General features: G+C 66.7%; 50 protein-coding genes (2 of these 50 running past the window's edge). 33 read left to right on the forward strand and 17 right to left on the reverse strand.

Features of this window, described 5'->3' with window-relative positions; translation table 11 throughout:
- A protein-coding gene (gene mltF / locus M6E97_RS02625; protein ID WP_003104806.1) for a membrane-bound lytic murein transglycosylase MltF crosses the window boundary here: on the reverse strand, positions 1–235 show its beginning. 1,238 nt of this gene lie to the left of the window's left edge; 235 of the gene's 1,473 nt are visible here — the first part of the coding sequence; the start codon lies at positions 233–235; its stop codon lies beyond the left edge, outside the window.
- A 286-nt stretch (positions 236–521) separates the two neighbouring features.
- On the opposite strand from mltF, the gene purL reads away from it, so the two are divergent.
- From purL to M6E97_RS02640, 3 genes are all read left to right on the forward strand, one after another.
- The gene (gene purL / locus M6E97_RS02630) at positions 522–4,418 is read left to right on the forward strand and encodes a phosphoribosylformylglycinamidine synthase (protein ID WP_003137917.1); all 3,897 of its coding nucleotides are present in this window, start codon (positions 522–524) and stop codon (positions 4,416–4,418) included.
- 6 nt (positions 4,419–4,424) lie between these two features.
- Positions 4,425–4,703 (forward strand): CDGSH iron-sulfur domain-containing protein, encoded by a 279-nt coding sequence (locus M6E97_RS02635; RefSeq protein WP_003113822.1) that lies wholly within the window; start codon positions 4,425–4,427, stop codon positions 4,701–4,703.
- Between the two features lie 179 nt (positions 4,704–4,882).
- The gene (locus tag M6E97_RS02640) at positions 4,883–5,200 is read left to right on the forward strand and encodes a YqfO family protein (protein ID WP_003092679.1); all 318 of its coding nucleotides are present in this window, start codon (positions 4,883–4,885) and stop codon (positions 5,198–5,200) included.
- Between the two features lie 201 nt (positions 5,201–5,401).
- On the opposite strand, the gene nagE is transcribed toward M6E97_RS02640, so the two are convergent.
- From nagE to M6E97_RS02675, 7 genes are all read right to left on the reverse strand, one after another.
- On the reverse strand, positions 5,402–7,114 hold the full coding sequence (gene nagE / locus M6E97_RS02645) for an N-acetylglucosamine-specific PTS transporter subunit IIBC (RefSeq protein WP_003112082.1): 1,713 nt from the start codon (positions 7,112–7,114) through the stop codon (positions 5,402–5,404).
- 24 nt (positions 7,115–7,138) lie between these two features.
- Positions 7,139–9,667 carry a phosphoenolpyruvate--protein phosphotransferase gene (gene ptsP / locus M6E97_RS02650; RefSeq protein WP_003137920.1) on the reverse strand — a complete coding sequence of 843 codons (2,529 nt, stop codon included), beginning with the start codon at positions 9,665–9,667 and terminating at the stop codon, positions 7,139–7,141.
- Between the two features lie 16 nt (positions 9,668–9,683).
- Positions 9,684–10,706: an SIS domain-containing protein gene (locus tag M6E97_RS02655; protein ID WP_003092673.1), complete on the reverse strand. Its 1,023-nt coding sequence runs from the start codon at positions 10,704–10,706 to the stop codon at positions 9,684–9,686.
- Positions 10,703–11,794, reverse strand: a complete 1,092-nt coding sequence (nagA, locus tag M6E97_RS02660) for an N-acetylglucosamine-6-phosphate deacetylase (RefSeq protein WP_003104817.1) — start codon at positions 11,792–11,794, stop codon at positions 10,703–10,705. Before nagA ends, M6E97_RS02655 begins: the two co-directional genes overlap by 4 nt.
- 16 nt (positions 11,795–11,810) lie before the next feature.
- Positions 11,811–12,554, reverse strand: a complete 744-nt coding sequence (locus tag M6E97_RS02665; protein WP_003092669.1) for a GntR family transcriptional regulator — start codon at positions 12,552–12,554, stop codon at positions 11,811–11,813.
- Positions 12,555–12,796: 242 nt separating this feature from the next.
- Positions 12,797–13,297: a L,D-transpeptidase family protein gene (locus M6E97_RS02670; RefSeq protein ID WP_003092667.1), complete on the reverse strand. Its 501-nt coding sequence runs from the start codon at positions 13,295–13,297 to the stop codon at positions 12,797–12,799.
- Between the two features lie 62 nt (positions 13,298–13,359).
- Positions 13,360–13,914, reverse strand: coding sequence for an NUDIX hydrolase (locus M6E97_RS02675; RefSeq protein ID WP_003092665.1), 555 nt, complete (start codon positions 13,912–13,914; stop codon positions 13,360–13,362).
- 140 nt (positions 13,915–14,054) lie between these two features.
- Between M6E97_RS02675 and M6E97_RS02680 the strand changes: the two genes are divergently transcribed.
- The 5 genes from M6E97_RS02680 to M6E97_RS02700 are packed head-to-tail and all read left to right on the forward strand — an operon-like array spanning position 14,055 to position 17,389.
- Entirely contained in the window at positions 14,055–14,666 is a 612-nt protein-coding gene (locus tag M6E97_RS02680; RefSeq protein ID WP_003092664.1) for a CoA pyrophosphatase, read from the forward strand.
- A gap of 37 nt (positions 14,667–14,703) precedes the next feature.
- The gene (locus M6E97_RS02685; RefSeq protein WP_033939606.1) at positions 14,704–15,228 is read left to right on the forward strand and encodes a gamma carbonic anhydrase family protein; all 525 of its coding nucleotides are present in this window, start codon (positions 14,704–14,706) and stop codon (positions 15,226–15,228) included.
- Positions 15,225–15,419, forward strand: a complete 195-nt coding sequence (locus tag M6E97_RS02690) for a DUF1289 domain-containing protein (protein ID WP_003092660.1) — start codon at positions 15,225–15,227, stop codon at positions 15,417–15,419. The genes M6E97_RS02685 and M6E97_RS02690 overlap by 4 nt, the downstream gene beginning before the upstream one ends.
- Before the next feature lie 37 nt (positions 15,420–15,456).
- Positions 15,457–16,638, forward strand: coding sequence for a formate-dependent phosphoribosylglycinamide formyltransferase (gene purT / locus M6E97_RS02695; protein ID WP_003092658.1), 1,182 nt, complete (start codon positions 15,457–15,459; stop codon positions 16,636–16,638).
- A 1-nt stretch (position 16,639) separates the two neighbouring features.
- Positions 16,640–17,389 carry an SGNH/GDSL hydrolase family protein gene (locus M6E97_RS02700; RefSeq protein WP_033939603.1) on the forward strand — a complete coding sequence of 250 codons (750 nt, stop codon included), beginning with the start codon at positions 16,640–16,642 and terminating at the stop codon, positions 17,387–17,389.
- Positions 17,390–17,396: 7 nt separating this feature from the next.
- Here M6E97_RS02700 and M6E97_RS02705 read toward each other — a convergent pair whose 3' ends face one another.
- The 3 genes from M6E97_RS02705 to M6E97_RS02715 form a co-directional block, all read right to left on the reverse strand.
- A complete protein-coding gene (locus M6E97_RS02705) occupies positions 17,397–18,710 on the reverse strand; it encodes an MFS transporter (protein WP_003092654.1) in 1,314 nt (437 codons plus the stop codon).
- Positions 18,711–19,013: 303 nt separating this feature from the next.
- Positions 19,014–20,306, reverse strand: a complete 1,293-nt coding sequence (locus M6E97_RS02710) for an HlyC/CorC family transporter (RefSeq protein ID WP_003453700.1) — start codon at positions 20,304–20,306, stop codon at positions 19,014–19,016.
- A gap of 12 nt (positions 20,307–20,318) precedes the next feature.
- Positions 20,319–21,119 carry a cytochrome C assembly family protein gene (locus M6E97_RS02715; protein ID WP_003092649.1) on the reverse strand — a complete coding sequence of 267 codons (801 nt, stop codon included), beginning with the start codon at positions 21,117–21,119 and terminating at the stop codon, positions 20,319–20,321.
- A gap of 300 nt (positions 21,120–21,419) precedes the next feature.
- Between M6E97_RS02715 and ffh the strand changes: the two genes are divergently transcribed.
- From ffh to M6E97_RS02745, 6 genes are all read left to right on the forward strand, one after another.
- Positions 21,420–22,793, forward strand: a complete 1,374-nt coding sequence (ffh, locus tag M6E97_RS02720) for a signal recognition particle protein (RefSeq protein WP_003092645.1) — start codon at positions 21,420–21,422, stop codon at positions 22,791–22,793.
- A gap of 209 nt (positions 22,794–23,002) precedes the next feature.
- Positions 23,003–23,254 (forward strand): 30S ribosomal protein S16, encoded by a 252-nt coding sequence (rpsP, locus tag M6E97_RS02725; protein WP_003109644.1) that lies wholly within the window; start codon positions 23,003–23,005, stop codon positions 23,252–23,254.
- 15 nt (positions 23,255–23,269) lie between these two features.
- Positions 23,270–23,797 carry a ribosome maturation factor RimM gene (gene rimM / locus M6E97_RS02730; protein WP_003092640.1) on the forward strand — a complete coding sequence of 176 codons (528 nt, stop codon included), beginning with the start codon at positions 23,270–23,272 and terminating at the stop codon, positions 23,795–23,797.
- Between the two features lie 6 nt (positions 23,798–23,803).
- Positions 23,804–24,562, forward strand: a complete 759-nt coding sequence (trmD, locus tag M6E97_RS02735; RefSeq protein WP_003119312.1) for a tRNA (guanosine(37)-N1)-methyltransferase TrmD — start codon at positions 23,804–23,806, stop codon at positions 24,560–24,562.
- A 41-nt stretch (positions 24,563–24,603) separates the two neighbouring features.
- Entirely contained in the window at positions 24,604–24,954 is a 351-nt protein-coding gene (gene rplS, locus M6E97_RS02740; RefSeq protein ID WP_003092637.1) for a 50S ribosomal protein L19, read from the forward strand.
- Between the two features lie 151 nt (positions 24,955–25,105).
- Complete coding sequence (locus tag M6E97_RS02745) at positions 25,106–25,531, forward strand: acyl-CoA thioesterase (RefSeq protein ID WP_003092635.1); 426 nt, start codon at positions 25,106–25,108, stop codon at positions 25,529–25,531.
- A 69-nt stretch (positions 25,532–25,600) separates the two neighbouring features.
- Here M6E97_RS02745 and M6E97_RS02750 read toward each other — a convergent pair whose 3' ends face one another.
- Both M6E97_RS02750 and M6E97_RS02755 read right to left on the reverse strand, forming a co-directional pair.
- Positions 25,601–26,287, reverse strand: a complete 687-nt coding sequence (locus M6E97_RS02750) for a hypothetical protein (RefSeq protein WP_003092633.1) — start codon at positions 26,285–26,287, stop codon at positions 25,601–25,603.
- A gap of 113 nt (positions 26,288–26,400) precedes the next feature.
- Positions 26,401–28,236: a cation:proton antiporter gene (locus M6E97_RS02755; RefSeq protein WP_034005014.1), complete on the reverse strand. Its 1,836-nt coding sequence runs from the start codon at positions 28,234–28,236 to the stop codon at positions 26,401–26,403.
- A 214-nt stretch (positions 28,237–28,450) separates the two neighbouring features.
- Between M6E97_RS02755 and xerD the strand changes: the two genes are divergently transcribed.
- The 4 genes from xerD (at position 28,451) to thrC (ending at position 33,182) form a co-directional block, all read left to right on the forward strand.
- Complete coding sequence (gene xerD, locus M6E97_RS02760) at positions 28,451–29,347, forward strand: site-specific tyrosine recombinase XerD (protein WP_003092629.1); 897 nt, start codon at positions 28,451–28,453, stop codon at positions 29,345–29,347.
- A 126-nt stretch (positions 29,348–29,473) separates the two neighbouring features.
- Positions 29,474–30,202: a bifunctional protein-disulfide isomerase/oxidoreductase DsbC gene (gene dsbC, locus M6E97_RS02765; protein ID WP_003092626.1), complete on the forward strand. Its 729-nt coding sequence runs from the start codon at positions 29,474–29,476 to the stop codon at positions 30,200–30,202.
- Between the two features lie 213 nt (positions 30,203–30,415).
- Entirely contained in the window at positions 30,416–31,720 is a 1,305-nt protein-coding gene (locus M6E97_RS02770) for a homoserine dehydrogenase (RefSeq protein WP_003100657.1), read from the forward strand.
- Positions 31,721–31,772: 52 nt separating this feature from the next.
- Positions 31,773–33,182, forward strand: a complete 1,410-nt coding sequence (thrC, locus tag M6E97_RS02775) for a threonine synthase (protein WP_033938339.1) — start codon at positions 31,773–31,775, stop codon at positions 33,180–33,182.
- 53 nt (positions 33,183–33,235) lie between these two features.
- Here thrC and M6E97_RS02780 read toward each other — a convergent pair whose 3' ends face one another.
- A complete protein-coding gene (locus tag M6E97_RS02780; RefSeq protein ID WP_023100855.1) occupies positions 33,236–34,246 on the reverse strand; it encodes an alpha/beta hydrolase in 1,011 nt (336 codons plus the stop codon).
- A 306-nt stretch (positions 34,247–34,552) separates the two neighbouring features.
- Between M6E97_RS02780 and M6E97_RS02785 the strand changes: the two genes are divergently transcribed.
- Positions 34,553–34,837, forward strand: coding sequence for a DUF3509 domain-containing protein (locus M6E97_RS02785; RefSeq protein ID WP_003092618.1), 285 nt, complete (start codon positions 34,553–34,555; stop codon positions 34,835–34,837).
- Between the two features lie 186 nt (positions 34,838–35,023).
- On the opposite strand, the gene M6E97_RS02790 is transcribed toward M6E97_RS02785, so the two are convergent.
- Positions 35,024–36,253 carry a CaiB/BaiF CoA transferase family protein gene (locus tag M6E97_RS02790; RefSeq protein ID WP_003129868.1) on the reverse strand — a complete coding sequence of 410 codons (1,230 nt, stop codon included), beginning with the start codon at positions 36,251–36,253 and terminating at the stop codon, positions 35,024–35,026.
- A 304-nt stretch (positions 36,254–36,557) separates the two neighbouring features.
- Here M6E97_RS02790 and M6E97_RS02795 point away from each other — a divergent pair, with 304 nt between their 5' ends.
- From M6E97_RS02795 to M6E97_RS02845, 11 genes are all read left to right on the forward strand, one after another.
- On the forward strand, positions 36,558–37,178 hold the full coding sequence (locus M6E97_RS02795; RefSeq protein ID WP_003092612.1) for a YjfI family protein: 621 nt from the start codon (positions 36,558–36,560) through the stop codon (positions 37,176–37,178).
- Positions 37,179–37,192: 14 nt separating this feature from the next.
- Entirely contained in the window at positions 37,193–37,888 is a 696-nt protein-coding gene (locus tag M6E97_RS02800; RefSeq protein WP_003092609.1) for a PspA/IM30 family protein, read from the forward strand.
- A gap of 55 nt (positions 37,889–37,943) precedes the next feature.
- Positions 37,944–38,585: an OB-fold-containig protein gene (locus M6E97_RS02805; RefSeq protein WP_003092607.1), complete on the forward strand. Its 642-nt coding sequence runs from the start codon at positions 37,944–37,946 to the stop codon at positions 38,583–38,585.
- A 35-nt stretch (positions 38,586–38,620) separates the two neighbouring features.
- On the forward strand, positions 38,621–40,687 hold the full coding sequence (locus tag M6E97_RS02810) for a flotillin family protein (RefSeq protein WP_003092604.1): 2,067 nt from the start codon (positions 38,621–38,623) through the stop codon (positions 40,685–40,687).
- Positions 40,688–40,836: 149 nt separating this feature from the next.
- Complete coding sequence (locus tag M6E97_RS02815) at positions 40,837–46,074, forward strand: DNA repair ATPase (RefSeq protein ID WP_034005015.1); 5,238 nt, start codon at positions 40,837–40,839, stop codon at positions 46,072–46,074.
- A gap of 18 nt (positions 46,075–46,092) precedes the next feature.
- Positions 46,093–46,785, forward strand: coding sequence for a phospholipase D-like domain-containing protein (locus tag M6E97_RS02820; protein ID WP_003092598.1), 693 nt, complete (start codon positions 46,093–46,095; stop codon positions 46,783–46,785).
- 106 nt (positions 46,786–46,891) lie between these two features.
- On the forward strand, positions 46,892–47,431 hold the full coding sequence (locus M6E97_RS02825) for a YaeQ family protein (protein ID WP_003092594.1): 540 nt from the start codon (positions 46,892–46,894) through the stop codon (positions 47,429–47,431).
- Positions 47,432–47,474: 43 nt separating this feature from the next.
- Positions 47,475–49,190, forward strand: coding sequence for a single-stranded-DNA-specific exonuclease RecJ (gene recJ, locus M6E97_RS02830; protein WP_003092592.1), 1,716 nt, complete (start codon positions 47,475–47,477; stop codon positions 49,188–49,190).
- A gap of 286 nt (positions 49,191–49,476) precedes the next feature.
- On the forward strand, positions 49,477–50,973 hold the full coding sequence (gene lasB, locus M6E97_RS02835; RefSeq protein ID WP_003092588.1) for a M4 family elastase LasB: 1,497 nt from the start codon (positions 49,477–49,479) through the stop codon (positions 50,971–50,973).
- 169 nt (positions 50,974–51,142) lie between these two features.
- The gene (locus tag M6E97_RS02840) at positions 51,143–52,249 is read left to right on the forward strand and encodes an NADH:flavin oxidoreductase/NADH oxidase (RefSeq protein ID WP_009313509.1); all 1,107 of its coding nucleotides are present in this window, start codon (positions 51,143–51,145) and stop codon (positions 52,247–52,249) included.
- A 188-nt stretch (positions 52,250–52,437) separates the two neighbouring features.
- Positions 52,438–52,788: a hypothetical protein gene (locus tag M6E97_RS02845; RefSeq protein WP_031635820.1), complete on the forward strand. Its 351-nt coding sequence runs from the start codon at positions 52,438–52,440 to the stop codon at positions 52,786–52,788.
- A gap of 12 nt (positions 52,789–52,800) precedes the next feature.
- Here M6E97_RS02845 and nalC read toward each other — a convergent pair whose 3' ends face one another.
- The gene (gene nalC, locus M6E97_RS02850) at positions 52,801–53,442 is read right to left on the reverse strand and encodes an efflux system transcriptional repressor NalC (RefSeq protein WP_003137949.1); all 642 of its coding nucleotides are present in this window, start codon (positions 53,440–53,442) and stop codon (positions 52,801–52,803) included.
- A 204-nt stretch (positions 53,443–53,646) separates the two neighbouring features.
- Between nalC and M6E97_RS02855 the strand changes: the two genes are divergently transcribed.
- The 3 genes from M6E97_RS02855 to M6E97_RS02865 all read left to right on the forward strand — a co-directional run bounded on the left by M6E97_RS02855 (position 53,647) and on the right by M6E97_RS02865 (position 55,630).
- Positions 53,647–54,072 (forward strand): hypothetical protein, encoded by a 426-nt coding sequence (locus tag M6E97_RS02855; protein ID WP_003129878.1) that lies wholly within the window; start codon positions 53,647–53,649, stop codon positions 54,070–54,072.
- A gap of 7 nt (positions 54,073–54,079) precedes the next feature.
- Entirely contained in the window at positions 54,080–54,241 is a 162-nt protein-coding gene (gene armR / locus M6E97_RS02860) for a MexR antirepressor ArmR (protein ID WP_003109634.1), read from the forward strand.
- Positions 54,242–54,388: 147 nt separating this feature from the next.
- A complete protein-coding gene (locus M6E97_RS02865; RefSeq protein ID WP_023099279.1) occupies positions 54,389–55,630 on the forward strand; it encodes a CynX/NimT family MFS transporter in 1,242 nt (413 codons plus the stop codon).
- An 86-nt stretch (positions 55,631–55,716) separates the two neighbouring features.
- Here the strand turns inward: M6E97_RS02865 and M6E97_RS02870 are convergent, their stop codons facing one another.
- A protein-coding gene (locus M6E97_RS02870; protein ID WP_003092567.1) for an FKBP-type peptidyl-prolyl cis-trans isomerase crosses the window boundary here: on the reverse strand, positions 55,717–55,775 show its 3' portion. 283 nt of this gene lie beyond the right edge of the window; the window shows 59 of its 342 coding nt (coding positions 284–342); its start codon lies off the right edge, out of view; it ends in the stop codon at positions 55,717–55,719.

Genomic DNA, 55,775 nt, shown 5'->3' on the forward strand with positions numbered 1-55,775 from the left:
CGAGACGCTCGGCGAAGCGCTTGGCCAGTTCGTATTCGAAGCCGGTTTCGCCGTTGCGGTCCTGGAAGTAGGTGGCCGGGCTGTTGCGGGTGATCACGCGCAGTACGCCCTCCTTCTGCACGCGCTCCAGGGCGGTAGGGGCTTTCGCCTCGCTACAGCCCGCAAGCAGCAGAAAGATGCCGGTCGCCAACAGCCAGGCGGCGCAACGTAAGCGGTACGCGGTCAGGGCAAACATCGGCGCAGTATACGCAAAGGCGAGACGGCGCCATATCTCGACAGCCGGGACCTTCTCTGCTAGCGCCGGGATACCGTTCGTCCGCCGTTTCGCTTGCCCCGTCGCAGAGCGCTGCGGCGCCGTTCTCGAAGTGCTTCGAAGCGGGCCGCCGCGGATCCGATGGAGGGCTATGCGATAGCCATCGGCGCGGGTGCCGCCGGACGGTGCTTTACGGTAGAATGCACGGCCTCTGCGGGCCGGCCCGGCCGGCCCCCACACCTTCCCGTCTCCAGAGGCTGTTCCGACAATGCTGATCCTGCGCGGCGCTCCCGCCCTTTCCGCTTTCCGCCACGGCAAACTGCTCGAGCAACTGACCCAGCACGTACCTGCCGTTACCGGGCTGTACGCTGAGTTCGCGCATTTCGCCGACGTCACCGGCGCGCTCACCGCCGACGAGGAGCAGGTGCTGGCGCGGCTGCTGAAATACGGCCCGAGCGTGCCGGTGCAGGAGCCCAGTGGCCGGCTGTTCTTGGTGGTCCCGCGCTTCGGCACCATCTCGCCGTGGTCGAGCAAGGCCTCCGACATCGCCCGCAACTGCGGCCTGGCGAAGATCGACCGGCTGGAGCGCGGCATTGCCTACTATGTGCAGGGCGAACTGTCCGAGAGCGATGCCCAGCAGGTCGCCGCCCGCCTGCATGACCGCATGACCCAACTGGTGCTGGACCGCCTGGAAGGCGCCGCCGAGCTGTTCAGCCATGCGCAGCCCCGCCCGCTCACCGCCGTCGACGTGCTTGGCGGCGGTCGCGCCGCGCTGGAGAAGGCCAACGTCGAGCTGGGCCTGGCCCTGGCCGAGGACGAGATCGACTACCTGCTGAAGAGCTTCGGCGAACTGGGGCGCAACCCGCACGACGTCGAGCTGATGATGTTCGCCCAGGCCAACTCCGAGCATTGCCGGCACAAGATCTTCAATGCCAGTTGGGACATCGACGGGCAGGCCCAGGACAAGAGCCTGTTCGGCATGATCAAGAACACCTACGAGATGAACCGCGAAGGCGTGCTGTCCGCATACAAGGACAACGCCGCGGTCATCGTCGGCCATGTCGCCGGGCGTTTCTTCCCCGATCCGCAGACCCGCGAATACGCCGCCAGCCGCGAGCCGGTGCAGATCCTGATGAAGGTGGAGACCCACAACCACCCGACCGCCATCGCGCCGTTCCCCGGTGCCTCCACCGGTTCCGGCGGCGAGATCCGCGACGAGGGCGCCACCGGCCGCGGCGCCAAGCCGAAGGCCGGCCTGACCGGCTTCACCGTGTCCAACCTGCAGATCCCCGGTTTCGAGCAGCCCTGGGAAGTGCCCTACGGCAAGCCCGAGCGCATCGTCACCGCGCTGGACATCATGGTCGAGGGCCCGCTGGGCGGCGCCGCGTTCAACAACGAGTTCGGCCGTCCGGCGCTGACCGGCTACTTCCGTACTTTCGAGCAGAAGATCGCTACCCCTCACGGCGAGGAAGTGCGCGGCTACCACAAGCCGATCATGCTCGCCGGCGGCATGGGTAACATTCGCGACGAACACGTGCAGAAGGGCGAGATCAGCGTCGGCGCCAAGCTCATCGTCCTTGGCGGCCCGGCCATGCTGATCGGCCTGGGCGGCGGCGCCGCCTCTTCGATGGCCACCGGCGCCAGCTCCGCCGACCTCGACTTCGCCTCGGTGCAGCGCGACAACCCGGAAATGGAGCGGCGTTGCCAGGAAGTGATCGACCGCTGCTGGCAGCTCGGCGAGCGCAACCCGATCAGCTTCATCCATGACGTCGGTGCCGGCGGCCTGTCCAACGCCCTGCCGGAACTGATCAACGACGGCGGCCGCGGCGGTCGCTTCGAGCTGCGCGCGGTGCCCAACGACGAGCCGGGCATGAGCCCGCTGGAAATCTGGTGCAACGAGTCGCAGGAGCGCTACGTGCTGTCGGTGGACGCCGCCGACTTCGAGACCTTCAAGGCCATCTGCGAGCGCGAGCGCTGCCCGTTCGCGGTGGTCGGCGAGGCCATCGAGCAGCGCCAGCTGACCGTCGCCGACAGCCATTTCGACAACAAGCCGGTGGACATGCCGCTGGAAGTCCTGCTCGGCAAGGCGCCGCGCATGCACCGCGCGGTCACCCGCGAGGCCGAGCTGGGTGACGATTTCGACGCCGCCGGGCTGGAGCTGCAGGAAAGCGTCGAGCGCGTCCTGCGCCATCCCGCCGTGGCCAGCAAGAGCTTCCTGATCACCATCGGCGACCGCACCATCACCGGGCTGGTGGCCCGCGACCAGATGGTCGGGCCCTGGCAGGTGCCGGTGGCCGACTGCGCCGTCACCGCCACCAGCTTCGACGTCTACACCGGCGAGGCCATGGCGATGGGCGAGCGCACCCCGCTGGCGCTGCTGGACGCCCCGGCTTCCGGACGCATGGCCATCGGCGAGACGGTCACCAACCTGGCTGCCGCGCGTATCGGCAAGCTATCCGACATCAAGCTTTCCGCCAATTGGATGGCCGCCGCCGGCCACCCCGGCGAGGACGCGCGCCTGTATGACACGGTCAAGGCCGTGGGCATGGAACTGTGTCCGGAACTGGGCATCACCATCCCGGTGGGCAAGGACTCGATGTCCATGAAGACCCGCTGGCAGGACAATGGCGAGGACAAGAGCGTCACTTCTCCGGTCTCGCTGATCGTCACCGGCTTCGCTCCGGTCGCCGACGTGCGCCAGAGCCTGACCCCGCAACTGCGCCTGGACAAGGGCGAGACCGACCTGATCCTGATCGATCTCGGCCGCGGCAAGAACCGTCTCGGCGGCTCGATCCTGGCCCAGGTCCACGGCAAGCTCGGCCGCGCCGTGCCGGACGTCGACGACGCCGAGGACCTGAAAGCCTTCTTCGCGGTGATCCAGGGGCTCAATGCCGACGGCCATATCCTCGCCTACCACGACCGTTCCGACGGCGGCCTGATCACCAGCGTGCTGGAGATGGCCTTCGCCGGTCACTGCGGCGTCGAGCTGAACCTCGATGCCCTGGCCGATAGCCGCGAAGAGCTGGCGGCCGTGTTGTTCAGCGAGGAACTGGGCGCGGTGATCCAGGTTCGCGAGGGCGCCACTCCGGAAGTCCTCGCGCAGTTCAGCGCCGCCGGTCTCGACGACTGCGTGGCGGTGATCGGCCAGCCGGTCAACGGCTACGAGATCAACCTGAACTACAACGGCGAGACCGTCTACAGCGCCCAGCGCCGCATCCTGCAACGCATCTGGAGCGAGACCAGCTACCAGATCCAGCGTCTGCGCGACAACGCCGACTGCGCCGAGCAGGAGTTCGACGCGTTGCTGGACGAAGACAACCCCGGGCTGTCGATCAAGCTCAGCTACGACGTCAACGACGACATCGCCGCGCCCTACATCAAGAAGGGCGTGCGGCCGAAAGTGGCGATCCTCCGCGAGCAGGGCGTCAACGGCCAGGTGGAGATGGCCGCGGCGTTCGACCGCGCTGGCTTCGCCGCGATCGACGTGCACATGAGCGACATCCTCGCCGGGCGGGTCGACCTGGACGCCTTCAAGGGCCTGGTGGCCTGCGGTGGCTTCTCCTACGGCGACGTGCTCGGCGCCGGCGAGGGCTGGGCCAAGTCGATCCTCTTCAACGCCCGCGCCCGCGACGGCTTCCAGGCCTTCTTCGCGCGCAAGGACAGCTTCGCCCTCGGCGTCTGCAACGGCTGCCAGATGATGTCCAACCTGCACGAGCTGATTCCCGGCACCGAGTTCTGGCCGCACTTCGTGCGCAACCGTTCCGAGCAGTTCGAGGCGCGGGTGGCGATGGTCCAGGTGCAGGAGTCGTCGTCGATCTTCCTGCAGGGCATGGCCGGTTCGCGCCTGCCGATCGCCATCGCCCATGGCGAAGGCCATGCGGAGTTCGAGTCGGAGGAAGCGTTGCTCGAGGCCGACCTTTCCGGCTGCGTGTCGCTGCGTTTCGTCGACAACCACGGCAAGGTCACCGAAGCCTACCCGGCCAACCCCAACGGGTCGCCGCGCGGCATCACCGGGCTGAGCAGCCGCGACGGCCGGGTCACCATCATGATGCCGCACCCCGAGCGGGTGTTCCGCGCCGTGCAGAATTCCTGGCGTCCGGACGACTGGCAGGAAGACGGCGGCTGGCTGCGCATGTTCCGCAACGCCCGGGTCTGGGTGGACTGATCCGGCATGGCGGGCGATGCGGACTCCAACTCGTCGCCCGACCTTCTTCCCGAGGTTCGCCGGGTCTCTCCCGGCGACACCTTGCGGCTCTGTACCTGCGGGGCTTCGGCTTCGCTTCCCGATTGTCCCGCCGACTGCCGCAACGGCCTGACGCTCCACGCGACCCGCGAGCGCCTGTTGCTGTTGTGCCGCTGCGGGCGCTCTGCCGACCTGCCGTATTGCGACGGTAGCCATGCGCCTTCCGCCTCCGGGCTGAAGGCCAGGTGGCGGCGTTTCCGCGGCTGAACGTAAATCTGTGAACGCCCGCACGAAGGTGTTGTGACGGGCGAACAAATGTTGCGCTTATCTGTCGTAAAGACAGCGTCAAATATTCATCATGTCAAGGCAAAGTGCCATTATTTGGCGTCGGCAGTCGCACAACCACCGACCGCCTCGTGCAGCATTCGATTCGTGCGGAGAAAACGATGTACAAGCTGTGTTTCTATGTGCCTGAGAGCCATCTGGATGTCGTCAAGCAAGCGGTGTTTGCCGCGGGTGGCGGGCGCATCGGGGCGTACGACAGTTGCTGCTGGCAGTCCCTTGGCCAGGGCCAGTTCCGGCCCCTGGACGGTAGCCAACCCTACCTGGGCCAGGTCGGCCAGGTCGAGCACGTGGCGGAGTGGAAAGTGGAGCTGGTGGTGGCCGACGAGCTCATCCACGCCAGCGTCAAGGCGCTGAAGGCGGCGCATCCCTATGAGACCCCGGCCTACGAGGTCTGGCGCCTGACCGACATGGTCTTCTGAGTTTTCCTCGGACAAGCAAGAAGGGCGGCCAGTGGCCGCCCTTTTCGTTATCCGCCTCACGGGGAGAGCCCGACCCGGGGCTGTGGCGTGGCGCGAACAACCGTCTCGCGATTATCGAACCCGAGCGTGGGAGCTGTGGCGTAGGGCGGATAATCGCTTGGCGGTTATCCGCCGATTGGCCGAGGTCCAGCCCTCCTGCCGTCAGCGCCGCAGCAGCGGTTGCAGGGCCTGGCTCAAGGCCGCGGCGCGGGGGCCCACCAGGATATGGCAGATGCCGCCGGCGAGGGAACTGACGCCCTGTCCGCCGAGACGACGCAGTTGCTCGGTGGCCAGCTTGCGTTCGTCCGCCACGCTGACCCGCAGGCGGGTCAGTGCGACGTCCCGTACCTCGCGCAGGTTGCCGGCGCCGCCGAGGGCGCCGAGCCAGGCCTGGGCTTCGGCGGCGTCGACGGTGGCCTGCATCGACACCACCTCTTCGGCTGTGTTCGGACTGCCCAGCGGCGGTACGGCTTCGCCCGGTTGCGTATCGAAGGGCAGGGCGCGGCGGATCTCGTCGGCGATGCTGTCGGCCTGTGGGCCGACCACCACCTGCAGGCTGCCGGCCTTGCCCGGACGTACCACGGCCATCGCACCGAGGGCCTTGAGTTGGGCGTCCGAGGCCTTGTCGCGGTCGACCAGGCGCAGACGCAGGCGCGTGGTGCAGGCGTCCACCACTTCGAGGTTGGCTGCGCCACCCAGGGCGCGGATGAATGCCGGGGCGCGCTCGGCTTCGGTGTTGTCGCCCGATTCGCTGCTCGCGTCGTCTTCGCGGCCCGGGGTCTTCAGGTTGAAGCGGCGGATGCAGAAGTCGAACACCAGGTAATAGATGCCGGCATAGAGCAGGCCCAGCGGCCAGAGCATCCAGCCGTGGGTGGAACGGCCCCAGCCCAGGGCGAGGTCGATGGCGCCACCGGAGAAGGTGAAGCCGAGGCGGATGTCGAGCAGGTCGGTGAGGGCCATGGACAGGCCGGTGAGCAGCGCATGCAGCAGGTAGAGCAGCGGCGCGAGGAACATGAAGGCGAACTCCACCGGCTCGGTGACGCCGGTGAGGAAGGCGGTCAAGGCCATCGACAGGAGCAGTCCGCCGATCAGCTTGCGCCGCTCCGGACGGGCGTTGCGGTACATCGCCAGGCAGGCGGCGGGCAGGCCGAACATCATCACCGGGAACATCCCGGCCATGAACTGGCCGCCCTTCGGGTCGCCGGCGAAATAGCGCGCCAGGTCGCCGGTGACGACGCGCCCGGTTTCCGGATCGGTGAAGCTGCCGAAGACGAACCACACCAGGTTGTTGAGGATGTGGTGCAACCCGGTGACGATCAGCAGGCGGTTCAGCACGCCGAAGGCGAAGGCGCCGAAGCTGCCGCTTTCCAGCATGAGCTGGCCGAGGCCGTTGATGCCCTGTTGCAGCGGTGGCCAGATCACCCCGAACAGCAGGCCCAGGCAGACCGCGCTGATCCCGGTGGCGATCGGCACGAAGCGGCGGCCGCCGAAAAACGCCAGGTATTCCGGCAGCTTCACGTCCTTGAAGCGGTTATACAGGGCGCCAGCCACCAGGCCGCTGATGATGCCGGAGAGCACGCCCATGTCGATGCCCGGATCGATCACCTTGAGTACCGAGATCATCACCAGGTAGCCGATGGCGCCGGCCAGGCCGGCGGTGCCGTTGTTGTCGCGAGCGAAACCGACGGCGATGCCGATGGCGAATATCAGCGCCAGGTTGGCGAAGATCGCCTTGCCGGCGTCGTGGACCAGCGGAATGTCGAGCAGGTCGACGTCGCCCAGGCGCAGCAGCAGGCCGGCGATCGGCAGGATCGCGATCGGCAGCATCAGGGCGCGGCCCAGGCGTTGCAGGCTTTCGATCAGGAACGGGGGCATGGCGGTGGTCTCCGATTGTTCTTGTCAGGCCAGCGGCCAGTGTTGCAGGCAGGCGTCGCGCACCGCCCGGGCGCTGCCCAGGTCCAGCAGCGCCTGGGCGTGGCGGCGGCATTCGGCGGCGTCGAGCTGGCGCACCCGGGTCTTGATCTCGCCGACCAGGTTCGGGCCGACGGACAATTCCTCGACCCCGAGGCCGACCAGGACCGGTGTCGCCAGCGGGTCCGAGGCCAGCGCACCGCAGACGCCGACCCAGCGGCCGTGACGGGCTGCTCCGGCGCAGGTCTGGGCGATCAGTCGCAGCAGCGCCGGGTGCAGGGCGTCGATGCGGTCGGCCAGGCCGGCGTGGCAACGGTCCATGGCCAGGGCGTACTGCGACAGGTCGTTGGTGCCGATGGAGAGGAAGTCGGCGTGTTCGGCCAGTTGATCGGCGAGCAGGGCGGCGGAGGGCACCTCGATCATCACCCCGAGTTCGGGCAGGCGCTCGATCCCCAACTGCGTGGCCAGCTCGCCGAGGCGGCCACGGATGGCGCGCAGTTCGTCGACCTCGCTGACCATCGGCAGCAGTATCCGGCAGCGTTCCAGCGGTTCGACCCTGAGCAGCGCGCGCAACTGCTGGTCGAGCAGTTCCGGGCGCGCCTGGCCGAGGCGGATGCCGCGCAGGCCCAGCGCTGGGTTTTCTTCCACCGGCAGCGGCAGGTAGTCGAGGTGCTTGTCGCCGCCGACATCGATGGTGCGGATGATCACCTTGCGCTGGCCCATGGCGTCCAGGACCTCCTGGTAGGCGTTGCGCTGTTCCTCTTCGTCGGGCGCGGCGCGGCGCTCGAGGAAGAGAAACTCGGTGCGTAGCAGGCCGACCCCGTCGGCGCCGTTGGCGAAGGCTTCGGCAGCCTCGCGCGGCGAGGCGACGTTGGCGCCGATCTCGATGCGCCGGCCGTCGCGGGTGAGCGCCTCGCGCTGCGCATCGGCCTGCTGGCGGCGGCGTTGTTCCTCGCGCTGCGCCACTTGCAAGGCGACCTGCTCCAGGCGTCGAGCGTCGGGGCTGAGTTCCAGCCGCCCCTGGCCGGCGTCCAGCACCACCTGCCGGCCTTCCTCCAGCTCCAGCAGCCCGGCGCCGAGCGCCACCAGGCACGGCAGGCCCTTGCTGCGGGCGAGGATGGCCACGTGGGAGGTGGCGCCGCCTTCGGCCATGCACAGGCCAGCCGCGCCGGCATCCACCAGCGGCGCGAGGTCGGAGGGGGTGATCTCCCGGGCGGCGACGATGGCGCCAGCAGGCACCCGCAACGGCGCGGTGTCGCCGAGCAGTACCCGCAGCACGCGTTTTTCCAGGTCGCGCAGGTCGTTGGCGCGCTCGGCCAGCAGCAGGTTGCCCAGCGCCTGGAGAATCTCGCACTGGGCCTGGATCGCCCGGTGCCAGGCGTGGGCGGCGCCGACGCCCTGGTCGATCAGCATGTCGGCGGCGTCCAGCAGACCCGGGTCTTCCAGCAGCGCGAGATGCGCGGAAAAGATCGCCGCTTCGTTCTCGTCGCCGCCGAGCCTGGCCTGCTGCAGGCTCCCCTGTACGTCGTCGCGCACCCGTTGCAGGGCCTGGTCCAGGGCGAGGTGCTGTTCCTCGGGACGATGCCGGCCGTCATCCGCCGGCAGGCTGATGGCGCCGAGCCGCGCCAGGGGACCGCTGGCCAGGCCGGGCGAAGCGCAGACGCCGGCCAGGGTACCGGCGACAGCCGCAGGTCGCGCCGCCTCGCCCGGGGCGATGGCGCGCGGAGCCTCCTTCGGAGCCCCCGCGGTGGCGCTGGCGAGGGCCGCGAGCAGGGCGCCGAGGGCCGCCTCGCTGTCTTCGCCGCGACAGATCACCTCTACCTCGTCCTGTTCGGCGACCCCCAGGCCCATGATGCCGACCAGGCTGTCGACGCTGGCCACCTGCCCGGCGAAGTGCAGTTCGGCCTGGCTGGAAAAGCCCTGCGCGGTCTTGCGTAGCAGCGCTGCCGGGCGTGCGTGCAGACCGCCATGATGGGCGACCCGCGCCCGCCCGCGAACCTGGCGCTGCGCGGAGCCTTCGCCAGGCGCGGGATTGGCCGGACGTTGCTCGGCCTTCTCCGGACTCAGTTGCAGGAGCGGCGCGCCGACCTCCACCGGGTTGGTGGTCAGCGGGCGTACCTGGAAGCCGTCGCCGTTGGTCAGGATCATCACCGTGATCAGACTGCGGCTGCCGCGGGCGACGCGGTCCAGGTCGAAGCGCAGCAGCGGCTGGCCCTCGATCACCCGCGCACCTTCCTCGACCAGCGCTTCGAAGCCCTCGCCTTGCAGCTGTACGGTGTCGAGGCCGACGTGCAGCAGCAACTCGGCACCGTTGTCGGCGCGCAGGCTGAGCGCGTGGCGGGTTCGCGCCAGGTGGCTGACCAGCCCGGCGCAGGGCGCGTGCAGGCAGTCGTTGAGCGGGTCGATGGCGATGCCTTCGCCCAGGGTGCCGCTGGAAAACACCGGGTCGGGTACTCGGTTGAGCGGCATCACGGGGCCGCTCAGGGGCGCTTTGAGGGCGAGATTCTTGTTGTTCATGGGCGCGCGCTCAGGCTCAGTGGGTTCGGGTGACTTTGCTCAGGTGCCGTGGCTGGTCCGGGTCCATGCCGCGGGCTTCGGCCAGGCCGGCGGCCATGACGTAGAAACTCTGGATCGCCAGGATCGGATCGAGCGCCGGATGCGCGGCGCGCTGCAGCGGCAGGTCGCGTTCGGCGATGTCGTCCGGGGCGGCGAGCAATACCTGTGCACCGCGCTGGCGCATATCCTCGGCGAGCGCCAGCAGGCCTTCCTGCTCCGGGCCGCGGGGAGCGAACACCAGCAGCGGATAGCGCTCCTCGACCAGCGCCATCGGTCCATGGCGGACCTCGGCGCTGCTGAAGGCCTCGGCCTGGATCGCCGAGGTTTCCTTGAATTTCAGCGCGGCCTCCTGGGCGATGGCGTAGCCGGCGCCGCGACCGATCACCATCAGCCGCTGGCAGTCGCGCAGGGCCTCGATGGCCGGCGACCAGTCGAGCCTGGCGGCCTGCTCCAGCCCGGCCGCCAGGCCCTGGCCTGCGGCCAGCAGGGCATTGTCGCGCTGCCAGTGGGCGAGCAGGCGGGCGCTGGCGCTGAGCGTGGCGATGAAGCTCTTGGTCGCTGCGACGCTGCGCTCGCTGCCGGCGCAGAGCGGCACGACGAATTCGCTGGCGGCTTCCAGCGGCGAATCCTCGGCATTCACCAGGGCGATGCCCAGGGCGCCGCGTTCGCGCAGGATGCGCAGGCTGTCCACGAGATCGGGGCTCTGCCCGGACTGCGAGAAAGCGAAGACGGCCTGCCCGGCGACACGCAGCGGCGAGCGGTTCAGGGTCACCACCGACATGGGCAGCGAGGCCACCGGCAAGCCGGCGTGCTGCATGGCCAGGTAGGCGAAGTAGCTGGCGGCATGGTCGGAGCTGCCGCGCGCGACAGTCAGTGCCAGGTTCGGATCGACCTCCCGCAGACGCTGGCCAAGCGCCGGCAGGCAGGCGTCGAGCACGGCCAGTTGACGGCTCGCCACCGCGGCGGCGGAGAGCGCTTCCTCGAGCATCAGCGAAGTCATTCGAGTTCTCCTTCCACCATCACGGCGTCGAGTTCCAGGGAGCGATCCAGGCGCACCACATCGGCCCAGGCTGCGGGCGCCAGGCGGCCGCGCTCGGCGAGGCCGAGGTAATCGGCGGGGAATTGCGAAAGGCGTTGCGAGGCTTCGGCCAGGGGCAGGCCGATCTTCACCAGGTTGCGCAGCGCCTGGTCCATGGTCAGGGTGCTGCCGGCCAGGGTGCCGTCGGGCAGGCGCACGCCGCCCAGGCACTTGGTCACCGTGTGGCTGCCGAGCTTGTACTGGCCGTCGGGCATGCCGGCGGCGGCGGTGGAGTCGGTCACGCAGTACAGGCACGGGATCGAACGCAGGGCCACCCTGATGGCGCCGGGATGGACATGCAGCAGGTCGGGGATCAGCTCGGCGTAGCGTGCGTGGGCCAGGGCCGCGCCGACGATACCCGGTTCGCGGTGGTGCAGGCCGGTCATCGCGTTGTAGAGGTGGGTGAAGCTGCTGGCGCCGGCTTCCAGTGCGGCCACGCCATCCTCGTAGCTGCCCAGGGTATGGCCGATCTGCAGGCGTACGCCGCGCTCGGCGAGGGCGCGGATCAGCGGCCGGTGTCCGGCGATCTCGGGGGCGATGGTGATCACCCGGATCGGCGCGCGGCGCAGGTAGTCCTCGACTTCCTCGAGCACCGCGGCATGGGCGAAGTTGGGCTGCGCGCCGAGCTTGCCGGAGTTGATGTAGGGGCCTTCCAGGTGCACGCCGAGTATCCGTGAACCGCCCTCCAGCGAGCGGCGGCAGTAATCGCCGAGCTGGCTGAGGATGTCGGCGATCTCCTCGCGCGGTGCGGTCATGGTGGTGGCCAGCAGCGAGGTCGTGCCGAAGCGCCGGTGGGTGCGGGCGATGGTGGCGAAGGCGTCGCCGCCTTCCATGATGTCGCGGCCGCCGCCGCCGTGCACATGCAGGTCGATGAAGCCTGGCAGCAGGTATGGATCGGCGTTGCCGGCCGGATCGCAGGGCTCGCCTTCGATCCGCTGGATACGTCCGTCCTGGATGTGCAGGCGGCCGAGGACCCAGCCTTGCGGGGTGAGAATGTTGCCTTCGAGCATGGCGGCTCCGTGTCGGTCAGCGTCGCAGTTCGGCGACGAAGTCGTAGTAGTCGTTGCGGCAGTAGGTGTCGGTCAGCTCGATCGGGGTGTTGTCCTCGAGGTAGCCGATCCGGGTCATCAGCAGCATCGCGGTGCCCGGCGCGATGCCGACCAACGCGGCATCGGACGCGGACGCGTTGATCGCGCGCACGTGCTGGAGGGCGCGGACCACCGGGCGACCGATGCCGTCCAGGTATTCGTAGAGGGAATCGCCGACCGCTGTCGGATCCGGCAGCAGGCGTGCCGGCAGGGTGCTGTTCTCGATCGCCATCACCGTGCCGTCGGCCTTGCGCAGGCGCTTCATGCGCGCGACCTTTTCGGTCGGCGAGAGGCCGAGGCGGATCAGTTCGTCGTGGGTGGGCAGGGCGATGCCGCGCTCCAACCAGGTGGAGCCGGGGGTGAAGCCTTTCAGGCGGAGCATCTCGCTGAAGCTGGAGAGACGCGACAGCGGTTGTTCGAGACGCGGCGTAATGAAGGTGCCGGAGCCCTGGTTGCGGCGGATCAGCCCCTGCTCGAAGAGTACTTCGAGGGCCTTGCGCGCGGTGACGCGGGAAATGTTCAAGGTTTCGCTGAGGTTGCGTTCGGAGGGCAGCGCTTCCTCCGCTTTCCACTGGCCGGCATGGATCGCGCTCTCGAGATTGCGCGCCAGCTGCAGATAGAGGGGGGTGGGTTGCGCCTCGTCGGGACGCAGGGCCAGGAGCAGGTCGTGGGCTGTCTTCATGAGAGGTTCCGATGCGGATTGTGTTGTTGTCGCCCGGTAATGCTGGGAAAATTAATACCACTTGAATACCACGTCAATGCCAGTTGTGCGTCGCGCACGCGTCAGCCGGCCGTCCCGTCGATTGACTCGGCCTGAGTAAGGGATGCAAGGGTTTGACGGATAAAAGAAAACGCCGCCGGAAAATCTCGCGGCGGCGTTCCTGGCGTGGCTGACGGCTGACGAGTGGTATCAGCCTGGTTCTGTCAGGGGCGGATCTCGATCAGCGTGCCGTCTTTCACCACGCTCCAGACTTCGCGCATGTCGGTGTTGTTCATGGCGATACAGCCATTGGTCCAGTCCAGGGTGGAGAAGTACCACTCCGGGTATTCGTCATCCAGCGGGGTGCCGTGGATCATGATCATGCCACCGGCCGGCAGGCCCTTTTCCCGGGCCTTGGCCACGTCGCGGGCGTTGGGGTAGGAAATGTGCATGGAGAGGTTGTAGTTGTTGCTGGTCTTGCGCCAGTCGATCCAGTAGAAGCCTTCCGGGGTGCGGTTGTCGCCTTCGGCCAGCTTCGGGCCGGTCGGGCGCTTGCCCAGCGAGACACGGTAGCTTTTCAGGACGTTGCCTTTGTTGAGGAGCAGCAGTTTTCGCTCGGACTTGAGCACCAGGACCTTGTCCACCTTGCCTTCCAGGCTCGGCGCGGCATTGGCCTGGGTCAGACTGGCGAAGGTCAAGCACAGCAAAGCAAGCAACCAGCGCATGGAAGTGAAATCCCCGATGTTCCCTTGAGCCGCAACGGCGGCGGTGTTCGAGTGTTTGGCGTTCAGTCTTTCTTATAGGAAGCCAGCATAGGTGCAATGGCTTCGTTGCGCACCGGGAAGCAGCCTTCGCGGCGGTCGCTGAAGTAGCATTCTAAGGTACGGCCGATGGTCGGAAAAGCCAGCTCCGACCAGGGAATCTCCGCTTCGTCGAAAAGCCGCACCTCCAGGCTTTCATCGCCGGCGGAGAAATCCAGGTCGAGCAGCTCGGCGCGGAAGAACAGGTAGACCTGGCTGATGTGCGGCAGGTCGAAAAGGGTATAGAGCTGCAGGTCGCCGATCCGCGCGTTGGCTTCTTCCTCTGTCTCGCGGGCCGCCGCCTGGGCGAGGGTCTCGCCGTTCTCCATGAAGCCGGCCGGCAGCGTCCAGTAGCCCAGGCGCGGCGCAATGGCGCGACGGCAGAGCAGGACCTGGCCGTCCCACACCGGCAGGCTGCCGGCGACGATACGCGGGTTCTGGTAGTGCACGGTGTGGCAGGCGTCGCAGACGTAGCGCAGGCGGTTGTCGCCGTCCGGGATGCGCTGGACCACCGTGGCGCCGCACAGGCTGCAGAATTTCATGCCAGGTTCTTCTTCGGGGAAAGGCCTATCTTGCTCGGCTGGCCGGGAGGCGACAAGGCCCCGTGCGGGAGGGGTGGGCTGGCCGGGGCTTTCGTGCCATGATCTCGGGGAAACGACAAGACCTCGGAAACCCCGGCAGTATGAACTGCACGCTCGACGAGCTGCGCCAACGCATCGAGGCGCACCGCCCCCGCCAACTGGATACCGACCAGCGCTTCCCCCAAGCGGCCGTGCTGGTGCCCATCACCCGCAGCGACGATCCGGAGCTGGTGCTGACCCTGCGCGCCGCCGGTTTGTCCACCCATGGCGGCGAGGTCGCCTTCCCCGGCGGGCGGCGCGACCCGGAAGACGCCGACCTGGTGCGCACCGCCCTGCGCGAGGCGGAGGAGGAGATCGCCTTGCCGCCGGGCCTGGTGGAAGTGGTCGGGCCGCTGAGCACCCTGGTCTCGCGGCATGGTATCGAGGTCACTCCCTATGTCGCCTTCATTCCCGACTTCGTCGAGTACCAGCCCAACGACGGCGAGATCGCCGCGGTGTTCAACGTGCCGCTGAGTTTCTTTCGCGACGACCCGCGCGAGGTTACCCACCGTATCGACTACTTCGGCCGCAGCTGGTACGTGCCCAGCTATCGCTTCGGCGAGTTCAAGATCTGGGGCCTGACGGCCATCATGGTGGTGGAGCTGGTCAACCTGCTGTACGACGACCCCATCGACCTGCACACGCCGCCGGCTTCGTTCATCAAACTGAGTTGACCGACGGGGCGCAGACCCCGGCCATGAGGAGATCGCGATGAAATACCGCCTGGGCGATGCCCGCGTCGAAACCCATCCCGACAGCTGGATCGCGCCCAGCGCAGCGGTGATCGGCAAGGTTCGCCTGGATGCCGGCGCCAGCGTCTGGTTTGGCGCGGTGCTGCGCGGCGACAACGAGCTGATCCATATCGGCGAGAACAGCAACGTCCAGGACGGCTCGGTGATGCACACCGACATGGGCTATCCGCTGACCCTCGGCAAGGGCGTCACCGTCGGCCACAACGCCATGCTGCATGGTTGCAGCGTGGGCGACTACAGCCTGGTGGGGATCAACGCGGTGATCCTCAATGGGGCGAAGATCGGCAAGTACTGCATCATCGGCGCCAACGCGCTGATTCCCGAGGGCAAGGAGATTCCCGACGGCTCGCTGGTGATGGGCTCGCCGGGCAAGGTAGTGCGCGAGCTGAGCGAGCCGCAGAAGAAGATGCTCGAGGCCAGCGCCGCCCACTATGTGCACAATGCCCGCCGTTACGCCCGCGACCTCGTCGAGGACCCGGCGTGAACGAGCGACCGGTGGCTTCGCCCTGCGTGCATGTCTGCGCGCTGGACGAGCAGGACATCTGCATCGGCTGCCAGCGCACGGCGGCCGAGATCACCCGCTGGGGCCTGATGAGCAACGACGAGCGCCGCGAGGTGCTCGGTCGCTGTTTCGAGCGCGCCAAGGCGCAAGGGCTGGTCAGCGGTTCCGCCTGAAGCGGATTCCGTTTTCTTTCATTTCCGAGGTTCTTCCATGACCCGTATCGGTACCCCCCTGTCGCCGAGCGCGACCCGCGTCCTTCTCTGTGGCTCCGGCGAGCTGGGCAAGGAAGTCGCCATCGAGCTGCAACGCCTGGGTTGCGAAGTGATCGCCGTCGATCGCTATGGCAACGCGCCGGCCATGCAGGTGGCGCATCGCAGCCACGTGATCAGCATGCTCGACGGCGCCGCCCTGCGCGCGGTGATCGAGCAGGAGAAGCCGCACTACATCGTGCCCGAGATCGAGGCCATCGCCACCGCCACCCTGGTCGAGCTGGAGGCCGAAGGCTACACCGTGGTGCCCACCGCCCGCGCCGCGCAACTGACCATGAACCGCGAGGGTATCCGCCGGCTGGCTGCCGAGGAACTCGGCCTGCCGACCTCGCCCTATCACTTCGCCGATACCTTCGAGGACTACCGCCGTGGCGTCGAGCGCGTCGGCTACCCCTGCGTGGTGAAGCCGATCATGAGTTCGTCTGGCAAGGGCCAGAGCGTCCTGAAAGGCCCCGACGACCTGCAGGCGGCCTGGGACTATGCCCAGGAAGGCGGGCGCGCCGGCAAGGGCCGGGTGATCGTCGAGGGCTTCATCGATTTCGACTACGAAATCACCCTGCTCACCGTGCGCCACGTCGACGGCACCACTTTCTGCGCGCCGATCGGTCACCGCCAGGTCAAGGGCGACTACCACGAGTCCTGGCAGCCGCAGGCGATGAGCGCGCAGGCCCTGGCCGAGTCCGAGCGGGTCGCCCGGGCAGTGACCGAGGCCCTCGGCGGACGCGGGCTGTTCGGCGTCGAACTGTTCGTCAAGGGCGACCAGGTGTGGTTCAGCGAGGTGTCGCCGCGACCGCACGATACCGGCCTGGTGACCCTGATTTCCCAGGATCTTTCCGAGTTCGCGCTGCACGCGCGGGCGATCCTCGGCCTGCCGATCCCGGTGATCCGCCAGCTTGGCCCGTCGGCCTCGGCGGTGATCCTGGTGGAAGGCAAGTCCCGGCAGGTCGCTTTCGCCAACCTCGGCGCCGCGCTGAGCGAGGCGGATACGGCGCTACGCCTGTTCGGCAAGCCGGAAGTGGATGGCCAGCGGCGGATGGGCGTGGCCCTGGCGCGCGACGAGTCGATCGACGCCGCTCGCGCCAAGGCGACCCGGGCCGCCCAGGCGGTTCGCGTCGAACTCTGAGATGCGCCGGCTGGCAACGCTGGCCTGGTGGGCGGCGGCTCTGCCGTTGCTGCCGCTGGCGGTGCCGCTGGCTATCCGCACCCGCCGCCGAGCCTTGCGCCTGGCGCCCGCGGCGGGACCTCGCGAAGGGCTGGTCGGTGGGTCCGGTGCCGAAGAGCCGCTGCGCTTGCTGTTGTTCGGTGAGTCGACAGTGGCCGGGGTCGGCGCCAGTTGCCTGGACTACGCCCTGGCCGGCCGCCTGGCCGCGGCGCTGGGCGAGCGTCTGCGCCGCCCGGTGGCCTGGCAGGCGCTGGGCGAGAACGGCATCACCAGCGGCGAGGCGCGCGAACGCCTGCTACCGCAGGTGGCGGGACGTTTCTTCGACCAGGTGATCCTGGTCTTCGGCGTCAATGACACCACCAGCCTGCGCTCCCTCGAACGCTGGCGTGCCGACTGCGCGGCCCTGATCGACGGCTTCCAGGCGGCCGGCGCGCAGGTGACTTGCACCGCGGTGCCGCCGCTGCGGCATTTTTCCGCCTTGCCCGGGTTGCTGCGGGCCCTGCTGGGATGGCGCGGGCAGCTGCTCGACGAGGCGCTGCGCGATCTCGCTGGCGCGACCGGCGCCGGCTACTGTCCGATCTCGCTGGACCTGCTTCCGGACTACCTGGCCATCGACGGCTTTCATCCGTCGCAGCTGGGCTACCAGGTCTGGGCCGGGGCCCTCGCCGACTGGTTGGCGGCGAGGGAGAAGGGCGGCGCCGCGGTAGCCTGAGCGAGACTCAGGACACTGCGCCGAGGTCGTTGTCGCGGGTTTCCTTCAGGCACAGCACCGCCAGCAGGCTGAGCAGCGCCGCTGCGGAGACGTAGCCGCCGACCCAGCCCAGGCCGCCGATGCCGACCAGCTTCTGGGCGATATAGGGCGCCACCGAGGCGCCGAGAATGCCGCCCAGGTTGTAGGCCGCCGACGCGCCGGTGTAGCGCACGTGGGTGGGGAATATTTCCGGCAGCAGCGCGCCCATCGGGGCGAAGGTGACCCCCATCAGGAACAGCTCGATGCAGAGGAACAGGGCGACGCTGAACGTCGAGCCCTGGCTGAGCAGCGGCTCCATGGCGAAGCCGGAGGCGATCGCCGCCAGGCTGCCGAGCAGCAGTACCGGCTTGCGTCCGAAGCGGTCGCTGAGCCAGGCCGACAGCGGCGTGGCGGCGGCCATGAAGAGCACCGCGAGGCACAGCAGACCAAGGAACTCCTCGCGGCTGAAGCCGAGGCTGGCCACCCCGTAGCTCAGCGAGAACACCGTGGAGATATAGAACAGCGCATAACACACCACCATCGCCAGGGCGCCGAGCAGGGTCGGCCGCCAGTGCTGGGCGAACAGCTCGGCGATCGGCAGGCGGACCCTCTCGTGCTTGGCCATGGCCTTGGCGAACACCGGGGTTTCCGCCAGCTTCAGGCGTACGTAGAGGCCGACCACGACCAGCGCCGCGCTGAGCAGGAACGGGATCCGCCAGCCCCAGTCACGGAACTGCTCCTCGCTGAGCAGCATCGCCAGGGCCAGGAACAGGCCGTTGGCGGCGAGGAAGCCGATCGACGGGCCGAGCTGGGGAAACATGCCGAACCAGGCGCGCTTGCCGGCCGGCGCGTTCTCCGTGGCCAGCAGCGCGGCGCCGCCCCACTCGCCGCCGAGGCCGAGGCCCTGGCCGAAGCGCAGCACGCAGAGCAGCAACGGCGCCCAGTAGCCGATGCTGTCGTAGCCGGGGAGGACGCCGATCAGGGTAGTGGATACCCCCATCAGCAGCAGCGAGGCGACCAGGGTCGACTTGCGCCCGATGCGGTCGCCGAAGTGGCCGAACAGCGCCGAGCCCAGCGGACGGGCGAGGAAGGCGATGCCGAAGGTGAGGAAGGCGCTGAGCATCTGCGCGGTGCCGGATGTCTGCGGGAAGAATACCGGACCGATCACCAGGGCGGCGGCAGTGGCATAGACGTAGAAATCGTAGAACTCGATGGCGGTGCCGATGAAGCTGGCGACTGCGACCCGGGTGGTCGAGTTGGCCGGTTCCGGAGCGGCGTCGGCGGCGAGGGTGGCGGCGGTCATGGTGGGAAGGTCCCTGGCAGTCGGGGCACGACGGAGTGCTTCCGTGCGGCCGGATGGTTATGGCCAGTGCGCCGATGCGGCGGCGCGGCGCCCGGGTGGGGCGGACGAGATCGGTCGCGCAGGGAGGATGGGGCTGCGCGCCGTGCGCCGGCTGGTACCGTCGGCATCGGGGCCGGGCGGGCAGGCGGGACTGGCGGGTGACTGGCCGGGGCTCGGGCTGCGGGTAGCGGCGGAACCGGCGGCAGGGCTGGATAAGCTGGGGTCGATTATAGAGCGCCGCAGGGCGGGTTCGGCAATCCCGGATTAGACGCTGGCGTCGCTTTCGACCAGCGGGGTCAGCGCGCGGGGATGCCAGGCGCGCACGCTTTTCACACGGTTTTCCGCCGACTGCTGGATTTCCAGGCAGTAGGGGCCGATGCGCAGGCACACCGCGCAATCGGGGATCTGCTCCAGGGCTTCGGTGACCAGGCCGTTGAGAGTCTTCGGGCCGTCGCAGGGCAATTGCCAGCCAAGCGACTTGTTCAGCTCGCGCAGGTTGGCGCTGCCGTCGATGACGAAGCTGCCGTCTTCCTGGGCCTGGATATCCGGGTTGTCGAGGCTGTCGAGGTCGTTGAAGTCGCCGACGATCTCTTCGAGGATGTCCTCCAGCGTGACGATGCCGATCACCTCGCCATATTCGTCGACCACCACGCCGATACGGCGCTTCTCCTTCTGGAAGTTCACCAGCTGGGTCGACAGCGGCGTGCTTTCCGGCACGAAATACGGCTCCATGCAGGCCTGGCGGAGATTCTCCTTGGTCAGGCGGCCCTGGGTCAGCAGGCGCGCGATCTGGCGCATGTGCACGACCCCTTCGATCTGGTTGACGTCGTCGCGGTAGACCGGCAGGCGGGTGTGGCTGGTGGTGCGCAACTGCTCGACGATGACCTCGAGTTCGTCGTCGAGGTCGATGCCTTCGATTTCGTTGCGCGGGATCATCAGGTCGTTGACCGTGACCTTCTCCAGGTCCAGCAGGCCGAGCAGCATGTCATGCCGGTTGACCTCGCTGGCCTGGGGATTGTCGGCCGGATGCAGGGCCTCTTCGTCGCGGCTGCGTCCGCTGTCGTCCTGTTCCGCCGCGGCGACGCCGAGCAGGCGCAGCAGCGCGTTGCTCAGCAGGGTCAGCAGCCACAGCAGGGGCCAGCACAGGCGCTGCAGGATCAGGAGCGGCAGGCTGAGCGGCAGGGCGACGCGTTCCGAGCGAAGGGCGCCGTAGCGGCGCGGCAGCAGGGCGCCGAACAGCAGCAGGAGCAGGGTCATGCCAGGGATGGCGACGGCCAGGCCGATGACGCCCCAGTGGTGCAGCGCGGCCCAACTGGCCAGGGCGGCGGCGCTGACGTTGACCAGGGTGCGGCCGAACAACAGGGTGCCGCGCAGGCGGTCGTCGTGCAGCAGCAGCCAACTGCTGCGCCGGGCCCCGCGCAGGCCTTGCTTGGCCTGTAGGCGCAGGCGGTAACGGTCGAGGTTGAGCAGGGCGGTCTCGACGCAGGAGAAGAACGCCGAGCAGGCGACCAGGAGAACCAGCAGGCCGACCAGGTACCCGGGGTGCAGTTCATCCATGAAGGAGGCCCATCAGATGTGCAGGATGAATTCCCGCACCAGCTTGCTGCCGAAGTACGCCAACATCAACAGGCAGAAACCGGCCAGGGTCCAGCGGATCGCCTTGTGGCCCCGCCAGCCGAGCTGGTGGCGACCCCAGAGGAGCACGGCGAAGACCACCCAGGCGAAGCAGGACAGGATGGTCTTGTGCGCCAGGTGCTGGGCGAACAGGTTGTCGACGAACAGCCATCCGGACAGCAGCGACAGCGAAAGCAGCGACCAGCCGCCCCAGAGGAAGCCGAACAGCAGGCTTTCCATGGTTTGCAGGGGCGGGAAGTTGCGGATCAGCCCGGACGGATGCTTGTGCTTGAGGCGGTAATCCTGGAGCAGTAGCAAGAGCGCCTGGAACACCGCGATGGTGAGCAGGCCGTAGGCCAGGATCGAGAGCAGGATGTGGGCCAGGATGCCTGGTTGTTCGTTGATCGGCTCGACGGTGCCGTGGGGGATGAGTACCGCCAGCAGGGTGGTGAGGGCGCCCAGCGGGAATAGAAGGAGGAGCAGGTTCTCCACCGGTATCCGCAAGGTCGCCAGCAGGGTCAGGAGGATTACCGCGGCGGCGATCAGGCTGGCGGCGTTGAAGAAGTCCAGCACCAGGCCGGCCGGGGTCAGCAATTGCTGGTAGAGGCTGAAGGCGTGGGCGACCAGTGCCAGGAGTCCGAACAGGAGCAGCAGGGGTTTGCCCGGCGCGGTGCGCTTGGACACACAGGCACCCTGGTAGGCGGCGGTGCCGAGATAGAGAACAGCAGCGATGAGGCTGGGCAGCAGGGGATGCATAAGTCCTTGTAATCGCGGGCCCGAAAGGAAGGGAGTTTGGCATAGATCGAGCGTCGCGAGAAAGCCGTTGCGAACAGTTCTCTCGTACCTGTGGCCGGGTTGGCGGGCCGCCTGCCGCGGGCGCCGTGACCTCCTGGCCCGGCAGTCGCTTCGGCAAAGACGGAACGCATCGGCAAATCAAGGACTTGAGGCTGGCCTCCGGTCGTCGCCGGACACACACTCCGTCTTTCATCGCGTGTCCCGCGACGCGCTCTTGGTTATAATCCGCCGCTTGCCGCAACCCCCGTGGAAGGATCGCGCATGTTCGAAAACCTTACAGACCGCCTCTCGCAGACGCTTCGCCATGTCACCGGCAAGGCCAAGCTGACCGAGGACAACATCAAGGACACTCTGCGCGAAGTGCGCATGGCCCTGCTCGAGGCCGACGTGGCCCTGCCGGTGGTCAAGGACTTCGTCAACAAGGTCAAGGAGCGCGCCGTCGGCACCGAGGTCTCGAAGAGCCTGACCCCGGGACAGGCGTTCGTGAAGATCGTCCGCGCCGAACTCGAGGAACTGATGGGGGCGGCCAACGAGGACCTGGCGCTGAGCGTCGCGCCGCCGGCGGTGATCCTGATGGCCGGCCTGCAGGGCGCGGGCAAGACCACCACCGCGGGCAAGCTGGCGCGCTTCCTTAAGGAACGCAAGAAGAAGTCGGTGATGGTGGTTTCCGCCGACGTCTACCGTCCCGCCGCGATCAAGCAGCTGGAAACCCTGGCGGGCGAGGTCGGCGTAACCTTCTTCCCTTCCGACGTCAGCCAGAAGCCGGTGGCCATCGCCGAGGCGGCGATCCGCGAGGCGAGGCTGAAGTTCATCGACGTGGTGATCGTCGATACCGCAGGCCGCCTGCACATCGATGCCGACATGATGGACGAGATCAAGCAGGTGCACGCGGCGATCAAGCCGGCGGAAACCCTGTTCGTGGTCGATGCCATGACCGGCCAGGACGCCGCCAACACCGCCAAGGCCTTCAATGACGCCTTGCCGCTGACCGGCGTGGTCCTGACCAAGGTCGACGGCGACGCGCGTGGCGGTGCCGCGCTCTCGGTGCGGGCGATCACCGGCAAGCCGATCAAGTTCCTCGGCATGGGCGAGAAGAGCGAAGCGCTCGATCCGTTCCATCCCGACCGCGTGGCCTCGCGCATCCTCGGCATGGGCGACGTGCTCAGCCTGATCGAACAGGCCGAGCAGAACCTCGACCGCGACAAGGCCGAGAAGCTGGCGAAGAAGATCAAGAAGGGCAAGGGCTTCGACCTGGAAGACTTCCGCGACCAGTTGCAACAGATGAAGAACATGGGCGGCCTCGGCGGGCTCATGGACAAGCTGCCGATGCTCGGCGGGGTCAACCTGGCGCAGATGGGCAATGCCCAGGGCGCTGCGGAGAAACAGTTCAAGCAGATGGAGGCGATCATCAACTCGATGACGCCCGGCGAACGGCGCGATCCGGAAATGATCAGCGGCTCGCGCAAGCGCCGCATCGCCCTTGGCTCCGGTACCCAGGTGCAGGACGTTGGCCGGCTGATCAAGCAGCACAAGCAGATGCAGAAGATGATGAAGAAGGTCACCGCCAAGGGCGGCATGGCCAAGATGATGCGAGGCATGGGCAGCATGTTCCCGGGGGGCATGCCCAAGCTTTGATCGGACGCGCGGCCGCTGGCCACGCCGGCGGTTCCGCGCCGTCGGCCGGCGGGCGGACCGCGCGCTTCTCGCGCTCTCCGCGCCGGTCGATGGGTGGCCGAAAAAGAGATTTGCAAATTCCCCGATAATCCTTAGAATATGCGGCCTTTCGGGCCGTGGGCCCAGCGTGCATTCATTTTGCAAGCACCGACTACAGGAACGAAGTTCACATGGTAACCATCCGTCTTGCTCGTGGCGGCTCCAAAAAGCGCCCCTTCTACCACCTGACCGTGACCAACAGCCGCAATGCGCGCGATGGTCGCTTCGTCGAGCGCATCGGTTTCTTCAACCCGGTTGCGACTGGTGGCGAAGTGCGTCTGTCCGTCGACCAGGAGCGTGCTACCTACTGGCTCGCCCAGGGTGCACAGCCGTCTGAGCGCGTTGCTCAGCTGCTCAAGGACGCTGCCAAGGCAAACGCCTAAGCCGTCATGAGTGAAATGCCGACACCCGCCGACGACCTGGTCGTGATCGGCAAGATCGTTTCGGTGTACGGCATCCGCGGTGAGGTGAAGGTGTATTCCTTTACCGACCCGTTGGACAACCTGCTGGACTATCGCCGCTGGACGCTCCGGCGCGACGGCGAGATTCGGCAGGCCGAGCTGGTCAGGGGGCGCCTGCATGGCAAGGTCCTGGCCGCCAAGCTCAAGGGGCTCGACGATCGCGAAGAGGCCCGCACCTTCACCGGTTACGAGATCTGCATCCCGCGTAGCGAGTTGCCCTCTCTCGAGGAAGGTGAGTACTACTGGCACCAGTTGGAAGGCCTGAAGGTGATCGACCAGGGCGGGCAGTTGCTCGGCGTGATCGACCATCTGCTGGAAACCGGTGCCAACGATGTCATGGTGGTCAAGCCCTGCGCGGGCAGCCTGGACGACCGCGAGCGCCTGTTGCCCTACACCGGGCAGTGCGTGCTGTCGATCGACCTGGCCGCTGGCGAGATGCGGGTGGACTGGGACGCGGACTTCTGATCATCCATGGACAAGCGTTTGTGGGTGGGCGTCGTCAGCATCTTTCCGGAGATGTTCCGCGCGATCAGTGACTATGGCATCACCAGCCGTGCGGTAAAGCAGGGGCTGCTCACGCTGACCTGCTGGAATCCACGGGACTACACCGAGGACCGCCACCAGACGGTGGACGACCGGCCCTTCGGCGGTGGCCCTGGCATGGTGATGAAGATCAAGCCTCTGGAGGGCGCGCTGGCGGATGCCAGGCAAGCCGCCGGGGGCAGGAAGGCGAAGGTGATCTACCTTTCGCCGCAAGGCCGCCAGCTGACGCAGGCGGGCGTACGCGAACTGGCCGAAGAGGAAGCGTTGATCCTCATCGCCGGGCGCTACGAAGGCATCGACGAGCGCTTCATCGAAGAGCACGTCGATGAAGAATGGTCGATCGGCGATTATGTCCTGTCCGGCGGTGAGTTGCCGGCCATGGTGCTGGTCGATGCAGTGACGCGGTTGCTGCCCGGTGCATTGGGTCATGCAGATTCCGCCGAGGAGGACTCCTTCACGGATGGCCTGCTCGACTGCCCGCACTACACCCGACCCGAGGTGTACGCGGACAAACGTGTTCCTGAAGTGTTGCTCAGTGGCAACCATGAACACATCCGGCGTTGGCGTTTGCAGCAGGCCCTTGGGCGGACCTGGGAACGACGCGCCGATCTTCTGGATAGCCGCTCGCTTTCTGGAGAAGAGCAGAAGCTGCTGGCGGAATACATCCGTCAGCGGGACGATAGTTAACGTATCGATGGCTGGCCGATTGCCGGTCTTAGGAGCACAGCATGACCAACAAGATCATTCAGCAGATCGAAGCTGAACAGATGAACAAAGAGATCCCGGCGTTCGCCCCCGGCGACACCGTGATCGTCCAGGTCAAGGTGAAGGAAGGCGACCGTCAGCGTCTGCAGGCCTTCGAAGGCGTCGTCATCGCCAAACGCAACCGTGGCCTGAACAGCGCCTTCACCGTGCGCAAGATCTCCAACGGCGTGGGCGTGGAACGTACCTTCCAGACCTACAGCCCGATCGTCGACAGCCTGAGCGTCAAGCGTCGCGGCGACGTGCGCAAGGCCAAGCTGTACTACCTCCGCGCCCTGTCCGGCAAGGCCGCGCGCATCAAGGAAAAACTGGTCTAATCCGGTTCTTCTCCGAGAAAAGCAGCCCGAGGGCTGCTTTTTTCATGTCTGGCGTTCGCCTTTCCGGCGGCGCTTCCTACTGCCCACGGCAGCGCATAACCAGTACAACATCCGCGGCACCCAGGCAGCCACTCCATCCGGTATTCGTGGCATGACCCCCAGAGAGCAAGAAATCCTGCGTCGCACCGAGCTTTCCGAAACCCGTGTGACCAAGGCGGTATTCCCGCCCACCACCAATCACCACAACACCCTGTTCGGCGGAACTGCGCTGGCCTGGATGGACGAGGTCTCGTTCATCACCGCGACCCGTTTCTGCCGCCTGCCGCTGGTGACCGTCTCCACCGATCGCATCGACTTCAACCACCCGATCCCGGCGGGCTCGATCGTCGAACTGGTCGGCCGGGTGGTCAAGGTCGGCAACACCAGCCTCAAGGTGGAGGTCGAGGTGTACCTGGAAAGCATGTACGCCGACGGTCGCGAGAAGGCCATACACGGCCTGTTCAGCTTCGTCGCCATCGACGACGAAAAGCGGCCGGTTCCGGTCCTGCCGGGGTTCCCGGCCAGCCAGGCGGCTTGAGCCAGGCGGAAAGAAGGCACCCACGGGTGCCTTTTCCATATCCCCGGACGATCCGGCCCTGGGTTGGGATCAGGGCCGCAGGCTGATCTTCAGGGAAGCCTGGGACAGGTCGATCTGTTGCAGGCTGACACTGCCGAACGTCTGCTCGCGCGGCGCGCCGGCAATGCGGATATTGTCGAAGCGCACCTCGCCGATACTGCTCGGCAGGCGCAGGTTGACCGAGCCGTCGGGGTTGAGCGTGCTTTGCGTCTTGCCGGTTTCGTAGCGAACGTCGCTCATCGAGGTTTCCGCCTCCAGGCTGTCGAGCACCGGCATCACCAGCTTCGCCAGTTGCTTCACCGCGGCCAGGCCGTCGCCGCCCTCGGCCTTCAGGAACAGGCCCTCGAGGCTTTCGTTGAGGCCCTGGGCGTTGACGTTGCTCATCTCAACGTCGGTCAGCGGACGCAGGTTCTTCGGCAACTCCTGGCGGCTCATGGCCGCTGGCGGCTGCATACGCTGGATGTCGGCGCTGGCCATCTGGAACGGACTGAGCAGGGCGGCGACCAGGGTCGCGGCCAGGCGCAGGTTGGTCTGCTTCTTCAGCGCCTTCTTCAGTTGCCGTTCGCTCAGCAGGCCCTGCTCGATCAGGGTTTCGCCCAGGCGCTTGTGGTTGCTCAACTGCGCCTGGATCGCGGCGTCCAGTTGGGCGGCGCTAATCAGCCCCTTGTTGATCAGGATCTGGCCCAGGCGGGAATGTTGTTGATTGGACATGGTCATGGCCTGATGAAAAAAAGAGGATGATGGCTAGATGCAATCATCCTCTTCGTGGGCTTCGTTTGTCACCCAACCTTGGATAGGGTGACGACGGTCTTTCGTCGGTTCGTTGAAGTCTAGTCGGCGATTTCCGTGGCCTGCGACTTGCTGACTGACGGTTCCGCCTCGATCAGCGACAGCAGCGTCCAGCCGGTGCCCGGCGCCAGCGTGGACTGTGGCGTGGCGACGTGCATCCTGCCGTTCGGATCGCGGGCGAACAGCAGGATCGCGGACTCGCCGTGCAGCGCCTGGTAGTCGTTCCAGCCGAAGGTGTCGGTGAGCAGGGTGGTGCGGATTTCGGCGCCGCGCGACAGCAGGCTGGCGAACTGCGCGTAGGTCAGCGGTCGCTGGCCAAGCGGGCGGCCACGGTGTTCGTCGCTGGAGCGGTGCTTGTCGGTACGCTTGGCTTCCTGGCTGGTCGGCAGGCCGAACAGCTGGCGATGGCCGAACTCGTGGCGGAAGCGCATGGCCGCCAGGGTGTTCAACTCGCCGGCCGGAGAAACCCCCAGCAAATGCCCGATGCCGACCAGGTCGAGGTGGGCTTCGGCGTGCTGCGAGGTGGGGTTGCCGAAATAGGTGGGCAGGTTGTCCATGCGGGCGGCGCGGATGTTTTCCCAGCTCGAATCAGTCAGCAGCACGCGGCTGCCGAGGCTCTTCAGGGTCTTGCCGATGGCGCGCCCGACCGGATTGGCGCCGACGATCAGGTAGCCGCTGGGCGAGGGCTCGGCGACCTTCAGCAGGCGCGCCAGGGGGCGGGCGGTGGCGCTTTGCAGGACCACCGTGCCGATGATCACCAGGAAGGTCAGCGGCACCAGCAGCGCCGCCTGGGCATGGCCTTCGGCGCCCAGGCGGATGGCGAAGATCGCCGAGACCGCCGCGGCGACGATCCCGCGCGGGGCGATCCAGCTGAGCAGGGCGCGCTCGCGCCAGCTCAGCGGCGAACCCCAGGTCGACAGCGCCACGTTCAGCGGACGGGCGACGAACTGGATCAGCAGCAACACCAGCAGCGCCGCCGGGCCCAGGCCGAGCAGGGCATTGATGTCCAGGCGTGCGGCCAGGAGGATGAACAGGCCGGAAATCAGCAGGACGCTGAGGTTTTCCTTGAAGTGCAGGATCTGCCGTACGTCGACGCCCTTCATGTTGGCCAGGCCCATGCCCATCAGGGTGACGGCGAGCAGTCCGGATTCGTGCATCACCTGGTTCGAGGCGATGAACACGCCCAGCACCGCGGCCAGCGTCGCCAGGTTGTGCAGGTAGTCCGGCAGCCAGTGGCGGCGCAGGACGATGCCCAGCGCCCAGCCGCCGAGGATGCCGAACAGGCTGCCGCAGAGGATCACCCCGCCGAAGGTCTGCAGGCTGTGCAGCCAGCCGTCGCCTTCGCCGCTGGAGATGATGAAGCTGTACACCACTACCGCCAGCAGGGCGCCGATGGGATCGATGACGATGCCTTCCCAGCGCAGGATGTTCGCCACCGCGGCCTTGGGCCGGACCACCCGCAGCATCGGGACGATCACCGTGGGCCCGGTGACCAGGGTCAGGGTGCCGAACAGCAGGGCCATTTCCCAGCTGAAGTCGAGCAGGTAGTGGGCGGCCAGGGCGATCACGCCCCAGGTCGAGAGCGCGCCGATGGTCACCATTCGGTGCACCACGGTGCCGATTTCCTTCCATTCGCTGAAATGCAGGGTCAGGCTGCCCTCGAAGAGGATCAGCGCCACTGCCAGGGATACCAGTGGGAACAGCAGGGGGCCGAACATCTCGTCCGGATCGAGCCAGCCGAGGAGGGGGCCGGCGACGATCCCGGACAGCAGCAGGAAAAGAATGGCTGGCAGGCGCAGGCGCCAGGCCAGCCATTGACTGAGCAGGGCGGCGGCACCGATGCCGCCGAGGGCGAGCAGGATAGCGTTCTGGTCCATCGAGGATTCCTTGTCAGCGTCGCTCCGCTCGTCCTGAGCCGGGGCGAACCATCGAGCCACATGGCTCCGCTTTTTCCCGCGGGCACGGGAAGCCGGCCGACCTCCTGTCGACCGGCCTGACTAACCATTACGTGGCGATGACGGCCAACGCTCGCGATAGCGCCCAGGCTATGAAAGACTAGTCGCGCTTTCATTTGGTTCGCAGCCTTCATCCATGAGTACCCTCGAACATCCCCTGATCGACCGTTTCCTCGATGCCCTGTGGCTGGAAAAAGGCCTTGCCGACAACACCCGCGAGGCTTATCGCAACGACCTCCAGCAGTTCAACGCCTGGCTCGATGGCCGCGGGCTGCGCCTGGAGGGCATCGGCCGCGACGCCATCCTCGATCACCTGGCCTGGCGCCTGGAACAGGGCTACAAGGCTCGCTCGACCGCGCGCTTCCTCTCCGGCCTGCGTGGCTTCTACCGCTATTGCCTGCGCGATGGCCTGATCGCCGAGGATCCCACCTTGCAGGTGGACCTGCCGCAACTGGGCAAGCCGTTGCCGAAATCCCTCTCCGAAGCGGACGTCGAGGCATTGCTGGCGGCGCCGGAAGTCGACGACCCGCTGGGCCTGCGCGATCGCACCATGCTCGAAGTGCTGTATGCCTGCGGCCTGCGGGTCAGCGAACTGGTCGGCCTGACCCTGGAGCAGGTCAACCTGCGCCAGGGCGTGGTCAAGGTCTTCGGCAAGGGCAGCAAGGAGCGCCTGGTGCCGCTCGGCGAGGAAGCCATCGGCTGGCTCGAACGCTACCTGCGCGAGGCCCGCGGCGACCTGCTCGGCGGGCGGCCCAGCGACGTGCTGTTCCCCAGCCTGCGCGGCGAACAGATGACCCGCCAGACCTTCTGGCATCGCATCAAGCATCACGCGCAGGTGGCGGCGATCGGCACGTCGATTTCGCCGCACACCCTGCGTCACGCCTTCGCCACCCACCTGCTCAACCATGGCGCCGACCTGCGGGTGGTGCAGATGCTGCTCGGCCACAGCGACCTGTCGACCACCCAGATCTATACCCATATCGCCCGGGCCCGCCTCCAGGATCTGCACGCACGCCACCACCCGCGAGGCTGACGCTTTGTCCGAAAAATCCGTACCTATCCGAAAAGAGGCGCTTTCGTAGCGTTCTGCGACAAGCGTCGGGCCCGTCGGGATAGCGGTCTATGGTAGGCTTCGCCGACCGCACGACAGGAGTGACACATGCGCGTGACCCGTTTTCTGGCTGCTGCCGCCCTCGGCCTGATGAGTACCCTGGCCCTGGCAGACAATGCCGATCAGAACATCCGCAAGACCCTGCAGGCCCTGCAACCGGACCTGCCCATCGACTCCATCGCCAGCAGCCCGCTGCAGGGGCTCTACCAGGTGCAGCTGAAGGGCGGTCGGGTGCTCTACGCCAGCGCCGACGGCCAGTTCGTCATGCAGGGCTACCTCTACCAGGTGAAGGACGGCAAGCCGGTCAACCTGACCGAGAAGGCCGAGAGCCAGGCGATCGCCAAGGCGATCAACGGCGTGCCCGCCAGCGAGATGGTGGTGTATCCGGCCAAGGGCCAGGCCAAGGCGCACATCACGGTGTTCACCGATACCACCTGCCCGTACTGCCAGAAGCTGCATGCCGAGGTGCCGGACCTGACCGAGCAGGGGATCGAGGTGCGCTACATGGCGTTCCCGCGCCAGGGGCCGCAGTCGGCGGGCGACAAGCAACTGCAGGCGGTCTGGTGTGCGAAGGAGCCGACCAAGGCGATGGACGCCATGATGAACGGCAAGGAGATCAAGTCTTCCGAGTGCAAGAACCCGGTCGACAAGCAGTTCCAGATGGGCCAGATGGTCGGGGTGCAGGGAACGCCGGCGATCGTCCTCGCCAACGGCCAGTTGCTTCCCGGCTACCAGCCGGCCAAGCAGTTGGCCAAGCTGGCGCTGGAGGCCAAATAGCGCCGGGTCTGCCGAACAATTGACTAATAAAGAGCCGCTTCGTAATGTGCGGCTCTTTTGTTTTCATCATTGGCGATTTCCGTCGCCCGCTGGCGGAATCCATCGCCAGGATGTGTCGTGGCCCGTACAGTGGTCGCGTCAACCTCGATTCGATCGGGGAACCATAGCAGGCCGGCGCGTCCGGCCGTCGTAGGTGAGATGGGGAGTTCCAGCGTGAAACCGGTCAAAGTAGGCATCTGTGGGTTGGGGACCGTCGGTGGCGGTACCTTCAATGTACTCAAACGCAACGCCGAGGAGATTGCCCGCCGTGCCGGGCGCGGTATCGAGGTTGCGCAGATCGCCGCCCGCCGGCCGAACCCGAAGTGCGATACCGGTGCGACCCCCATCACCGCCGATATCTTCGACGTAGCGTGCAATCCCGAGATCGACGTGGTCGTCGAGTTGATCGGCGGCTACACCCTGGCCCACGAGCTGGTGCTCAAGGCCATCGAGAACGGCAAGCACGTGGTCACCGCGAACAAGGCGCTGATCGCCGTGCACGGCAACGAGATCTTCGCCAAGGCCCGCGAGAAGGGCGTGATCGTCGCCTTCGAGGCCGCTGTCGCCGGCGGCATCCCGGTGATCAAGGCGATCCGCGAGGGGCTGTCGGCCAACCGCATCAACTGGCTGGCCGGGATCATCAACGGTACCGGCAACTTCATCCTCAGCGAAATGCGCGAGAAGGGCCGTACCTTCCCCGACGTGCTCGCCGAGGCTCAGGCCCTGGGCTATGCCGAGGCCGACCCGACCTTCGACGTGGAAGGCATCGACGCCGCCCACAAGCTGACCATCCTCGCCTCGATCGCCTTCGGCATTCCGCTGCAGTTCGACAAGGCCTACACCGAAGGCATCTCGAAACTGACCAGCGCCGACGTCAACTACGCCGACGCCCTCGGCTATCGCATCAAGCACCTGGGCGTGGCGCGTCGCACCGAGAGCGGCTTCGAGCTGCGCGTGCACCCGACCCTGATTCCCTCGGATCGCCTGATCGCCAACGTCAACGGCGTGATGAACGCGGTGATGGTCAACGGCGACGCCGTCGGCTCGACCCTCTACTACGGCGCCGGTGCCGGCATGGAGCCGACCGCTTCCTCGGTGGTGGCCGACCTCGTCGACGTGGTCCGCGCCATGACCTCCGATCCGGAGAACCGCGTACCGCACCTGGCATTCCAGCCGGACGCGCTGTCCGACCACCCGATCCTGCCGATCGAAGCCTGCGAAAGCGCCTACTACCTGCGCATCCAGGCCAAGGACCACCCGGGCGTACTGGCCCAGGTGGCCACCATCCTGTCCGAGCGCGGCATCAACATCGAATCGATCATGCAGAAGGAGGCCGAGGAACAGGACGGCCTGGTGCCGATGATCCTGGTTACCCACCGGGTCATCGAACAACGCATCAACGATGCCATCGCCGCCCTGGAAGCGCTGGAAGGCGTGTCCGGGCCGGTGGTCCGCATCCGTGTCGAACAACTGAATTGATCGAACGCCGGGCGCCGTTCGCGGGCCCGCGTCAACAGCGAAGGTTTTGAACATGCGTTACATCAGCACCCGCGGCCAAGCGCCCGCCCTGAACTTCGAAGATGTCCTCCTCGCCGGCCTGGCCAGCGACGGCGGCCTCTACGTCCCGGAAAACCTGCCGCGTTTCACCCTCGAGGAGATCGCCTCCTGGGTCGGCCTGCCCTACCACGAGCTGGCCTTCCGGGTGATGCGCCCGTTCGTCGCCGGCAGCATCGCCGATGCCGACTTCAAGAAGATCCTCGAGGAAACCTATGGCGTCTTCGCCCATGACGCAGTGGCGCCGCTGCGCCAGTTGAACGGCAACGAATGGGTGCTGGAGCTGTTCCACGGCCCGACCTTGGCCTTCAAGGACTTCGCCCTGCAACTGCTCGGCCGCCTGCTCGACCATGTGCTGGCCAAGCGCGGCGAGCGCGTGGTGATCATGGGGGCCACCTCCGGCGATACCGGCTCCGCGGCCATCGAAGGCTGCCGCCGTTGCGACAACGTCGACATCTTCATCATGCACCCGCACAACCGCGTGTCCGAGGTGCAGCGCCGGCAGATGACCACCATCCTCGGCGACAACATCCACAACATCGCCATCGAAGGCAACTTCGACGACTGCCAGGAGATGGTCAAGGCCAGCTTCGCCGACCAGGGCTTCCTCAAGGGTACCCGCCTGGTAGCGGTGAACTCGATCAACTGGGCGCGGATCATGGCCCAGATCGTCTACTACTTCCATGCCGCGCTGCAGCTCGGCGCGCCGCATCGCTCGGTGGCGTTCTCGGTGCCGACCGGCAACTTCGGCGACATCTTCGCCGGCTACCTGGCGCGCAACATGGGCCTGCCGGTCAGCCAACTGATCGTCGCGACCAACCGCAACGACATCCTGCACCGCTTCATGAGCGGCAACCGCTACGACAAGGACACCCTGCATCCCTCGCTGTCGCCGTCGATGGATATCATGGTCTCGTCCAACTTCGAACGCCTGCTGTTCGACCTGCACGGCCGCAACGGCAAGGCCGTCGCCGAACTGCTGGATGCCTTCAAGGCCAGCGGCAAGCTGTCGGTGGAAGACCAGCGCTGGACCGAGGCGCGCAAGCTGTTCGACTCCCTGGCGGTCAGCGACGAGCAGACCTGCGAGACCATCGCCGAGGTATACCGCTCCTGTGGCGAGTTGCTCGACCCGCACACCGCCATTGGCGTGCGTGCCGCCCGCGAATGCCGGCGCAGCCTGAGCGTGCCGATGGTGACCCTGGGCACTGCGCACCCGGTCAAGTTCCCCGAAGCGGTGGAGAAGGCCGGCATCGGCCAGGCGCCGGCGCTGCCTGCGCACCTCGCCGACCTGTTCGAGCGCGAGGAGCGCTGCACCGTATTGCCGAACGAGCTGGCCAAGGTGCAGGCCTTCGTCAGCCAGCACGGCAATTGCGGCAAGCCGCTCTGAGCCTGTCGTGAAAGGAAGAAGCCCGCCTTGATGGCGGGCTTTTTCATGTCTTCTCAAAGGGCAGCGGCGAGTTTGTTGCGCGAGGGGCGGAGCAGCCTCAGTGGATCGTTGAACTGGATGTCGCTGGCCAGCTTGTAGTAGCGCCCGACGAAATAGTCGCGGGCCTGGGCATCGTTCTTTCCCTGGTACAGCGCCCAGGCGACGCTGATGCCGGCGAACTCGTTGTACTCGATCTGTCGCAGCGGGCTGAAGTGGGTCGCCGTGGTGGCCGTGGCGCCCCAGGCGGGCGCGTCGCGGATCAACGGGCCCTGCCAGAGGATCGGCCAACTGAGCGGCGGCACGACCACATCGGCCAGTCCGGTCAGCAGCAGGGTCGGGGTCTTTACCGTGGAACCGATGGCCAGGGGGCCTGGCTCGATCGGCAGGGCGCCGACCAGCTTCAACCGTGGTTCGATGAGTTGCAGGGCTTGTGCAGAGAGGCTGGCGCTCTGCAGCGTGGCCTGGCCGCCGGCGGAGTGCCCGGCGACCAGCGTCCGGGAAAAGTCGGCCCTGCCATGCAGGGCTGAGGCCGGGTCCTTGTCCAGTTTCGCGACCTCGAGGATGCCGAGGGCGTGCATCAGCGGGAAGGAGTTGATGAAGTCGGAAGAGATCACCACGATGAAGCCGTGGCTGGCCCACAGTTTCATCAGTTCGTGATAGTTGCCGGCGTTGGAAAGTATGCCGCCGACGAAGGTGATGACCGGAAGCTTGGCGTCGGACGCGGCGATGTCCGCCGGATAGTAGACGCTGGTACTGATCGGGCTGGCGAAGCCATAGGGGAAAGCCTCGTTGCAGCGGATCGAGCCGTCCAGCAGGACGATCCTGGCGATGGTCCCGACGAAGCCACGACAATCGGCGAGCACGGCGGTGCTGGCGATCTCGGTGTCGGCGACCGGACGCGCGTACTGGTCGTTGGCCAGGCCGACGGCGCCGAACAGCAGTGAGCCCTGTGCCGTGCCGGCGGCGAATGCCAGCGCGAGGATGAAGGCGCGCCAGGCGCCGCGGGGGGATGCGAAGGCAGTCATGAGATCCTCGCTGTTCGACACGCGGGGGGAAGTCTCGTTGTTACTGCCTGACGGACGCGCCGGATACTGCAATTTCAAGCAGGTGAAGGCGTTGCGCGAGGGTGGGATGGTTGGAGTTTTTCCCGGTGCTTTCCTTATAGCGGGCTGATCGTTGCGTTGGCCTGGCTCAGCTCGAATGGCTATTTGCGCCGGCTCGTGGCCTTTCGCCAGATGCTGCCGTTAGTCCGGTAAATGCTTGCATCGACGAACCCTATTCGCGTTTTTTCGGTCTTTGACGAGTCTTATCGTCGAAACAGGAGACCTGATTTGGACAGCCTGAAGCAACGACTGGCCGATGCCTTCGCTCCCCATCCCTTCACCCTCAGCCAGCCCCGGCCCGATGGCGGAAGGGTGGTCACGCTGGTCGATCCGCAGGGGGAAACCCTGTTGCAGCGGGTCATCGCCAAGGTGCAGTTGAACGACGAAAGCTATCTCGAGGATGCCGTGCAGACCATTCGCCGGGAATTGCAGGTGCTGGTCGGGCGGATGGAGGAAGACGTGCTGGCGACCTTCCGCGAGCGGGATCACGTGCTGCTGTATTCGTCGCGCTAGCGCCGTCTCGTTCGACGGCGCGTTGCGCATCGGGCGGTCAGGCCGAAGGCGCGCGTCGGTGCAGCGGCTCTTGCCGGATGGCGCCATGCTCGTGGAAGCGTGCGGATAACCCCTTCTCCCTTGCTGGATAGGGGGAGAGGGGGCCGCCCTGTCCGCGGAGCACCGATGAAGGGCTCCGCGTACCGTTCAGATGGCGCCTTCCCGGCGCAGGGCGGCGATGCCCTCGCTGTCGTAGCCCAGCTCGGCGAGCAGGGCATCGGTATGCTCGCCCAGTTCCGGGCCTACCCAATCCGCCGAGCCTGGCGTGGCGGACAGCTTGGGCACGATGCCAGGCATGCGGAATGGCTTACCGTCCGGCAAGCGTGCCGAGAGGAACATCTCGCGGGCAAGGAATTGCGGATCGCGGAACATGTCTTCGGCGGAGTAGATGCGGCTGGCCGGGACTTCGGCTCGCGCCAGCACCGCCAGCACTTCCTCCAGGGGCTGCGAGGCGACCCAGCGGTCGATAACCCCATAGAGTTCGTCGCGGCGCGCATCGCGCCCGTCGTTGCTGGCCAGTCGCGGGTCGCTGGCCAGGTCGTCGCGGCCGATGGCCTGCATGAAGCGGCGGAAGATCGCGTCGCCGTTGGCGCCGATCTGTACGTGGCGGCCATCGGCGCTGGTGTGGATGGAGGAGGGGGTGATGCCCGGCATGATGTTGCCGGTGCGCTCGCGGATGAAACCGAACACGTCGAATTCCGGAACCATGCTTTCCATCATGGCGAAGATCGCCTCGTAGAGGGCGACGTCGACCATCTGACCCTCTCCGCCGTTGACCTCGCGGTGTCGCAGCGCCATCAGCGCGCCGATCACGCCCCACAGGGCGGCGATCGAGTCGCCGATGGAAATCCCGGTGCGAACCGGCGGGCGGTCCTCGAAGCCGGTAATGTAGCGCAGTCCGCCCATCGACTCGCCGACCGCGCCGAAGCCCGGCTGGTCCTTGTAGGGGCCGGTCTGGCCGAAGCCCGACAGGCGCACCATCACCAGGCGCGGGTTCAGCGCGTGGAGGACATCCCAGCCCAGGCCGAGCTTTTCCAGTACGCCGGGGCGGAAGTTCTCGATCAGGATGTCGGCATCGCCGAGCAGGCGTTTCAGGATCGCCTGGCCTTCGGCGTGCTTGAGATTGAGGGTCAGGGATTTCTTGTTGCGTGCCTGAACGAACCACCACAGCGAGGTGCCTTCGTAGAGCTTGCGCCACTTGCGCAGTGGATCGCCGCCGTCGGGCGACTCGATCTTGATCACTTCGGCGCCGAACTCGGCGCAGATCCGCGAGGCGAAAGGGCCGGCGATCAGGGTGCCGAGCTCGACCACCTTCAGGCCGGCCAGCGGTTTGGGCGAATGTTCCATGCGGTGTCCGTCAGGCTGCAGTGTGCGCATAGCCTAGAGCATTTGCCGGCGGTGCGGGCGGGTGCCACGGTAGGGTGAGACGTTTCCCGTTTTTTCCCGATATGCCCGGCGGTCCTTCAATTCCTTTTGCATAGAGGGTTTAATGCGGGAGTCGATACAGGATGTAGCGCGCCAGACACCGAGCCAGGGAGGCCCCTCGTGCCATTTCTTTCTCTCTTTCCTCCCCGTGTTTCTTTTCCATGCTCCGGCCGGCCCGGCGTAGATATGCGCGTGCGTTGGATTTTATTACATGTGAGCTGTTGAAATCTTACATGTGATCTCGTAGTGTGAGTCCATGCAACGGAAATCATCAGCCCATTATCAGCGTGTCTTTCGCCAGCGCCTGCGCGAGCAGGGCCTGGTGAAGAAGGAAGTCTGGATCTTGCCGGAGAACGCCGCGGCGCTCGCCGGCATCGAGCGGATGCTGCGTCGCCCGGCTGCCGGAGCGGCTCATTTGGAGAAGGAGGAAGACATGACGGAAGCCCGGGTATGGAACGCTCGCTCGCTGGCCGAGGCACTGAGCGGCACCGAGCTGTTCAGCAGCGGCGAGGCCCAGATCGAGCTGATCGAGGGGGCGGAAGCGAGTCTCTACGTGATCATGCGCGAATACGGCGACCTGCCGGTGTTCGTCGCGCCCCAGGGCGAGCAGATCATCGTCGAGGCGCTGCTCTGGCCGGAAAGCGACGTTACCGACGCGACCGCCTTCAACGAAGAGGTCCTGCTCAGCCGGCAACTGTTCCCGCTGTCGAGCATCGGCCTGCTCAACCTGCCGGGCGAGGAGCGCTGCTACAGCATGTTCGGCGCGTTGAGCACGACTTCGTCGCTGGCCAGCGTGCTGCACGAAATCGAAACCCTGGCCGGCAACGTGATCCGCGCCACGGAAGTCTACGCCGGCTACCTGAAAGCCCGGGCCTGAGGGAGGACACCATCATGACGGTATGGAGCAAGCTGCTGAGCGCCCTGCGCGGCGGAGCCAACGAGGTTGGCGAGGCGATCGTCGACAGCCAGGCGCTGCGCATCCTCGACCAGGAGATCCGCGACGCCGACGTCGAACTGCGCAAGTCGCGGGAAGCGCTGGCCTCGATCATGGCCCGCCACCGCCTGGCCCAGGAGCGCGTCGAGAAGGGCGCGGCCCAGGTCGCCGAGTACGAGCAATACGCGATCAAGGCACTGGAGGCCGGCAACGAGGAGCTGGCCCGGGAGGTCGCGGAGAAGATCGCGACCCTGGAGAACCAGCTTGAGGGCGAGCGTGCCCAGGTCGCGGAATTCGCCGCCAGCGTAGCCCAGTTGCGCAAGTCGGTGAGCCAGGCCGAAGGCAACATCCGCCAGCTCAAGCAACAGGTGGATACGGTCAAGGCCACCGAGAGCGTGCAGAAGGCGCAGATGGCCGTTGCCCAGCGCTACGGCAACTCGAAGAGCAAGCTGCAGACCGCGGTGGACTCCCTGGAGCGGATCAAGCAGCGCCAGGCCGAACGCGCGGCGACCATGGATGCCGCGGCCGAACTGGCCAGCGCGGCGGCGCCGGACGATGCGCTGGACGCCAAGCTGCGCGCGGCCGGGATCAAGGCCTCGGGCAACAGCGTGGATGGCGTGCTGGCGCGCCTGAAGGAAAAGGGCAAGGCCTGATAGGCCCGCGGCCCGGCGAAGGCGTCCGGGCCCGTTTTTCAGGGATAGAGCGACAATGGAAGGTTTCCTGCAGACGGCGCTGTCGTTTCCGACCGTGCTGTTCAGCTTTCTTCTGATCCTCGCGATCATCTACTGGGGCATCGTCGCCCTGGGCATGGTCGAGATCGATGTGCTCGATCTCGACGCCGAGTCGGTCGTCGATGGCGCCGGCCAGGCCGAAGGCCTCGCCGCGCTGCTGGCGAAGCTGAAACTCAACGGCGTACCGGTCACCCTGGTGCTGACCCTGCTGTCCTTCTTCGCCTGGTTCCTCTGTTACTTCGTCCAGTTGTGGCTGCTCAGCGCATTGTCGCTCGGCTGGCTGCGCTACCCGTTGGGCGCCGTGGTGGCGGTGGGCGCGCTGTTCCTGGCGGCGCCGCTGGCGGCCACGCTGTGCCGGCCGTTGCGGCCGCTGTTCCGCAAGCTGGAAAGCACCAGCAGCAAGTCGGTGCTGGGCCAGGTCGCGGTGGTGCGCAGCGGGCGGGTCACCCTGCAACATGGCGAGGCGTTGCTGGAAGACGGCGGCGCCGGGCTGATCCTGAAAGTTCGTGCGGAAGAAAACAAAGGCTTCAAGCGCGGCGATCGCGTCGTGCTGCTGGAGTACCTGGAGGCGGAGCACGCCTATCGGGTCGTTACCGAGGAAGAGTTCCGCGGTATCTGACCCGGGCTCGGTGAGAATCAAGGAGAACTGCTGCTATGGATATGACGTCGCTGATGCCCCTCCTGCTGGGAGTGGGCCTGGTCGTTCTGCTGGTCGTGGGCCTGCTGGCCCTGTTCAAGGCCTTCTACATCAAGGTCCCGCAAGGCACCGCGCTGATCGTCAACGACATGTCGTCGACGCCCAAGGTGCATTTCACCGGTGCGCTGGTCTATCCGGTGATCCACCTGAAGGAGTTCATGCGTATCTCGCTGATCACCCTGGAGGTCGACCGGCGCGGCAAGGACGGCCTGATCTGCCGCGACAACATGCGCGCGGACATCACCGTTGCCTTCTACCTGCGGGTCAACGAGACCCAGGACGACGTGCTCAAGGTGGCCAAGGCCATCGGCGTCGACCGTGCTTCCGACCGTTCGGCGGTGAACGAGCTGTTCAATGCCAAGTTCTCCGAGGCGCTGAAGACCGTCGGCAAGCAGTTCGACTTCGTCCAGCTGTTCGAGAATCGCCAGGACTTCCGTGACCGCATCATCGAGGTGATCGGCAACGACCTGAACGGCTACGTCCTGGAAGACGTCGCCATCGACTACCTGGAGCAGACCGCGAAGAACTCGCTGGACCCGAGCAACATCCTCGATGCCGAGGGCATCCGCAAGATCACCGAGCTGACCGCCACCCAGAACGTCATCACCAACGAACTGGAGCGCAACGAAGAGCTGGCGATCAAGAAGAAGAACGTCGAGACCCGCGAGGCGGCCCTGGCCCTGGAGCGCCAGCAGGCTGACGCCGAGGCCCGGCAGAAGCGCGAGATCGAGACCATCCGTGCCCGCGAGGAAGCGGAAACCGCGCGGGTCAAGGAAGAAGAGCGGCTGAAGGCCGAGCAGGCGCGGATCCAGGCGCAGCAGGAAATCGACGTGCGCACCGAGAACCACCAGCGCGAGGTCGAGGTGGCGCAGCAGAACCGCCAGCGCGCGGTGGTCATCGAGGTGGAGAAGGTCACCCGCGCCAAGGACCTGGAGATCGTCGCCCGCGAGCGTGAGGTGGAGCTGCAGAAGATCGAGAAGGAAAAGGCGCTGGAAGAGCAGCGCAAGAACATCGCCAATGTGATTCGCGAGCGCGTCGCGGTGGAAAAGACCGTGGCCCAGGAGGAGGAGCGGATCAAGGAGGTGCGCGAGGTTTCCGAGGCCGAGCGGGTCAAGCAGGTGATCCTGCTGCAGGCCCAGGCGGAAGCCGAGCAGGAGCTGGTACGCCAGGTCAAGCAGGCGGAAGCCGACGAGGCCCGTTCCAAGCACAAGGCGGTGGAAATCAACACCATGGCGCAGGCCGAGCTGGAAGCGGCGTCGAAGCAGGCCGAGGCGAAGAAGCGTCTGGCCGAGGGCATCGAGGCCGAGCGCGCAGCGCCGGGCCTGGCCGACGCGCGGGTGCTGGAAGTCACCGCTGCGGCGAAGGAAAAGGATGGCTTGGCAGCGGCGCGGGTACGTGCCGAACAACTGATCGCCGAAGCCAGGGGCGACGAGGAGCGCGGCCTGGCCGACGCCCGGGTGCTCGAGGCGCAGGCCGCAGCCAAGGAGAAGGACGGCCTGGCCGAAGCCAAGGTGCTGGCCGAGAAGCTCGGCGCCCAGGCGCGCGGCGAGGAGCAGCTCGGCGCGGCCAAGGCCAAGGCCACCAAGGACCAGGGCAGCGCGGAAGCGGAAGTACTGCTGCAGCGCCTGAATGCCGAGGCCGAGGGGCTTGGCAAGAAGTTCGGCGCCCTGGATGCCCTCAGCGACAGCGCTCGCCAGCACGAAGAGTTCCGCATGCAGCTGGAGAAGAGCTTCGAGGAGGCCATGGCGGCCATCGCCGCGAACAAGGACATCGCCAAGGACCAGGCCGAGGTGCTCGCCACCGCGCTGGGCAAGGCGAACATCGAGATCGTCGGCGGCGAGGGCGACTTCTTCAACTCCTTCGCCAAGTCGCTGTCGGTGGGCAAGGCCATCGAAGGTGTGGTCGGCAAGAGCCCGGTGGTGCAGGACGTCCTCGCCCGCCTGCTCAACGGCCGTGGCGCAGCCGCTGCGGTAGTGCCGGAACGCAAGAGCGGCCACGAGAACGAGCCGGCGGCGGAAGTCTGAGTCGACCCGCAGCCTCCTCCGCCAACTGCGGAGGCGTTCCGCCCGCGCCCTGAGCGGCGCAGCCCCTGGCGTGGCCTGTTGGCTGCGCCCGGGGCAGGCCGCTCGGGCCGGTTTCCATCGATGACCGCCGTAGACCCAGGAAGACCAGGATGTCGGACACTCAAGCCGCAACTCCCGCGCAGGACGTATTGGACAAGGCCGTTGCCGAGGGCGGCGCCTACGAGGTGCTGCACAAGCGCCTGCTGGAGCAGGGCCAGCGCCTGCGGCAGACCGCCGAAAGGCTCAACGCCAGTCGCCTGGAGGAGTTCGGCGACAGCCAGATGGATGTGATCGGCCGGGTCCGCATCCGTACCGAGAACAACTGCATCGCCCGCGATATCGTCCAGGTCGGCGATTGCCTGCTGTTCGGCTACAACGTGTTCATCGGCCTGCGCAAGGAAACCGGCGTGGCCGACGTGTTCTCCCTCTACCGCCTGGTGGAGGGCAGCGAAGGCTACGAGGCGGAGCCTGTGCCACTGGGGGACAGCTTTCTCGCCGCGCCGGGCTTCGTCAACGACTTCAACGAGCTTTACACCTACTACAAGAACACCCGCCTGCTGCAATTGGCGATCCGCGACGGCAAGCTGCTGGCCAGCTTCCAGATCGGCGAGCGGATCACCGACATCCGCGTGTTCCGCTGGTCGATCTCCAGCGACGGCAGCGAAGTCCGCTACATCGACAACCGCGGCGAGCGCGACATCGCCTTGCCGGCACCGTTCGACTTCGAATGGCAGCGGGCTACCCGCGAGATGGTGGTGGAGGGCCGTTTCCCGCACCTGAACATCCTCGACACCCTGTTCGTCGAGACCATCGGTGGCGACCTGACCATCAAGGTCGAGAACAACACCGAGGTCGGCCTGGGCATCTATCGCGAAGAGGTGATGGACAAGACCCAGTCGCTGGACGACGCGCAGGTTGAATTCGCCCGCCTCGGCAGCCTGCTGCTGCTCAAGGTCCTGCCCTATCGCGAAGAGCAGTGGCGCTACCTGGTGTTCAACAGCCTGACCGGCAAGGTCGAGCGCATCGACGCCATCGGCCTGGCCTGCATCCAGTTGCCGGAGGACCACGGGATCATCTTCCCCGGCGGCTACTACCTGCAGAACGGCGAGTACCGCACCTTCGAGCAATCCATGGAAGGCATGCGCTTCAAGCGCTCGGTACGCTCGCCCAACGGCGAGGACGTGCAGTACGTTTTCTACCATCCCGAGCAGGGGCGGAACGTGCTGCTCACCTACAACCTGATCAACCGCCAGTTGCAGAATCCGCTGTTCGGCCACGGCTACGCGCGCCTGGAGGACGGACGCATGGTGATCTTCGCCGCCGAAGGCGAGGAACCGACCCGCATCCATCCGATGCAGGTCTGGCAGACGCCGTTCTGCACCGAGGAGTACGCGGCCCGCCAACCGGCGCGTAGCGGTTTCCTCGGGCGGATCGGCAATGCCGAGCTGGTGCGCGGCGTCTCCGACCTCTACGACCTGTGCCGGGAGATCGAGACTCCGGCAGTTTCGATCCAGCGCTACTCGCTGCTGTGCCAGAACACCCAGCGCCTGTTCGACGTCTACCACTGGCTCGGCAGCGACCAACTGGACGGCTTGGCGCCGCTGTTGCGCGAAGTGGCGGCGACCGCCGAGCTGGTGCTCGACGAATACGAGAAGGTCGAGAGTATCCGCCGCCAGTCGGCCCAGGCGATGGTCGACGCGGAGGAGCGGCACAAGGCGCTGCTCTCCGGCTTGCTGCCCGACGGCTGGGACCGGGTGCAGCAGTTCGTCGACGGGCTCAACGGCATCACCGCCCAGCGTGGCTTGCTGCTGACCATCCGCGAGTACCGCTACATCGACGTGGCGCGACTCGACGCCATGGAGGCCGAACTGCTCGCGGCCCACGAGCGGGTGGCCGCCGCCACTGCGACCTTCCTCGCCAGCGAACAGGCCCTGCAGCCCTTGCTGGAGCGCCTGCAGAGCCTCGATGGCGAGGCGCAGAAAGCCGAGACCGTGGCCCAGCTCGGCGAGCCGCTGGCGGCCCTGGAGGCGATGGCTGGCGACCTCGACATGCTGTCCTCGCTGATGGCTTCGCTGCGCATCGACGACGCGACCCAGCGGACCCGCATCATCGAGTCGATCTCGGAGATCTACGCCCGCCTGAACCAGGCCAAGGCGCGCGCCGAGCAGCGGCGCAAGGGGCTCGGTTCGAGCGAGACCGTGGCCCAGTTCGGTGCCCAGTTCAAACTCTTCGGCCAGGGCATCACCAACGCCCTGGCCCAGGCCCAGGACCCCGAGCGCTGCGACGAGCAACTGTCACGCCTGCTGGTGCAACTGGAGGAACTGGAAAGCCAGTTCGGCGACCATGAGCAGTTCCTCGGCGACATCCTGGCCAAGCGCGAGGAGCTGCTGGAAACCTTCGAGGCGCACAAGCAGACCCTGCTCGACGAGCGCCAGCGCAAGGCCCAGGGATTGCTCGACGCCGCCCGGCGAATCCTCGACAGCCTGCAACGACGCACCGCGCGCTTCACCCAGGCGGAGGAACTGAACGCGTTCTTCGCCGCCGACCCGCTGATCCTCAAGTTGCGCGAACTGGCCGAACGTCTTCGCGAATTGAAGGACAGCGTCAAGGCCGACGACGTCGAGGCGCGCCTGAAGGCCGCGCGCGACCAGGCGGTCCGCGCATTGCGCGACAAGAGCGAGCTGTTCGAGGAGGGCGGCGACGTCATTCGCCTGGGCCCGCGCCACCGCTTCAGCGTCAACACCCAGGAACTCGACCTGACCCTGATGCCGCGCGGCGACGCGCTGTACCTGCACCTGACCGGCACCGATTTCCTCGAACCGCTGCAGGACCCGCGGCTCGATGAGTTGCGCGGGTTCTGGCAGGTGAACCTGGAGTCCGAATCGGAGACGCTGTACCGCGCCGAATATCTCGCCGGCGAAGTGCTCGCCGCCGCCGACGCGGGCCGCGATGGCTTCAGCCTGGAGCGCTTGCAGGCGCTGCTGGCGCAGCCGGACGAGCTGGCGCGGGCGATCCGCGATTTCGCCGCGCCGCGCTACAAGGAGGGCTACGAGAAAGGTATTCACGACCACGATGCGGCGGCGATCCTGGTTCGCCTGCTGCCGTTGCGCGAGAGCGCCGGACTGCTACGCTACGCGCCCTCGGCGAGGGCCTTCGCCAGCCTGTTCTGGAGCCGCCGGCGCGAGGAGCGGGAAGTCGCCGGCTGGCCCGAGCGGGCACGTAGCAGCCGCGGCATCCAGCAGATGTTCGGTCGTGACGACGGCCTGCTCGCCCTTCGCGGCGAAGTGGCCGCGGCGATGCGTGCGCTGCTCGCCGAACAGCCTATCGCGCTGGACCCGCAGCATATCGACGAGGCGGCCGAGTACCTGGTCTGGGAATTGTCCGCCGAGCGTCCCGAATTCACCTTCAGCAAATATGCCCGGCAATTGCAGGAAGGACTCAAGCTGCGCCTGCAAGGCGCGCGTCTATGGGACGACTACCGGCAGACCCTGGAGCGTCTCGGCGAGCGGCCCGCCGCCCAGTGGGAACTGGCCGGCAACTGGCTGCGCGGACTATGTGGCGACGCCGAGTTCCAACCGCTGGCGGCCTACCTGGACGAGGCGGTGGCGCTCTCGTTGCTGGACGAGGAGATGCCACGACGGATCACCGAGGTCGACCTGCGCTTCCAGGTCGACGGCCTGATGGGCGAGCATCCGCGCATCGTCGAACGCGGCCTGGCGCTGGCGGTGGACGACTTCTTCGGCCGCCTGCGTCGCCATCGCCAGCAATTCCTGCCGGGGCTGCGGCGCTACCAGGCGTTGCGCCAGGAGATCGTCGAACACGAGCGCGAGGCATTGCGCCTGGCCGAGTTCAAGCCGCGACCGCTGTCCTCGTTCGTTCGCAACAAGCTGATCAATGACGTCTACCTGGGTGTCATCGGCGACAACCTGGCCAAGCAGATGGGGACGGTGGGCGAGAACAAGCGCACCGACCTGATGGGCCTGCTGATGCTGATCTCCCCGCCAGGCTACGGCAAGACCACCCTGATGGAGTACGTGGCGCACCGCCTGGGGCTGATCTTCATGAAGATCAACGGTCCTGCCCTCGGCCACGAGGTGCGCTCGCTCGACCCCGGGCAGGCGCCGGACGCGACTTCGCGGCAGGAACTGGAGAAGCTCAACTTGGCGCTGGAGATGGGCAACAACGTGATGCTCTATGTCGACGACATCCAGCACACCCATCCGGAGTTCCTGCAGAAGTTCATCTCCCTCTGCGACGGCACGCGCCGGGTGGAAGGGGTGTGGAAGGGCCGGACCAAGACCTACGACATGCGTGGGCGGAAGTTCTGCGTGGTGATGGCGGGCAACCCCTACACCGAGTCCGGCGAGGTCTTCCGCATTCCCGACATGCTCGCCAACCGCGCCGACATCTACAACCTCGGCGACACCCTCAGCGGCATGCAGGAGGCGTTCTCCCTCAGCTACATCGAGAACGCCCTGACCTCCAACCCGGTTCTCGCGCCGCTGGCCACCCGCGACATGGCCGACGTCTATCGCTTCGTCGCCAAGGCCGAGGGCAAGCCGTTCTCCAGCAACGAGCTGGCCCACGGCTACAGCGGTGCCGAGATCAACGAGATCAGCAGCACCCTGCAACGCCTCATGCAGGTGCGCGACGTGGTGCTCAAGGTCAACCAGCAGTACATCGCCAGCGCCGCCCAGGCCGACCAGTACCGCAGCGAGCCGCCGTTCAAGCTGCAGGGCAGCTACCGCAACATGAACAAGATGGCGGAGAAGATCTCCGCGGTGATGAACGATGCCGAGCTGCTGCAACTGATCGCCGACCACTACCAGGGCGAGTCGCAACTGCTGACCACCGGAGCCGAGGAGAACCTGCTGAAGCTCGCCGAACTGCGCGGCAACCAGAGCCCCGAGCAGGCCGAGCGCTGGGCGCAGATCAAGCGTGACTTCCTGCGCAACAAGTCCATGGGCGGCAGCGACGCCGACGTCGGCGGACGGCTGGTGGCGCAGCTCAACGACCTGGTGGAAAGCGTCCGTGGCCTGGCTCGCGAACCCCAGCCGGTACAACCGGCGCCCTGGGACGAGTTGCTGGCTGGATTGCGCCAGCTCGGCCAGGGCGCGCCGGCGCTGAACGTCGAGGTGACGGCGCCTGCGCAGCCGGGCGTGCAGCAGGTGCTGGAGAGCCTTGCCGCCTGCCTGCAGGACAGTTTCCTGCCGCTGATCAAGGTGATGGACCGCAAGATCGACGTCGACCTGCGCACGCACAACCGCATCAACGAGATATCCAGCCGCCTCGACGAACTGGGCCGGTTGCTGGGCGGCGAGAGGCCGCTGGAGAACGATCAACCCTGAGGACACGAGGAGCGGGAAATGGACTTCGACGGATTGGACCGCCAACTGCGCGACAGCCTGGCCGACCTGAAGCTGAGCAACGAGGAACGGGACGAACTACGCCAACTGGGCAGCGAGCTGGCGCCCGACCAGGTGCGTTTTCTGCGCAACCGTGCCTTCGACCTGGTGCGTGAGCTGGTCCTCGTGGAGGAGCAGGGCGAACGGATAGCCGCCCTGAAGTGGCTGGAGCAGGTGGTGCGCACCCTGGAGGTTACCGCGGCGGCGCCGCGCAGCCGCGCCAGCGCCTATTTCAGTCCCGGCGAGGAGTGTCGGCGGAAGATCCGCGAGCTGTGCCGGCAGGCCAGGCAGAGCCTGGACATCTGCGTGTTCACCATCTCCGACGACCAGCTCAGTGCGGAAATCCTGGCCTGCCATCGGCGCGGTGTTCCGGTGCGGATCATCAGCGACGATGACAAGCAGTTCGACGAAGGCAGCGACATCCATGCGCTGCGCGAGGCCGGCGTGCCGCTGCGAATCGACGACAGTCCCTTCCACATGCACCACAAGTTCGCCCTGGTGGATGGCGCCTGGCTGCTCAACGGCAGTTTCAACTGGACCCGCAGCGCCAGCGTCAACAACGAAGAGAACCTGCTGGTAACCGACGACGCCGTGCTGATTGGCGCCTATCGGCGTGAATTCGAGGAACTCTGGGGCCGCTACGCCCCGCGCTGAGCGGCAGCGACGCGAGAAAGGCAGGGCAGGCGGTCGGCCGGCGGACCGCACGCGGGCAGGTTTCAGGTTAGACTTGCGCCCTTTCGCTTCCCACGCCGGTATTCCCATGGCCCTGCAATCCACGCCCTATAAAGCCGATATTTCCCTCACCGACCTGGACCGCGGGGTCTACGAGACGTTGCGCCTGACCGTGGCCCGGCACCCCTCCGAGACCGAGGAGCGCCTGGCCGTGCGCTTGCTGGCCTACGTGCTGTGGTACGGCGAGCAGATCGCCTTCGGGCGTGGCCTGTCGGACGTGGACGAACCGGCGCTCTGGGAAAAGAGCCTGGACGGCCGGGTCCTGCACTGGATCGAAGTCGGCCAGCCGGACGCCGAGCGCATCACCTGGTGCTCGCGTCGCTGCGAGCGCTTCAGCCTGCTCGCCTATGGCAACCTGCGGGTCTGGCAGACCAAGGTGCTGGACAGCGTGCGCAGCCTGAAGAACATCAACGTCGCGGCAGTGCCCCAGGAACCCCTGGAGAGCCTGTCCCGCGACCTGCCGCGTTCGATCAACTGGACCGTGATGATCAGCGAGGGCACCCTGTTCGTCACCGACGAGAACGGCCAGCACGAGTTGCAGCTGGAATGGCTGCAGGGCGAGCGTTGATCGCCGCCGCCGTTTCCTTCCGTCGAGCCGAACGAGTGACCTGATGCGTATCGAACCCCGCCCCCTGCCCGAAACCCTGCCCGATCTCGGCGACCTTCCGCCATTGCTGGCACGCCTGTACGCAGCTCGTGGCGTGCGTTGCGCCGAGGAGCTGGACAAGGGCCTGGCGCGGCTGATTCCCTTCCAGCGGCTGAAAGGCATCGAGGAGGGCGTGGCGCTGCTGGTGGATGCCCTGGAGGGCGGCCAGCGGATTCTCATCGTCGGCGACTTCGACGCCGACGGCGCCACCGCCAGCAGCGTCGGCGTGCTGGCCCTGCGCATGCTCGGCGCGGCCTGGGTCGATTACCTGGTGCCGAACCGCTTCGAGTACGGCTACGGCCTGACCCCGGAGATCGTCGGCGTGGCCCTGGAGAAGCGTCCCGACCTGCTGGTGACGGTGGACAACGGCATCTCCAGCGTGGACGGCGTCCAGGCGGCGAAAGCCGCGGGGCTCAAGGTGCTGGTCACCGACCACCACCTGCCTGGCCCGGAACTGCCGGCGGCGGATGCGATCATCAACCCCAACCAGCCGGGCTGCGAATTCCCCAGCAAGGCCATGGCCGGGGTCGGGGTGATCTTCTATGTGATGCTGGCGTTGCGGGCGCGCCTGCGCGAGCTGGACTGGTTCGCCCGGCGCGGGCTGAAGGAACCGAACCTCGCCGAGCTGCTCGACCTGGTGGCGCTGGGCAGCGTCGCCGATGTGGTGCCGCTCGATGCCAACAACCGCATCCTGGTCCACCAGGGCCTCGCGCGCATCCGCGCCGGCCGCGCCCGGCCGGGCTTGCGCGCGCTGCTGGAGGTGGCCGGGCGGCCTCCGGTACGGATCACCTCCACCGACCTGGGTTTCATCCTCGGTCCGCGCCTGAACGCGGCGGGTCGGCTCGACGACATGTCCCTCGGCATCGAATGCCTGCTCTGTGACGACGAAGCGCTGGCCCGCGACATGGCGGTGCAGCTCGACCAGTTGAACCAGGACCGCAAGGCCATCGAGCAGGGTATGCAGCGCGAGGCGCTGGCGCAGCTCAAGGAGCTGAGCCTGGAGCAACTGCCGTTCGGCTTGTGCCTGTTCGACGCCGACTGGCACCAGGGCGTGATCGGAATCCTCGCCTCGCGCCTGAAGGAGCGTTACCACCGGCCGACCATCGCCTTCGCCGACGCCGGCGACGGCAGCCTGAAAGGCTCGGCACGGTCGATTCCCGGCTTCCACATCCGCGACGCGCTGGACGCGGTAGCCGCCCGTCATCCCGGGCTGATCAGCAAGTTCGGCGGCCACGCGATGGCTGCCGGACTATCGTTGCCGCAGGAAAACTTCGGCGCTTTCTCCGCCGCCTTCGATGCCGAAGTACGCCGCCAACTGGCCGAGGAGGACCTGGCCGGGCGCCTGCTCTCCGATGGCCAGTTGAGCATCCAGGAGTTCCACCTGGAGCTGGCGCGCGCGTTGCGCCAGGCCGGTCCCTGGGGCCAGCACTTTCCCGAGCCGATGTTCCACGGGGTGTTCCAGCTGGTGCAGCAGCGGATCGTCGGCGAGCGTCACCTGAAGCTGGTGCTGAAAAGCGAATGCGGCTCGCTGCAACTGGATGGCATTGCCTTCAACATCGACCGCGAGCAGTGGCCCAACCCTACCGTGCGCTGGGCCGAGCTGGCCTACAAGCTCGACGTCAACGAATTCCGCGGCCAGGAAAGCGTGCAACTGATGATCGTCCACATGGCCCCTCGCTGAGCGCGTCCCGGGGCTGGGGGCAACCTAGCTGCCACCTGCTTTTCTGCTAGCTATTCCAGCGAAAACATACAGATTTCCGGCGAAATCAAGGCTACCTGCCAGTTCTGGCAGGTTTGGCCGCGGGTTCTTTTTGGTACACGAAAGCACCGTCGAAAACGGGACCGAGCCAGGGGAGTGCAGTTCCTTCTACCCGAAGGACTGATACGGCTGTTCCGATCAGCCCACAAGGCGGCGGTAAGCGTCGGCCGAGTACTTCGGCCTGAAAAAACCAGGAGAACTGAACAAGATGAAGAAGGTTTCTACGCTTGACCTGTTGTTCGTTGCGATCATGGGTGTTTCGCCGGCCGCTTTTGCCGCCGACCTGATCGACGTGTCCAAACTCCCCAGCAAGGCTGCCCAGGGCGCGCCCGGCCCGGTCACCTTGCAAGCCGCGGTCGGCGCCGGCGGTGCCGACGAACTGAAAGCGATCCGCAGCACGACCCTGCCCAACGGCAAGCAGGTCACCCGCTACGAGCAATTCCACAACGGCGTACGGGTGGTCGGCGAAGCCATCACCGAAGTCAAGGGTCCCGGCAAGAGCGTGGCGGCGCGGCGCAGCGGCCATTTCGTCGCCAACATCGCCGCCGACCTGCCGGGCAGCACCACCGCGGCGGTATCCGCCGAGCAGGTGCTGGCCCAGGCCAAGAGCCTGAAGGCCCAGGGCCGCAAGACCGAGAATGACAAAGTGGAACTGGTGATCCGCCTGGGCGAGAACAACATCGCCCAACTGGTCTACAACGTCTCCTACCTGATTCCCGGCGAGGGACTGTCGCGGCCGCATTTCGTCATCGACGCCAAGACCGGTGAAGTGCTCGATCAGTGGGAAGGCCTGGCCCACGCCGAGGCGGGCGGCCCCGGTGGCAACCAGAAGATCGGCAAGTACACCTACGGTAGCGACTACGGTCCGCTGATCGTCAACGACCGCTGCGAGATGGACGACGGCAACGTCATCACCGTCGACATGAACGGCAGCACCAACGACAGCAAGACCACGCCGTTCCGCTTCGCCTGCCCGACCAACACCTACAAGCAGGTCAACGGCGCTTATTCGCCACTGAACGACGCGCATTTCTTCGGCGGCGTGGTGTTCAACCTGTACCGGGACTGGTTCGGCACCAGCCCGCTGACCCACAAGCTGTACATGAAGGTGCACTACGGGCGCAGCGTGGAGAACGCCTACTGGGACGGCACGGCGATGCTCTTCGGCGACGGCGCCACCATGTTCTATCCGCTGGTGTCGCTGGACGTGGCGGCCCACGAGGTCAGCCACGGCTTCACCGAGCAGAACTCCGGGCTGATCTACCGCGGGCAATCCGGCGGAATGAACGAGGCGTTCTCCGACATGGCCGGCGAGGCCGCCGAGTTCTACATGCGCGGCAAGAACGACTTCCTGATCGGCTACGACATCAAGAAGGGCAGCGGTGCGTTGCGCTACATGGACCAGCCCAGCCGCGACGGGCGATCCATCGACAACGCCTCGCAGTACTACAACGGTATCGACGTGCACCACTCCAGCGGCGTGTACAACCGTGCGTTCTACCTGCTGGCCAACTCGCCGGGCTGGGATACCCGCAAGGCCTTCGAGGTGTTCGTCGACGCCAACCGCTACTACTGGACCGCCACCAGCAACTACAACAGCGGTGCCTGTGGAGTGATTAGCTCGGCGCAGAACCGCAACTACTCGGCGGCTGACGTCACCCGGGCGTTCAGCACCGTCGGCGTGACCTGCCCGAGCGCGTTGTAAGCTCGGTGGCCCCGGCCAGCACTCCAGGAAGGAATGCCGGCCGGGGCCGCTCAAGCCGTCTTCCGCCAGGAGGACGGCTGCTTTATGTCGCTTGGGCCGCTGGCCTCCGCGAACCCGGTCTAAAGTTCAGGTGTGAGCATTTATTCCAAGACCGACCGGGAGTCCTGCCATGAGTCTGCTGTTCGAGCCTCTTAGCCTGCGTCAAATCACCTTGCCCAACCGCATCGCCGTATCGCCCATGTGCCAGTATTCGGCGCAGGAGGGCCTGGCCAACGACTGGCATCTCGTGCACCTGGGCAGTCGCGCGGTGGGCGGCGCCGGCCTGGTGATCGTCGAAGCCACCGCGGTGTTGCCCGAGGGGCGCATCACCGCCGACGACCTCGGCATCTGGAGCGACGCGCATGTCGAGCCGTTGCATCGCATCACCCGTTTCATCGAGTCCCAGGGCGCGGTCGCCGGGGTCCAGCTGGCCCACGCCGGGCGCAAGGCGAGTACCTGGCGGCCGTGGCTGGGCAAGCACGGCAGCGTGCCGATAGGCGAGGGCGGCTGGATACCGGTGGCGCCGTCGGCGATCCCGTTCGATCCCCAGCACACGACCCCCGAGGCCCTGAGCGAGGCGCAGATCGAGGCGCTGGTGCAGGCCTTCGTACGCGCCGCCGAGCGCTCCCTGGCTGCCGGCTTCAAGATCGCCGAGGTGCATGCGGCCCACGGTTACCTGTTGCATCAGTTCCTCTCGCCGCTGTCGAACCAGCGTCGCGACCAGTACGGCGGCTGCTTCGAGAACCGCATCCGCCTGCTTCTGCAGGTCACCGCCGCGGTGCGCAAGGCCTGGCCGGAAGAGTTGCCGCTATTCGTGCGGCTGTCCGCCACCGACTGGGTGGAGGATGGCTGGAACCCCGACGAGACCGTGGAGCTGGCCCGGCGGCTGAAGGACCTGGGCGTGGACCTGATCGACGTGTCTTCCGGCGGTACCGCGGCGAATGCGGAAATCCCGGTAGGGCCGGGCTACCAGACCGAGTTCGCCGAACGGGTGAAGAAGGAGGCCGGCATCGCCAGCGGCACGGTGGGCATGATCACCGAGCCGGTGCAGGCCGAGCATATCCTGCGCACCGGCCAGGCCGACCTGATCCTGCTTGCCCGTGAACTGCTGCGCGATCCGTACTGGCCGTTGCACGCCGCCGACGAACTGCGCAACGAGCAGATGCCCTGGCCGCCGCAATACCTGCGAGCCGCTCATCGCAGCACGCCGCCGCGCAAATCCCTGGAAATGCAGTGAGCCGTCGGGGCCGTCGGCGCGGCGAGGCGCCGGCGGCCCACCTGATGGAAACCTTTGCCGCCCTTGGCGGTCTGCCTGGCATCAGGAAATCATCCTGAGCGTTTCGCGGGAGATATTGCGTAATGGCAATATGATGCTATTCTCCCGCGACGTTCGCTCCGGACCGCACTTCGAGAAAGGATGCTCGCATGCACGCCAACGCCGGTTCTCCCCACGCCTCCCTGCCTGACAGCGATGTCGCCCTGCTGGCCAATATCCTGGTCCTGGCGACACGCAACATGAACAACATGACCACCATGCTGGCGCACCTTTCGGTGGAACTCAGCCAGAGCGAAGAGCCACGCCTGCAACGGGTCGGTCATCGGGTCCTGAACGAACTCTCGGAGCTGGGGGCCGCCCTGGAGACCCAGTGGGACCTGATCGGCGCGCTGTCGCGTTTCTCGCCCCTGCTCGATCGCACCCTGCCGCGCCAGGAACCCCTGGTCACCGAGATCCACCTCACCGATCTGCCGGGCCAGGCGCTGCCGCCCTCCGCCTGAACGGCGCGTCGCTCAGCCCTGCGCGGGGCGCTGCGACAGGTGTTCCAGGTAGCAGGCGATGATGTCCACCGACAGCTTGAGGCGGGTTTCCAGCAGCGCCATGGTCGGCTGGAAGTCGGCCACGCTGAGGGCCTTGAGGAACAGGTCGGCCTTGAGCATCTCGAGAAACTGGCAGGCCACCGCGTAGAGCGTTTCCTCGTCCATGTGGGGGGCGACCGCTACCAGTCGCTCGCTGAGCAGCAGGTAGCTCTGCTGCGGCCCCTGCTCGTAGAAGGACTTGCCGATCGCCGGAAACCGCGGAGATTCCGCCACCACCAGGCGATAGAGGCTCTGGCAGCGGGGATCGAGCAGGCTGGTGAGGAAGCGCCGGCCGAAATGCTCGAGGGTGGCGCTCAGCGTGGCGGCGGGGCGCGGCTGATCGGCGCTGTCGTCGAAGATTTCCTCGATCATGTGGGCGATCACCGCGGCAAACAGGCCTTCCTTGCCGCCGAAGGAGCTGTACAGGGTTCCCCGTGAACCACCGGCCCGTTCAATCACCATGTCCAGGGTGGTGCCTTCGAAACCGTGTTCGAGAAAGGCCTGGGTGGCGGCGTCGAGCATGGCGCGGCGGCGTTGCCTGCCGCGTTCGGTCAGGCGGGGGGACGCATCGTTCATGGGCGGTATCGGGCCTCGCGGGGTGCGGTCGGAAGGTGCGCATGGTGGGCCGTCGGGACGGTCCGTTCAAGCCTCCAGGCGGTTTGCTGAGAGCGTTTCTCGTTAGGGTTGACGCTGGTCATTTAAGAACTGTATCGTACAGTACTGTTCTGGCAAGCACTTCCGCTCATTCCTCCGCCTTGCCTCCCCGCAGGAGTCCCCCCCATGAATGCCCCCGCTAAGAGCCTGTTGGATATCGATGCCTTTCCCCTGGTCCAGGTCCGCGAGATGCCCCGCGAGCTGGCCGATGTCGAGCGCTGGTTGGAGGAGGTCGAAGCGCTGCTGGCCGTCGAGTGCGATTTCGCCCTGGTCTATCCGCCACTCCCGCAGGAAGAAGCTGAAGGCGACCAGCAAGCGCGCAAGCGCCTGGTGTTATGGCTCAAGGAAAATCGCCAGCGCTTCGTCGAGCATTGCCGGGGCATCCTGCTCAGTGCCAACGGCCAGCCGGACAACCTCGCCGACCTGCAGCAGCTGGCGCCGGTGCTGCAGGCCGTCTACGGCCCGCCGGTGAGCGTGGCGCCGGACCTGGCGTCCGCGCGCGGCATGGCGAAGGCGCTGCTGAGCGGGCCGGCGACGGGGATGAACTGGTGACGCCGCCATGTCCCTGAACACTCCGCGCAACAAACCGTCCCGCACCGAGACCGAGGCTGTCGCTGCCACCTCGGGACGATCCGCCGTCGGTCGGCGGGATTACACCGAGCAGCTGCGCCGGGCAGCCCGGCGCAATGCCTGGGACCTCTACGGCGAGCACTTCTACTGAGCGGGCGTGCCGGATTGCCATTGGTGCGGGCGATGGAACACATCGTTTGATTCCTGGGCTCTTTACCTCAAGTTAACTTGAGCTATCAGAATCCGCGCAGAGCGTCTGGCGACTTTGCCGGGCGCCACTCCATGCCCGGAGGCAACGATGGATAGCCCGTCCACTCCCGCTCGTCCGCACCCCCAGGCCAGCCCGCGATGGCTGGCAGTTGCCAATGTGATCTTCGCCGGCATCGCCGCCGCCCTGCATGTCGGCAAGGCGACCATCGCCCTGCCGTCGCTGCAACGGAGCTTCGGCGGCGACCTCGCCGCGCTGAGCTGGATCATGTCCGCCTTTCCGTTCGTCGGCGTATTCGGCGGCATCGCCGCTGGCCTCCTGGTGCGTCGCTGGGGAGACCGCCGGCTGCTGACCGGCGGACTGGCGATTCTCGGCGGAGCGAGCCTGCTCGGTGCGTCGATGCAGGACTTCGCCTGGTTGCTCGCCACTCGCTTCGTCGAGGGGCTCGGTTTCCTCATCGTGGTGGTGGCGGCGCCCGCCGTGTTGCACAGGATCACCAGCGAGACGCGGCGCAGCGTGGTGTTCGGTCTGTGGAGCACCTTCATGGCAGGCGGAATCGCCCTCTCGATGCTGTTCGGGCCGCTGCTCGCGGACTGGCGCGCCGACTGGCAACTGAGCGCACTGCTGGTACTGGTCGCGGCGCTGCTGCTGCCGCTCAGCGTCCCTGCCGACGATGGGCGCAGGGCGGCAGGCGTGAGGCCGGCCGGTCTTGGCACGTTGCTCAAGGTTCCGGCGATCACCCTGCTGGCGCTCGGCTTCACCACCTACAACCTGCAGTTCTTCGCCCTGATGACGTTCCTCCCCGTGTTCCTCATGCAGCGCCTGGGTGTCGCCCTGGAGACTGCGGGACTCATCGGCGCGGCCATCGTCGCGGCGAACGCCCTGGGCAATGTCGCGGCGGGCTTCATCCTTTCCCGCGGCATACGTCCCGGCGCCTTGCTGGCGACCACCGCGATCCTGATGGGAGTCACCGGTGCGGCGTTCTTCCATGCCGCGACGCCGGGGCTCCTGGCGATTGCGCTGGGGTTCGTCTTCTCGGCGGTCGCCGGCATGCTTCCCACCACCGTGCTGGCGACCGCGCCGCTGGCCTCGCCCACGCCTTCGCTGACGCCACTGGCCATCGGCTGGGTAATGCAGGGCAACTACCTGGGGCAGGTGATCGGCCCCTTGCTGATCGGCCTGATCGTCAGCCGTTTCGACTGGTCGGGCGCGATCGGCCTGATGCTGGTCGCGGGCGCGGCGGGGGCCGTCCTGGGGTTCTGCCTGCTGCGTGTGCTGGACGGCCTGCCTCGCGCCATTGCCACGGGTTCCGCGGCTCGCCCCGCGGATTAGAAGAGAAACCGGCTTCGTGCAGGGCGAATAGTCGAGCGACTATTCGTCCTGCGCATGGCGGCCAGAGGCCGCCGCCGTCCCTCGGCTCAGTCGTCGCGGGTGAGCACTTCCAGCAGTTCGATCTCGAACAGCAGGTTGGAGTGGG

This window comes from Pseudomonas sp. B111, from assembly GCF_026428275.1.
Taxonomy (GTDB): Bacteria; Pseudomonadota; Gammaproteobacteria; order Pseudomonadales; family Pseudomonadaceae; genus Pseudomonas; species Pseudomonas aeruginosa.

Excerpts from the sequence above, each read along its gene's own strand:
- M6E97_RS02685 (WP_033939606.1), top strand. The coding sequence starts at position 14,704 with ATGAAATACCGCCTGGGCGATGCCCGCGTCGAAACCCATCCCGACAGC.
- nagE (WP_003112082.1), bottom strand. The coding sequence starts at position 7,114 with ATGCCCCCGTTCCTGATCGAAAGCCTGCAACGCCTGGGCCGCGCCCTG.
- lasB (WP_003092588.1), top strand. The coding sequence starts at position 49,477 with ATGAAGAAGGTTTCTACGCTTGACCTGTTGTTCGTTGCGATCATGGGT.
- M6E97_RS02680 (WP_003092664.1), top strand. The coding sequence starts at position 14,055 with ATGAACTGCACGCTCGACGAGCTGCGCCAACGCATCGAGGCGCACCGC.
- rimM (WP_003092640.1), top strand. The coding sequence starts at position 23,270 with ATGCCGACACCCGCCGACGACCTGGTCGTGATCGGCAAGATCGTTTCG.
- M6E97_RS02665 (WP_003092669.1), bottom strand. The coding sequence starts at position 12,554 with ATGAAGACAGCCCACGACCTGCTCCTGGCCCTGCGTCCCGACGAGGCG.
- M6E97_RS02640 (WP_003092679.1), top strand. The coding sequence starts at position 4,883 with ATGTACAAGCTGTGTTTCTATGTGCCTGAGAGCCATCTGGATGTCGTC.
- M6E97_RS02670 (WP_003092667.1), bottom strand. The coding sequence starts at position 13,297 with ATGCGCTGGTTGCTTGCTTTGCTGTGCTTGACCTTCGCCAGTCTGACC.
- xerD (WP_003092629.1), top strand. The coding sequence starts at position 28,451 with ATGAGTACCCTCGAACATCCCCTGATCGACCGTTTCCTCGATGCCCTG.
- M6E97_RS02635 (WP_003113822.1), top strand. The coding sequence starts at position 4,425 with ATGGCGGGCGATGCGGACTCCAACTCGTCGCCCGACCTTCTTCCCGAG.
- trmD (WP_003119312.1), top strand. The coding sequence starts at position 23,804 with ATGGACAAGCGTTTGTGGGTGGGCGTCGTCAGCATCTTTCCGGAGATG.
- M6E97_RS02800 (WP_003092609.1), top strand. The coding sequence starts at position 37,193 with ATGACGGTATGGAGCAAGCTGCTGAGCGCCCTGCGCGGCGGAGCCAAC.
- nagA (WP_003104817.1), bottom strand. The coding sequence starts at position 11,794 with ATGCTCGAAGGCAACATTCTCACCCCGCAAGGCTGGGTCCTCGGCCGC.
- M6E97_RS02795 (WP_003092612.1), top strand. The coding sequence starts at position 36,558 with ATGCAACGGAAATCATCAGCCCATTATCAGCGTGTCTTTCGCCAGCGC.
- M6E97_RS02675 (WP_003092665.1), bottom strand. The coding sequence starts at position 13,914 with ATGAAATTCTGCAGCCTGTGCGGCGCCACGGTGGTCCAGCGCATCCCG.
- M6E97_RS02840 (WP_009313509.1), top strand. The coding sequence starts at position 51,143 with ATGAGTCTGCTGTTCGAGCCTCTTAGCCTGCGTCAAATCACCTTGCCC.
- M6E97_RS02825 (WP_003092594.1), top strand. The coding sequence starts at position 46,892 with ATGGCCCTGCAATCCACGCCCTATAAAGCCGATATTTCCCTCACCGAC.
- rplS (WP_003092637.1), top strand. The coding sequence starts at position 24,604 with ATGACCAACAAGATCATTCAGCAGATCGAAGCTGAACAGATGAACAAA.
- M6E97_RS02705 (WP_003092654.1), bottom strand. The coding sequence starts at position 18,710 with ATGACCGCCGCCACCCTCGCCGCCGACGCCGCTCCGGAACCGGCCAAC.
- ffh (WP_003092645.1), top strand. The coding sequence starts at position 21,420 with ATGTTCGAAAACCTTACAGACCGCCTCTCGCAGACGCTTCGCCATGTC.
- M6E97_RS02700 (WP_033939603.1), top strand. The coding sequence starts at position 16,640 with ATGCGCCGGCTGGCAACGCTGGCCTGGTGGGCGGCGGCTCTGCCGTTG.
- M6E97_RS02780 (WP_023100855.1), bottom strand. The coding sequence starts at position 34,246 with ATGACTGCCTTCGCATCCCCCCGCGGCGCCTGGCGCGCCTTCATCCTC.
- armR (WP_003109634.1), top strand. The coding sequence starts at position 54,080 with ATGTCCCTGAACACTCCGCGCAACAAACCGTCCCGCACCGAGACCGAG.
- M6E97_RS02810 (WP_003092604.1), top strand. The coding sequence starts at position 38,621 with ATGGATATGACGTCGCTGATGCCCCTCCTGCTGGGAGTGGGCCTGGTC.
- M6E97_RS02750 (WP_003092633.1), bottom strand. The coding sequence starts at position 26,287 with ATGACCATGTCCAATCAACAACATTCCCGCCTGGGCCAGATCCTGATC.
- M6E97_RS02790 (WP_003129868.1), bottom strand. The coding sequence starts at position 36,253 with ATGCGCACACTGCAGCCTGACGGACACCGCATGGAACATTCGCCCAAA.
- thrC (WP_033938339.1), top strand. The coding sequence starts at position 31,773 with ATGCGTTACATCAGCACCCGCGGCCAAGCGCCCGCCCTGAACTTCGAA.
- M6E97_RS02855 (WP_003129878.1), top strand. The coding sequence starts at position 53,647 with ATGAATGCCCCCGCTAAGAGCCTGTTGGATATCGATGCCTTTCCCCTG.
- M6E97_RS02805 (WP_003092607.1), top strand. The coding sequence starts at position 37,944 with ATGGAAGGTTTCCTGCAGACGGCGCTGTCGTTTCCGACCGTGCTGTTC.
- M6E97_RS02845 (WP_031635820.1), top strand. The coding sequence starts at position 52,438 with ATGCACGCCAACGCCGGTTCTCCCCACGCCTCCCTGCCTGACAGCGAT.
- nalC (WP_003137949.1), bottom strand. The coding sequence starts at position 53,442 with ATGAACGATGCGTCCCCCCGCCTGACCGAACGCGGCAGGCAACGCCGC.
- M6E97_RS02745 (WP_003092635.1), top strand. The coding sequence starts at position 25,106 with ATGACCCCCAGAGAGCAAGAAATCCTGCGTCGCACCGAGCTTTCCGAA.
- M6E97_RS02715 (WP_003092649.1), bottom strand. The coding sequence starts at position 21,119 with ATGCATCCCCTGCTGCCCAGCCTCATCGCTGCTGTTCTCTATCTCGGC.
- recJ (WP_003092592.1), top strand. The coding sequence starts at position 47,475 with ATGCGTATCGAACCCCGCCCCCTGCCCGAAACCCTGCCCGATCTCGGC.
- M6E97_RS02655 (WP_003092673.1), bottom strand. The coding sequence starts at position 10,706 with ATGACTTCGCTGATGCTCGAGGAAGCGCTCTCCGCCGCCGCGGTGGCG.
- M6E97_RS02865 (WP_023099279.1), top strand. The coding sequence starts at position 54,389 with ATGGATAGCCCGTCCACTCCCGCTCGTCCGCACCCCCAGGCCAGCCCG.
- dsbC (WP_003092626.1), top strand. The coding sequence starts at position 29,474 with ATGCGCGTGACCCGTTTTCTGGCTGCTGCCGCCCTCGGCCTGATGAGT.
- M6E97_RS02755 (WP_034005014.1), bottom strand. The coding sequence starts at position 28,236 with ATGGACCAGAACGCTATCCTGCTCGCCCTCGGCGGCATCGGTGCCGCC.
- purT (WP_003092658.1), top strand. The coding sequence starts at position 15,457 with ATGACCCGTATCGGTACCCCCCTGTCGCCGAGCGCGACCCGCGTCCTT.
- M6E97_RS02820 (WP_003092598.1), top strand. The coding sequence starts at position 46,093 with ATGGACTTCGACGGATTGGACCGCCAACTGCGCGACAGCCTGGCCGAC.
- ptsP (WP_003137920.1), bottom strand. The coding sequence starts at position 9,667 with ATGAACAACAAGAATCTCGCCCTCAAAGCGCCCCTGAGCGGCCCCGTG.
- purL (WP_003137917.1), top strand. The coding sequence starts at position 522 with ATGCTGATCCTGCGCGGCGCTCCCGCCCTTTCCGCTTTCCGCCACGGC.
- M6E97_RS02710 (WP_003453700.1), bottom strand. The coding sequence starts at position 20,306 with ATGGATGAACTGCACCCCGGGTACCTGGTCGGCCTGCTGGTTCTCCTG.
- rpsP (WP_003109644.1), top strand. The coding sequence starts at position 23,003 with ATGGTAACCATCCGTCTTGCTCGTGGCGGCTCCAAAAAGCGCCCCTTC.
- M6E97_RS02815 (WP_034005015.1), top strand. The coding sequence starts at position 40,837 with ATGTCGGACACTCAAGCCGCAACTCCCGCGCAGGACGTATTGGACAAG.